This window comes from Streptomyces hilarionis (genome assembly GCF_024539675.1).
Taxonomy (GTDB): Bacteria; Actinomycetota; Actinomycetes; order Streptomycetales; family Streptomycetaceae; genus Streptomyces; species Streptomyces hilarionis.
Map to the genome: position 1 here is coordinate 1 of NZ_JAHHIT010000085.1, position 43974 is coordinate 43974.

The 43974-nt window shown below is 71.9% G+C and carries 39 protein-coding genes and 1 pseudogene; 16 read left to right on the forward strand and 24 right to left on the reverse strand.

What is annotated here, in order from left to right:
* The 8 genes from KMS84_RS21485 to KMS84_RS21520 all read right to left on the reverse strand — a co-directional run.
* Positions 1 to 1385: pyridoxal phosphate-dependent aminotransferase (locus tag KMS84_RS21485; RefSeq protein ID WP_256917996.1), on the reverse strand; the 1385-nt coding region annotated here is incomplete at its 3' end.
* Positions 1386 to 1566: 181 nt separating this feature from the next.
* Positions 1567 to 2655 carry an aldose epimerase family protein gene (locus KMS84_RS21490; RefSeq protein WP_256917997.1) on the reverse strand — a complete coding sequence of 363 codons (1089 nt, stop codon included), beginning with the start codon at positions 2653 to 2655 and terminating at the stop codon, positions 1567 to 1569.
* Positions 2656 to 2733: 78 nt separating this feature from the next.
* The gene (gene mmsB / locus KMS84_RS21495) at positions 2734 to 3981 is read right to left on the reverse strand and encodes a multiple monosaccharide ABC transporter permease (RefSeq protein ID WP_256917998.1); all 1248 of its coding nucleotides are present in this window, start codon (positions 3979 to 3981) and stop codon (positions 2734 to 2736) included.
* Positions 3978 to 5528 (reverse strand): multiple monosaccharide ABC transporter ATP-binding protein, encoded by a 1551-nt coding sequence (gene mmsA / locus KMS84_RS21500; protein ID WP_256917999.1) that lies wholly within the window; start codon positions 5526 to 5528, stop codon positions 3978 to 3980. Before mmsA ends, mmsB begins: the two co-directional genes overlap by 4 nt.
* A 32-nt stretch (positions 5529 to 5560) precedes the next feature.
* On the reverse strand, positions 5561 to 6667 hold the full coding sequence (chvE, locus tag KMS84_RS21505; RefSeq protein ID WP_107444124.1) for a multiple monosaccharide ABC transporter substrate-binding protein: 1107 nt from the start codon (positions 6665 to 6667) through the stop codon (positions 5561 to 5563).
* Positions 6668 to 6809: 142 nt separating this feature from the next.
* Positions 6810 to 7781, reverse strand: a complete 972-nt coding sequence (locus tag KMS84_RS21510) for a hypothetical protein (protein WP_256918003.1) — start codon at positions 7779 to 7781, stop codon at positions 6810 to 6812.
* Between the two features lie 124 nt (positions 7782 to 7905).
* The gene (locus tag KMS84_RS21515) at positions 7906 to 8910 is read right to left on the reverse strand and encodes a zinc-dependent alcohol dehydrogenase (protein WP_256918004.1); all 1005 of its coding nucleotides are present in this window, start codon (positions 8908 to 8910) and stop codon (positions 7906 to 7908) included.
* On the reverse strand, positions 8907 to 10064 hold the full coding sequence (locus KMS84_RS21520) for a mandelate racemase/muconate lactonizing enzyme family protein (protein ID WP_109001443.1): 1158 nt from the start codon (positions 10062 to 10064) through the stop codon (positions 8907 to 8909). The genes KMS84_RS21515 and KMS84_RS21520 overlap by 4 nt, the downstream gene beginning before the upstream one ends.
* Before the next feature lie 255 nt (positions 10065 to 10319).
* Between KMS84_RS21520 and KMS84_RS21525 the strand changes: the two genes are divergently transcribed.
* From KMS84_RS21525 to yjfF, 6 genes are all read left to right on the forward strand, one after another.
* Positions 10320 to 11255 carry an SCO2400 family protein gene (locus tag KMS84_RS21525; RefSeq protein ID WP_256918005.1) on the forward strand — a complete coding sequence of 312 codons (936 nt, stop codon included), beginning with the start codon at positions 10320 to 10322 and terminating at the stop codon, positions 11253 to 11255.
* A 541-nt stretch (positions 11256 to 11796) separates the two neighbouring features.
* Positions 11797 to 12843 carry a LacI family DNA-binding transcriptional regulator gene (locus tag KMS84_RS21530; RefSeq protein ID WP_256918006.1) on the forward strand — a complete coding sequence of 349 codons (1047 nt, stop codon included), beginning with the start codon at positions 11797 to 11799 and terminating at the stop codon, positions 12841 to 12843.
* 134 nt (positions 12844 to 12977) lie between these two features.
* The gene (locus KMS84_RS21535) at positions 12978 to 13985 is read left to right on the forward strand and encodes an ABC transporter substrate-binding protein (protein ID WP_256918007.1); all 1008 of its coding nucleotides are present in this window, start codon (positions 12978 to 12980) and stop codon (positions 13983 to 13985) included.
* A 96-nt stretch (positions 13986 to 14081) separates the two neighbouring features.
* Positions 14082 to 15620, forward strand: a complete 1539-nt coding sequence (locus KMS84_RS21540; RefSeq protein ID WP_256918008.1) for a sugar ABC transporter ATP-binding protein — start codon at positions 14082 to 14084, stop codon at positions 15618 to 15620.
* The gene (locus tag KMS84_RS21545) at positions 15617 to 16732 is read left to right on the forward strand and encodes an ABC transporter permease (RefSeq protein WP_256918009.1); all 1116 of its coding nucleotides are present in this window, start codon (positions 15617 to 15619) and stop codon (positions 16730 to 16732) included. Before KMS84_RS21540 ends, KMS84_RS21545 begins: the two co-directional genes overlap by 4 nt.
* The gene (gene yjfF / locus KMS84_RS21550; RefSeq protein WP_256918011.1) at positions 16732 to 17760 is read left to right on the forward strand and encodes a galactofuranose ABC transporter, permease protein YjfF; all 1029 of its coding nucleotides are present in this window, start codon (positions 16732 to 16734) and stop codon (positions 17758 to 17760) included. Before KMS84_RS21545 ends, yjfF begins: the two co-directional genes overlap by 1 nt.
* A gap of 115 nt (positions 17761 to 17875) precedes the next feature.
* On the opposite strand, the gene KMS84_RS21555 is transcribed toward yjfF, so the two are convergent.
* Positions 17876 to 18370, reverse strand: coding sequence for a MarR family winged helix-turn-helix transcriptional regulator (locus tag KMS84_RS21555; protein WP_438818968.1), 495 nt, complete (start codon positions 18368 to 18370; stop codon positions 17876 to 17878).
* Positions 18371 to 18470: 100 nt separating this feature from the next.
* Between KMS84_RS21555 and KMS84_RS21560 the strand changes: the two genes are divergently transcribed.
* Complete coding sequence (locus KMS84_RS21560) at positions 18471 to 19490, forward strand: NADP-dependent oxidoreductase (protein WP_256918013.1); 1020 nt, start codon at positions 18471 to 18473, stop codon at positions 19488 to 19490.
* 130 nt (positions 19491 to 19620) lie between these two features.
* Here KMS84_RS21560 and KMS84_RS21565 read toward each other — a convergent pair whose 3' ends face one another.
* Complete coding sequence (locus tag KMS84_RS21565) at positions 19621 to 20796, reverse strand: serine hydrolase domain-containing protein (protein ID WP_256918014.1); 1176 nt, start codon at positions 20794 to 20796, stop codon at positions 19621 to 19623.
* A 430-nt stretch (positions 20797 to 21226) separates the two neighbouring features.
* On the opposite strand from KMS84_RS21565, the gene KMS84_RS21570 reads away from it, so the two are divergent.
* Positions 21227 to 22045, forward strand: a complete 819-nt coding sequence (locus KMS84_RS21570; RefSeq protein ID WP_256918015.1) for an EI24 domain-containing protein — start codon at positions 21227 to 21229, stop codon at positions 22043 to 22045.
* A 42-nt stretch (positions 22046 to 22087) separates the two neighbouring features.
* Here KMS84_RS21570 and KMS84_RS21575 read toward each other — a convergent pair whose 3' ends face one another.
* Positions 22088 to 23353, reverse strand: coding sequence for a pyroglutamyl-peptidase I (locus KMS84_RS21575; protein WP_256918016.1), 1266 nt, complete (start codon positions 23351 to 23353; stop codon positions 22088 to 22090).
* A gap of 154 nt (positions 23354 to 23507) precedes the next feature.
* On the opposite strand from KMS84_RS21575, the gene KMS84_RS21580 reads away from it, so the two are divergent.
* Positions 23508 to 23825: a YrdB family protein gene (locus tag KMS84_RS21580; RefSeq protein WP_256918017.1), complete on the forward strand. Its 318-nt coding sequence runs from the start codon at positions 23508 to 23510 to the stop codon at positions 23823 to 23825.
* A 3-nt stretch (positions 23826 to 23828) separates the two neighbouring features.
* Here KMS84_RS21580 and KMS84_RS21585 read toward each other — a convergent pair whose 3' ends face one another.
* Complete coding sequence (locus tag KMS84_RS21585; RefSeq protein WP_438818969.1) at positions 23829 to 24410, reverse strand: TetR/AcrR family transcriptional regulator; 582 nt, start codon at positions 24408 to 24410, stop codon at positions 23829 to 23831.
* A gap of 101 nt (positions 24411 to 24511) precedes the next feature.
* Between KMS84_RS21585 and KMS84_RS21590 the strand changes: the two genes are divergently transcribed.
* Positions 24512 to 26992: a glycoside hydrolase family 3 protein gene (locus KMS84_RS21590; RefSeq protein WP_256918019.1), complete on the forward strand. Its 2481-nt coding sequence runs from the start codon at positions 24512 to 24514 to the stop codon at positions 26990 to 26992.
* Positions 26993 to 27118: 126 nt separating this feature from the next.
* On the opposite strand, the gene KMS84_RS21595 is transcribed toward KMS84_RS21590, so the two are convergent.
* Positions 27119 to 28096 carry an aldose epimerase family protein gene (locus tag KMS84_RS21595; protein WP_256918022.1) on the reverse strand — a complete coding sequence of 326 codons (978 nt, stop codon included), beginning with the start codon at positions 28094 to 28096 and terminating at the stop codon, positions 27119 to 27121.
* Between the two features lie 15 nt (positions 28097 to 28111).
* On the reverse strand, positions 28112 to 29014 hold the full coding sequence (locus KMS84_RS21600) for an SGNH/GDSL hydrolase family protein (RefSeq protein ID WP_256918024.1): 903 nt from the start codon (positions 29012 to 29014) through the stop codon (positions 28112 to 28114).
* A gap of 266 nt (positions 29015 to 29280) precedes the next feature.
* Between KMS84_RS21600 and KMS84_RS21605 the strand changes: the two genes are divergently transcribed.
* Complete coding sequence (locus KMS84_RS21605) at positions 29281 to 29775, forward strand: DUF3145 domain-containing protein (RefSeq protein ID WP_256918026.1); 495 nt, start codon at positions 29281 to 29283, stop codon at positions 29773 to 29775.
* A 118-nt stretch (positions 29776 to 29893) separates the two neighbouring features.
* Here KMS84_RS21605 and KMS84_RS21610 read toward each other — a convergent pair whose 3' ends face one another.
* The 5 genes from KMS84_RS21610 to KMS84_RS21630 all read right to left on the reverse strand — a co-directional run bounded on the left by KMS84_RS21610 (position 29894) and on the right by KMS84_RS21630 (position 34801).
* Positions 29894 to 31174 carry a beta-ketoacyl-[acyl-carrier-protein] synthase family protein gene (locus tag KMS84_RS21610; RefSeq protein ID WP_256918027.1) on the reverse strand — a complete coding sequence of 427 codons (1281 nt, stop codon included), beginning with the start codon at positions 31172 to 31174 and terminating at the stop codon, positions 29894 to 29896.
* Positions 31175 to 31256: 82 nt separating this feature from the next.
* On the reverse strand, positions 31257 to 31505 hold the full coding sequence (locus tag KMS84_RS21615; protein ID WP_019067091.1) for an acyl carrier protein: 249 nt from the start codon (positions 31503 to 31505) through the stop codon (positions 31257 to 31259).
* An 81-nt stretch (positions 31506 to 31586) separates the two neighbouring features.
* Complete coding sequence (locus KMS84_RS21620; RefSeq protein WP_256918028.1) at positions 31587 to 32582, reverse strand: ketoacyl-ACP synthase III; 996 nt, start codon at positions 32580 to 32582, stop codon at positions 31587 to 31589.
* Between the two features lie 9 nt (positions 32583 to 32591).
* Positions 32592 to 33509 (reverse strand): ACP S-malonyltransferase, encoded by a 918-nt coding sequence (locus KMS84_RS21625; protein ID WP_256918029.1) that lies wholly within the window; start codon positions 33507 to 33509, stop codon positions 32592 to 32594.
* Between the two features lie 89 nt (positions 33510 to 33598).
* Complete coding sequence (locus tag KMS84_RS21630) at positions 33599 to 34801, reverse strand: PucR family transcriptional regulator (protein WP_256918030.1); 1203 nt, start codon at positions 34799 to 34801, stop codon at positions 33599 to 33601.
* Positions 34802 to 34927: 126 nt separating this feature from the next.
* Between KMS84_RS21630 and KMS84_RS21635 the strand changes: the two genes are divergently transcribed.
* Positions 34928 to 35596 (forward strand): pirin family protein, encoded by a 669-nt coding sequence (locus KMS84_RS21635; RefSeq protein WP_256918047.1) that lies wholly within the window; start codon positions 34928 to 34930, stop codon positions 35594 to 35596.
* A 90-nt stretch (positions 35597 to 35686) separates the two neighbouring features.
* Here KMS84_RS21635 and KMS84_RS21640 read toward each other — a convergent pair whose 3' ends face one another.
* The gene (locus tag KMS84_RS21640; RefSeq protein ID WP_256918031.1) at positions 35687 to 36508 is read right to left on the reverse strand and encodes a serine hydrolase domain-containing protein; all 822 of its coding nucleotides are present in this window, start codon (positions 36506 to 36508) and stop codon (positions 35687 to 35689) included.
* A 19-nt stretch (positions 36509 to 36527) separates the two neighbouring features.
* Complete coding sequence (locus KMS84_RS21645; RefSeq protein WP_256918033.1) at positions 36528 to 37010, reverse strand: GNAT family N-acetyltransferase; 483 nt, start codon at positions 37008 to 37010, stop codon at positions 36528 to 36530.
* A gap of 96 nt (positions 37011 to 37106) precedes the next feature.
* On the opposite strand from KMS84_RS21645, the gene KMS84_RS21650 reads away from it, so the two are divergent.
* Positions 37107 to 37634, forward strand: coding sequence for a MerR family transcriptional regulator (locus tag KMS84_RS21650; RefSeq protein ID WP_256918034.1), 528 nt, complete (start codon positions 37107 to 37109; stop codon positions 37632 to 37634).
* Positions 37631 to 38647, forward strand: a complete 1017-nt coding sequence (locus KMS84_RS21655) for an aldo/keto reductase (protein ID WP_256918035.1) — start codon at positions 37631 to 37633, stop codon at positions 38645 to 38647. Before KMS84_RS21650 ends, KMS84_RS21655 begins: the two co-directional genes overlap by 4 nt.
* A gap of 78 nt (positions 38648 to 38725) precedes the next feature.
* Here KMS84_RS21655 and KMS84_RS21660 read toward each other — a convergent pair whose 3' ends face one another.
* From KMS84_RS21660 to KMS84_RS21670, 3 genes are all read right to left on the reverse strand, one after another.
* Positions 38726 to 39571 (reverse strand): DUF4429 domain-containing protein, encoded by an 846-nt coding sequence (locus tag KMS84_RS21660; protein ID WP_256918036.1) that lies wholly within the window; start codon positions 39569 to 39571, stop codon positions 38726 to 38728.
* Positions 39572 to 39639: 68 nt separating this feature from the next.
* Positions 39640 to 40857 (reverse strand): alpha/beta hydrolase, encoded by a 1218-nt coding sequence (locus KMS84_RS21665; RefSeq protein ID WP_256918037.1) that lies wholly within the window; start codon positions 40855 to 40857, stop codon positions 39640 to 39642.
* 92 nt (positions 40858 to 40949) lie between these two features.
* Positions 40950 to 41612, reverse strand: coding sequence for a TetR family transcriptional regulator (locus tag KMS84_RS21670; protein ID WP_256918040.1), 663 nt, complete (start codon positions 41610 to 41612; stop codon positions 40950 to 40952).
* Between the two features lie 84 nt (positions 41613 to 41696).
* On the opposite strand from KMS84_RS21670, the pseudogene KMS84_RS21675 reads away from it, so the two are divergent.
* Positions 41697 to 43332 (forward strand): annotated as a pseudogene (locus KMS84_RS21675) (MFS transporter); the annotation flags it as partial.
* Between the two features lie 246 nt (positions 43333 to 43578).
* Positions 43579 to 43884 carry a small hydrophobic protein gene (locus tag KMS84_RS21680; protein ID WP_256918042.1) on the forward strand — a complete coding sequence of 102 codons (306 nt, stop codon included), beginning with the start codon at positions 43579 to 43581 and terminating at the stop codon, positions 43882 to 43884.
* Positions 43885 to 43974 lie beyond the last annotated feature (90 nt).

Consider the following 43974-nt stretch of genomic DNA (forward strand, 5'->3'; position numbering starts at 1 on the left):
GCCGGGGCGGGCACGGACTGGGGGAAGACCTGCGCCGCGGCCGGCATCGGCATCCCGGCGCCCTCGGAGGGCTGCGGCGGCGCGGCGGCGGGCATCGCGGCGGCGACGGCCGCGGGCGCGGCGGCCGCGACCAGCCCGGGCCCCGCGGAGCCCATGGCCTGAGCGGCCAGGCCCGGCATGCCCGCGCCGTTGGTGACCAGCCGGTCCACGGCCGCCGTGCCCGAGCTGTAGCTGCTTGCGGCGCTCAGCTCGGGCACGGCGGCTCCCCTCCTGGTCCCGTAGAGCACCTGCTCCAGGCCGGACACCAGGCGACGCACGTCGACCTGGGGGCGCACCACGAGTCTCAGGAAGCGGCTGGACGACCCGATCTTGTTGCCGCACTCGCGGACCAGGATCCGGTGCTCGGCGAGCAGCCGGTCGCGGACCACGGTGCCCTCCGCGCCCACGGGAAGGCGCACGAAGAGGAAGTTCCCCTGCGAGGGGTAGACGGTCAGGCCGGGCAGCGCGGAGAGCTGGCTCGCCATGTCGAGACGGTCCCGGCGCACCTGGAGCAGGCTCTGCGCGTACTCGGGGCCGTGTTCCTTCAGCATGAACACCACGTACTCGGCGAAGGCGTTGAGGTTCCACTTCGGCAGCATCGAGCGGACCCGGCCGGCCAGCGACGGGTTGGCGACCATGTAGCCGAAACGGATGCCGTGCAGACCGAAGTTCTTGCCGAGACTGCGCAGCACGATGACGTTCGGCCGGATCATCGCCTCCTGCACGACGCTGGGTTCCTGCTCGGCGTCCGCGAACTCCAGGAACGACTCGTCGATGACGATCAGGTCCAGGTCGGCCATCGCGTCCATGAACTGCACGAGCGCGTGCTTGTGCAGGAACCCGCCGTCGGGGTTGTTCGGGTTGCAGATGACGGCGACCCGCGTGCCCCGGGTGCGGATGAACTCGGCGTACTGCGCGAGGTCCAGGGCGAAGCCGCTGGACTCCTGGAGCGGGAACATGTCGACCCGCTTGCCGGTCTCCATCGGCTGGTCGGTCCAGCGGCCGAAGGTGGGGACGGGCACGGCGAGGGACTCGCGCACCAGCAGATGGTCGATCCAGGTGATCAGCTCGGTCGATCCGTTGCCCATCGCCACGGCCTGCGGCGGGAGTTGGAGCAGGTTGCACAGCTCGGCGGTGATCGTGTCGGCGCTGCTCGGGTAGTACGTGATGATGTCCCGCAGCCGGGCGGCCATGGTGTCCATCATGGCCGGGGTGGGGAAGTACGGGTTGCACGGGATGCAGAAGTCCACCGGGCCGACTCCCTCGCCGCCCTCGCGTGTCAGCGCCGCCATCGACGGGCTGTGCGCCGCGCTGTTGCGGAACAACGAGGAGACGTTGTCGGCCATGGAACCTCCGTATGGGGCGGGCCCGGCGGGGACGACCGGGCCCGTCGTCATTGGGTGGCCCGCGCGGGGGAGCGCGGGCCGTTCTTACATACGCAGGTGTCGGCGGCGCCGTTCAACCGCTGAGGAATCGATGGAACATTGTGGTTTAACTGTGAAGGGCCCGGTGGGCGGCGGCCACGGGTCAGACGCCGAAGGAGTGGACCGTCGTCGTCCGGTAGACCTCGCCCGGCCGCAGCACCGTGCTCGGGAAGTCCGGCCGGTTCGGCGAGTCCGGGAAGTGCTGGGTCTCCAGGCAGAGGGCGTCGCCCTGGCGGTAGGTGCGGCCGCCGGAGCCGACGAGGCCGCCGTCGAGGAAGTTGCCCGAGTAGAACTGCATCCCCGGCTCGGTGGTCGCGATCGTCAGCGTGCGGCCGGAGGCGGGGTCGCGCAGGACGGCGACGGGCTCGGGCCGGTCGGTGAGGCCCTTGTCGAGGACGTAGTTGTGGTCGACGCCCTTGCTGTGCAGGGACTGCTCGTGGGCGACCCGAAGGTCGCGGCCGACCGGCTTCGCCGTGCGGAAGTCGAAGGGCGTTCCGTCGACGTCGGCGGGCTCGCCGGTGGGGATGAGTCCGGCGTCCACGGGCAGGTAGCGGGAGGCGGCGATCTCCAGCTCGTGGTCGTGCACCGAGCCGCTGCCCTCGCCCGCGAGGTTCCAGTAGACGTGACTGGTCAGGTTGACGACGGTGGCCCGGTCGGTGGTGGCCTCGTAGTCGATGCGCCAGTCCCCGTCGGCGGTGAGCGTGTACGTCACGTGCGCCTGGAGCGTGCCCGGATAGCCCATGTCGCCGTCGGGGCTGGTCAGCCGCAGCCGCAGACCGACGTCCGGGCCCTCGGTGAACGGCTCGGCCTGCCAGACGCGCCGGTCGAAGCCCTCGTCCCCGCCGTGCAGGCTGTGCGCTCCGTCGTTGCGCGGAAGCCGGTGGCTCTCGCCGTCCAGGGTGAAGCGGCCCTCGGCGATGCGGTTGCCGAACCGGCCGATCAGCGCCCCGAAGTACGGACTGCCGGCGACGTAGTCCTCGATGCCGCCGAACCCGAGGGAGACGTTCGCGTACCGGCCATGCCGGTCGGGGATCTCCAGGGACTGCACGATCCCGCCGTAGTCGAGGACCCTCAGCCGGGTCCCGCCGTTCTCCAGCGACCAGCTGGAGACCTCGGCGCCGTCGGCCAGCCTGCCGAAGAACGTCCTCACCGCTTTCCCGCCTTCCACTGCCGCCTCGCTCGTCCCGCTCACCCCGCCCGTCGCGCCGGGGGCGGGTCCCGGTCCTGGAAACAGAGCGGGCCCCGCCTTCCGGCGGGGCCCGCTACCGGTTCAGGAACCGGACTTGCGCTTGTTCCAGACGTCGAACCCGACCGCGATCAGCAGGGCGAGACCCTTGATGACCTGCTGCCAGTCGCTGCCGACGCTGAGGAGGTTCATGCCGTTGTTCAGCACACCGAGGACGAGACCGCCGATGATCGCGCCGAGCACGGTGCCGACGCCGCCGCTCATGGACGCGCCGCCGATGAACGACGAGGCGATGGCCTCGAGTTCGAAGCTGAGACCGGCCTTCGGCGAGGCCGCGTTCAGCCGGGCGGCGACCACCAGACCGGCCAGGGCCGCGAGCACGCCCATGTTCAGGAAGACGAGGAAGGTGACCTTCTTGTCCTTGACGCCGGACAGCTTCGCCGCCGGCAGGTTGCCGCCGATGGCGTAGATGTGACGGCCGAACACCGCGTTGCGCATGATGTAGCCGTAGCCGACCACCAGCAGGCCGAGGATGATCAGGATGATCGGCGCGCCCTTGTAGCTGGCGAGCAGCATCGTGACCGTGAGGACCGCGGCGGCGATGGCGACCAGCTTGAGCAGGAAGAGGTTCAGCGGCACCACGTCGAGCGCGAACTCCTGCTGGCGCTTGCGGTCGCGGACCTCCTGGAGGACGACGAAGGCGAGCAGGACGAAGCCCAGCAGCAGCGTCAGGTTGTGGTAGTTGGTGTCCGGGCCGACCTCCGGGAGGAAGCCGTTGCCCATCTTCTGCAGACCGTCCGGGAACGGGCCGAGGGTCTGGCCCTCCAGGAGGATCTCCGTCAGACCGCGGAAGAGCAGCATGCCCGCGAGGGTGACGATGAAGGAGGGTATGCCGAGATAGGCGATCAGGAAGCCCTGCACCGAGCCGGCCACCGCGCCCACGACCAGGCACAGCACCAGCGCGACGGGCCACGCCACGTCGTGCTGCACCGTGAGGACGGCGGCGAAGGCGCCCGTGAACGCCGTCACCGAACCGACCGACAGGTCGATGTGGCCCGCGATGATCACCAGCATCATGCCGATCGCGAGGATCAGGATGTAGCTGTTCTGAAGGACCAGGTTGGAGACGTTGCGGGGGAGCAGCAGGTCGCCGCCGGTCCACACCTGGAACAGGACCACGAGCAGGCCGAGCGCGATCAGCATGCCGTACTGGCGCATGTTGCGCCGCAGCCCGTCGACGATCAGCTGTAGCACCCCGCCGCCGGCGGCCGAACCCCCGCCCTTCCCGGGCGGCGCCGCCGCCGGGCTCTTGTCGGTCACGTCCGTGCTCATCGCGTTACCTCTTTGTCCTTCGTCATCTGACGCATCAGCACTTCCTGCGTGGCCTCGGCCCGCGGGAACTCGCCCGTGAGCCGTCCGGCGGCCATCGTGTAGATGCGGTCGCACATGCCGAGCAGTTCGGGCAGCTCGGAGGAGATGAAGACGACCGCCTTGCCCTGGGCGGCCAGCTGGTCGATGACCGTGTAGATCTCGAACTTGGCGCCGACGTCGATCCCGCGCGTGGGCTCGTCCAGGATCAGCACGTCGGGACCCGCGAAGATCCACTTGCTGAGGACGACCTTCTGCTGGTTGCCGCCGGACAGCTTGCCCACCGGCTCGAAGACGGTCGGGGCCTTGATGTTCATGGACTTGCGGTAGCCCTCGGAGACCTGCCGCTCCTCGTGCTCGTCGACCACGCCCCGCTTGGCGACCTTGTGCAGGGAGGTCAGCGAGATGTTGCGGTTGATCGTGTCGATGAGGTTGAGGCCGTAGTGCTTGCGGTCCTCGGTGACGTAGGCGATCCCGTGCCCGATCGCCTCGGCGACCGTCCTGGTGCGGATCTCCTTGCCGTCCTTGAGGACCGTGCCGCCCGCGTGCCGGCCGTAGCTGCGTCCGAAGACGCTCATGGCCAGCTCGGTGCGGCCCGCGCCCATGAGTCCCGCGATGCCGACGATCTCCCCGCGGCGCACCTGGATCGACACGTCGTCGACCACCTTGCGCTGCTGGTCGATCGGGTGGTGCACGGTCCAGTCGCGGATCTCCAGGGCCGGAGCCGCGCCCTTCTCCGGCTCGTGCGGGGTGCGCTCGGGGAAGCGGTGGTCGAGGTCGCGGCCGACCATGCCGCTGATGATGCGGTCCTCGGTCGTCTCCGCCGACTTCACGTCGAGCGTCTCGATGGAGTGCCCGTCGCGGATGATCGTCACCGAGTCCGCGACCTTGCGGATCTCGTTGAGCTTGTGGGAGATGATGATCGAGGTGATGCCCTGCTTCTTCAACTCCAGGATGAGATCCAGGAGTTTGCCGCTGTCCTCGTCGTTCAGCGCGGCCGTCGGCTCATCCAGGATGAGCAGCTTCACCTTCTTCGACAGCGCCTTGGCGATCTCCACGAGCTGCTGCTTGCCCACACCGATGTCGGCGACGCGGGTCTCCGGGTGGTCGTCCAGACCGACCCGGCGCAGCAGCTCGGTGGCGTGCCGCAGGGTCTCCCGCCAGTCGATGAACCCGCCCTTGGCGTGTTCGTTGCCGAGGAAGATGTTCTCCGCCAGGGAGAGGTACGGCGACAGCGCCAGCTCCTGGTGGATGATCACAATGCCGTGCTGCTCGCTCGCCCGGATGTCCTTGAACTGGACGACCTCTCCCTCGAAGAGGATGTCGCCCTCGTAACTCCCGTGCGGATGGACGCCGGAGAGCACCTTCATCAAGGTGGACTTCCCGGCGCCGTTCTCACCGCAGATGGCGTGGACCTCGCCCTGACGGACGGTCAACGTTACGTCCGACAGCGCCTTGACGCCGGGAAAGGTCTTGACGATCGAGCGCATTTCCAGGACGGGTCCCGCCATGGTCGTGCCTTCCAATCCGTAAGGTTCGACGCTTACTTGAGCTGGTCCGCCGTGTAGTAACCGCCGTCGACGAGCTCCTTCTGGTAGTTCGTCTTGTCGACGCTCACCGGCTGGAGCAGGTAGGCGGGGACGACCTTGGTGCCGTTGTCGTACGACTTGGTGTCGTTGATCTCGGGCTTCTTGCCGTTCAGGGTGGCGTCGACCATGTCCGTGGCGACCTGGGCGAGCTTGCGCAGGTCCTTGTAGACGGTCATCGACTGCTGGCCCGCGATGATCGACTTCACCGACGCCAGCTCGGCGTCCTGACCGCTGATGACCGGCAGGGGCTTGGCGGCGGTGCCGTAGCCGTCCGACTTCAGTGCGGCGATGATGCCGATGGAGATGCCGTCGTAGGGCGAGAGGACGGCGTCGACCTTGCCGCTCTTGTACGACGAGGTGAGGATGTCCTCCATGCGCTTCTGGGCGGTGGCGCCGTCCCAGCGCAGGGTGGTGACCTGGGTCATCTTGGTCTGGCCGGACTTGACGACCAGCTTCTTGCTGTCGATGTACGGCTGGAGCACGCTCATCGCGCCGTTGAAGAAGTACTTGGTGTTGTTGTCGTCGTTGGAGCCGGCGAACAGCTCGATGTTGAAGGGGCCCTTGCCGGACGCCACGCCCAGCTTGTCCACGAGGTAGGTGGCCTGGAGCTTGCCGACCTTCTCGTTGTCGAAGGACGCGTAGTAGTCGACGTTCTTCGAGCCGAGGATCAGGCGGTCGTAGGAGATGACCGGGATCTTGGCGTCGGCCGCCTGCTGGAGCACGTTGTTCAGCGACTTGTTGTCGATGGCCGCGATGATCAGCGCCTTGACGCCCTGGGTGATCAGGTTCTCGATCTGCGAGACCTGCTGGTCGGGGTCGTCCTCGCCGAAGACCAGCTTGGTCTTGTAGCCCTTGGCCTTGAGGTCCTTCTCGACGTTCGCGCCGTCGGTGATCCAGCGCTCCGAGGACTTGGTCGGCATCGCGATGCCGATGGTCCCGCCCTTGGCGTCGCCCGCCTTCTCCTCGCTGCCACCCTCGCCGGACTGGCCGCAGGCGGACAGGGTGAGGGCGAGGGAGGCGGCTCCGGCTATGGCGGCGAGGGCGGCTCTGCGGTTACGCATGATCATCATCCTTGATGTGTGTGCAGTGGTCGGTCTCGCGCTGCGAAGGACGCTTCCGGAGCGAGCGCCGGAAAGACCGAGAAGCGATGTGTGGGATTCTGCGCGCCTGTGTCGGCTTCTGTGAAGCGAGGTTTCCGGAACGTTATGACGGCATGTCGAACCTGTTCAGTTCGCCGGGCAGTCGCGAGCCGAGCGGGGCCATGTCGCCGTCGGCTCCGTGGCGCGCGAGCAGGTCGAGGGCGAGCCTGCCGCGGCGCACCCGCTCGCGTGCGGTGGAGAGCGCGAGATCGCGCAGGTGGTGGCCGTAGGGGTAGATCCCGGGGGCCTTGGACAGGCCGAACTTCAGGTAGAGCGGCGCGCCGCGCCGGATCAGTTCGGCGACCTCGTACATGCGGATGTAGCCGCCCAGATCGTCGGGAGCCTCGATGTACATGTCCATCGGGGCGCCCGACGCCCGCCGGATCTCCGTGAGGTGATCGAGCGTCAGGTCGCTGGGCACGTTGACCGAGTCCGCGCCGAGACGCTCGTAGACCGCGTAGGCGGCCGGGTTGACGGGGCCGATGAGCGCCGACACCTTCAGCGTCGTGTCGGCCGGGATGATGCCCGCCGCCCGGGCGCGGTGCAGCGTCCACAGGACGCCCTCGTCCGCGACGAGCAGGCACTTGACGCCCAACTCCGTCGCGCGCACGGCGTCTTCGACGCAGCCCGCTACGGCGTCGTGGCCGCGGGCGCGCAGCCCGCCGCCCTTGGAGTCGGTCCGGGTCGAGCCGCCGATGTCCCAGGTGCCGCGCGGGCCGGTGAACAGGCAGAGCTCGATGTCGCGTTCAGCGGTGGCGTCGACCATCTCGGTGATCTCGGCGTCGGTCAGCATCCACACGCCGCTGCCCTGGCTGATCCGGTGGATCGGCACGTCCAGGCGCGAGGCCTCCTTGAGGATGACCGCCAGCGCTTCGGGGCCCTCGCACGAAGGGACCTCGGTGCGCCAGCGGCCGCCGCCCGGGAAGGCATGGGGAGAGGCGTCGGCGGGATCGAGGGCGGGCGCGCCCAGGCCGAGAGCGGTGAGCGCCTGCTCACCGGGTCGGCGGGCTGCCGGGGTGGAAGCGTCGGTGGTCACATGCCGTCCTTCGTGTTCGGTATTTCGGTCAGGGTTCGCGGCTCAGGTCGTGCAGGGGCTTGGGTGTACACCGGCACGGGGACCGTCAGGGAGGTCCGCGTGCCGGCGTACGGCTCGTCGGGGCCTACGGCCTGAGCAGCACCTTGCCCACCTTCGGGTCACCGGACCCCACGAGCTCGATGGCCTCGGAGAACTCGGCCAGCGCAAGCTCGTGCGTGACCAGCGGCAGCGGATCCAGCAGTCCCGCCCCGAACACCCGGACGGTGTGCGACCAGGCGTCCGGCGGTGCGCCGAAGACGGTGTGCACCTCCAGCTGCCTGACGACCAGGTCCGTCGGGTCGAGCCCGGCGGCGCCCGGCGCCGGGATGCCGGTCAGGACCAGCCGGCCGCCGCGCCGGAGCAACGACGCGGCCGTCCGCGCCGCGGACGCGGAACCGGCGGTCTCGATGACGACGTCGAAGTCGTCGGGGAGCTCCTGGTCCCGGGTGCGGAAGTCGGAGGCCCCGAACTGCCGGGAGAGCCCCTCCCGGTCCCGCCGCGTGCCCACCACCAGCAGCTCGGCGGGCGAGCCCGCCTTCAGGAACTGCACGGCGAACATGCCCAGCGTCCCGGTGCCGACGACGGCCACCCTCTCGCCCGGCAGCGCGCGCGCCTTGATCGCGGCGGCCGCGATGCAGGCGGCCGGCTCCAGCAGGGCGGCGGCGGTCAGGTCGGCGTCGTCCGGGAGGACGTGCAGCAGCCGGGCCGGGAGGGTGAGGGTGGCGGCCATCGCGCCCGGCTGGGTGAAGCCGGTCTCCTCGTACCCGTCCGTGCACAGCGTCGTCTCGCCCGCGTGGCAGCGGTCGCAGACCTGGCAGTTGCGGAACCCCTCGCCCACCACCTTGCGGCCGACGAGCGACGCGGGGACCCCGGCGCCGACCGCCTCGACCGTCCCGGACCACTCGTGGCCGGGGGTCAGCGGGTATCGGACGTACCCCTCGGGCCGGTTGCCCTGGTACACCTCGCGGTCGCTGCCGCAGATCCCGGTGGCGTGGACGCGCACCAGCGCCTCGCCGGCCTCCGGCTGCCGCGGCTCGTGCGGGACGAGCCGGTGTTCGCCCGGCCGGTCGACGACGACAGCGGTGCTCACTTGCTGCCCTTCGGCTTGCGCTGCTCCCAGCCCTCGGCCCACAGGTCGAAGCGGGCCTGCTGCTGCGGGAACTCGGCGGCGGCGTCCACGTCCAGCTCGACGCCGAGGCCGGGCTTGTCGGAGAGGTGGAAGTAGCCGTCGATCACCTCGGGCGCGCCCTTGACGACCTTCTTGATCTCCGCGTCGGCGAAGTCGTTGAAGTGCTCGAGGATCTTGAAGTTCGGGGCGGTGAAGCCGACCTGGAGGGAGGCGGCGGTCAGCACCGGGCCGCCGACGTTGTGCGGGGCCACGAGCATGTAGTGGGTCTCGGCGGTCGCGGCCAGCTTGCGCGTCTCCCAGATGCCGCCGATGTGGCCGACGTCCGGCTGGATGATGTCGACGGCCTGGCTCTCGAAGAGCTCGCGGAACTCGATGCGGTCGTGGATGCGCTCACCGGTGGCGACCGGGATGTCGACCTTCGCGGCGACCTTCTCCAGGGCCTTCAGGTTCTCCGGCGGGCACGGCTCCTCCAGCCACGCGGGCTTGAACGGCGCGAGCTCGTTGGCCAGCCGCACGGCGGTGGCGGGGGAGAAGCGGCCGTGCATCTCCAGCATCAGTTCGGCGTCCGGCCCGATGGCGTCGCGCACGGCCTCGATGAGGGAGACGGCGTACAAAGACTGCTGGTGGTCGAGCTCGAAGTGACCGGTGCCGAAGGGGTCGATCTTGAGGGCCTTGTAGCCGCGCTCCATGACGCCCTTGGCGGCCTTGTGGTAGGCCTCCGGGGTGCGCTCGGTGGTGTACCAGCCGTTGGCGTAGGCCTTGACCTTGTCCGTGACCTTGCCGCCGAGCAGCTGCCAGACCGGCACGCCGAGCGCCTTGCCCTTGATGTCCCAGCAGGCCATCTCGACGACGGCGATGCCCGACATCACGATCTCGCCGGCGCGCCCGTAGTCGCCGTACTTCATCCGGCGCGCGAGGTCCTCGACAGCGAACGGGTCGGACCCGAGAATGTGGTTGGCCTCTGCCTCCTTCAGGTACCCGATCAGCGCGTCGGTGTGGCCCAGCATGCGGGTCTCTCCGACACCCGTGATGCCCTCGTCGGTGTGCACCAGGACGTAGGTCAGGTTCCGCCACGGCGTCCCGACGACGTGCGTGCTGATTCCGGTGATGCGCACGGAAGTTACCCTTCGGCTGTTCGAGATTTCGTCACACGTTCGAAATGCTGACCAGACAGTAAAGATGGCGCGAGCGGAGTGTCAATGGGTCGAACAGGTAACGGTTTCGACAGTTTCGCCGACCCTTTCGACCTTTGGGGTGCGGACGTGTGGGGTAGGTCACTCTGATTGTCGCGCCGTATGGCCGGTTTCCCACACAACCTTCACAGGCGCGGCCGGGAACGCGGTCGCCCGGGAACTTAGTCTCTCCGCGTCATGGACTACTGCCACCCGTGCCGACGGCACCTCAACGGCGCCCTCGCCTGCCCGGGATGCGGCGCACCCGCCGAGCAGCTACGCGCGTATCCGCAGAGCGCGTACGAGCCGGAGCCGCGGCTGCCCGACCCGCAGCCCCAGCCGTACGGCGCGCAGCCGTACGAGGCCCAGGGGTACGACGCCCAGCCGTACGACGCGCAGTCCCACGACCCGCAGCCGTACGCGAGCGAACCGCACGCCCCCGCCTCCGGGCAAGGGGCGCACGAGCACGACGCCCACGACGAGCGCGACGCCCACGACGAGCACGACGGCCTCGACGATGACGGCGACGAGCCGCAGGGGCGGGCCGCGCGCCGCCGTGAGCAGGGGCGCGGCGGACGCAGGGGCCCCGGCGGGACGCCGGTCGCGCCCGACGCCGGACGGCGCGACCGCAAGGCCTCCGTCCACCGTCGTCGCCGCAGGCGCCTGGTGCTGATCGGCGTCGGCTTCGCCCTGGCGGCGGGCGGTCTCAGTCTGGCCGAACTCGGCGTGGACGCGCCGGGGTTCTCCTCGCCGTCCGACCCGGCGGCCGCCGGCGGGGAGTCGTCCGAGCTCGACGGTGCGACGCCGGAGCCGAGCGTGTCCGCGCAGCCGCTGGACGACGGGAGCGACGCCGGCGCGGACAAGGCCTCGCCCTCCGCCGACTCCTCCGCCTCGCCGTCGGGCTCGGCGTCGCCGTCGCCCTCCGCGACAAGGGGGACGGCCGGCCCGTCCCCGGACAAGCAGGCCCAGTCGGGCGAGCTCCCCGGCTCCTCCGGGGCGAGCTCCGGCGCGACGGCCCCGTCGGACCCGGGCGGCTCCGGCTCCACGCCGACCCCCCGGCCGACCGCCTCGGGCGCCTCCCCGCAGCCCTCCCCGTCGCAGACCTGCACCCGCTTCCTGTGGTGGTGCTCCTGAGGGCCGACTCCCCTTCGGACGCGGGGGAGTTCGCCGTCGCGGAGCGGGTGTGCGCACCGCCGTGGAGCCCCGCGGGCGTCGTCCCGGGGGCGCGGGTGCGTGTGGACGGTTCGTCCAGGGCGGCGCAACGGCCCTCCCGGTGGCCGAAGTTCGCTCCGCCCGTGCCCGGATCCGCGCGCTCCGGCGAGCGGCGGGGGTCTCGGCCGAGCGCCGGGCCGCCTCGGTGCTTTCGGGCCCTTCGCGCCCCTGACCAGGGATGACGGTTCGGAGGGCTACGACGCGTTATGCAACCGTGACGACGTATGGCATGCAGCCCTCTTGACCGCCGTGAATTGTTAGCGCTCACAATGACCTCCGCATTCACCCGTCAACGCCCAGCGCCGGCAGGGGGAGGGACGAGCGTCGTGCCGACATTGCCTCGACTCGCCTTCCCCGTCGGCGTCTTCGGGCCCTCCGGGATCCCGGAGTGACGTCGGCGGCGCGCAAGCGTCCGCCCGCACCGCAGGCCGTGTCGACGAACGAGAGGCAAGGAGGGGCGCCCGTGGCACACACCCGGCTTCGGCCGCCCACCATGGCCGACGTGGCCCGCCGGGCCGGCGTGTCCCACCAGACCGTGTCCCGCGTGCTGGGGGACCACCCCAACGTGCGGGAGGCGACGCGGGCCCGGGTGCTGCGCGCGATCGAGGAGATGGGCTATCGCCGCAACTTCTCCGCGCGGGCGCTGGCGACCCGGCGGACCCGGACGCTGGGCGTGGTCGCCTCCGACACCACCCTGTACGGGCCGGCCAGCACGCTGTTCGCGCTGGAGGAGGCGGCGCGGGCCGAGGGGTACCTCGTCTCGACGGTCAGTCTGCGCAGACTGACCATGGAGAGTCTGGCCGAGGCCCTGGACCACCTCAGCGAGGGCGGGGTCGAGGGGGTGGTCGCCATCGCGCCGCAGCGTTCGGCGGTGGACGCCCTCACCGAACTGCGCCACCCGTTCCCCGTGGTGGTCGTGGGCGGCGGGACCGGGGTGGACATCCCCGGCGTCGGCGTGGACCAGCTCCTGGGCGCGCGGCTGGCCACCGGCCATCTGCTGGCCGCCGGCCACCGCACGGTCTGGCATCTCGCCGGGCCCGAGGAGTGGCAGGAGGCGGCCGACCGGGCCGCCGGCTGGCGGGACACCCTCGAGTCCGCGGGCGTCGAGCCGCCCATGCTGTTGCGCGGCGACTGGAGTCCGCTGTCGGGCTACCGTGCGGGCCAGGAACTGGCCGGCTGGGTGGGCCGGGGGCTGACCGCGGTGTTCGTCGCCAACGACCAGATGGCGCTGGGGGTGTTGAGGGCCCTGCGCGAGGCGGGGGTGCGCACCCCCCAGGACGTGGCGGTGGTCGGCTTCGACGACATTCCGGAAGCCGAGTTCTTCGCCCCGCCGCTGACCACCGTGCGGCAGGACTTCTCGGCGGTGGGCAAGCGGGGGATCGCGCTCCTCCTGGACCTGATCGAGGGCCGGCCGGCCGCCACCGCCCCCCGGGTGGCGGTCGAACCCCAGCTCGTCGTCCGCGCCAGCACCTTCCCCTACGCCGCCCAGCCGGACGGCGCACCCCTCTGACGAACCCTCGGCCGAACCGCTCCGGCAGTGTGGCCGAAATCCCGAACAGTGATCGACAGGCTGGACGCAGTGCAGCCGGTCCCGTCAAGTACCAGCAGGTCCGTCCCCGGGCCGGCTCTTCAAAGGAGAAGAACATGCTCAGCAGAAGGAACTTCCTCACCGCGGCGGTCGGCGTGGCGGCGGCGGGCGGTCTGACGGCCTGCGCCAAGAAGGACGACGACTCCTCCGGCTCCTCCTCCTCGGGCGGCAGCAAGACGATCACCCTCGGCTTCTCCCAGGTCGGCTCGGAGAGCGGCTGGCGCAGCGCCAACACCACCTCGGTGAAGGACGCGGCCAAGGAGGCGGGCTACAACCTCAAGTTCTCCGACGCGCAGCAGAAGCAGGAGAACCAGATCTCCGCGATCCGCAGCTACATCGCGCAGAAGGTGGACGTCATCGCCTTCTCGCCGGTGGTCGTCACCGGCTGGGACGCGGTCCTCAAGGAGGCCAAGGCCGCGAAGATCCCGGTCGTCCTCACCGACCGCTCGGTGGAGACCTCCGACGACTCCCTGTACGTCACGCTGGTCGGCTCCGACTTCACCGACGAGGGCCGCCGCGCCGGCAAGATCCTGGAGAAGGTGCTGGAGAAGGCCGGCCACAAGGGCCCGGTGAAGATCGCCCAGCTGGAGGGCACCACCGGCGCCGCCCCGGCGATCGAGCGCGCCAAGGGCTTCAAGGAGGTCATGGACGCCGACCACAAGGACGACTGGAAGATCGTCGTCAGCCAGACCGGTGACTTCACCCGTGCCGGCGGCAAGCAGGTCATGGCGGCCTTCCTCCAGTCCAACCCGGACATCAACGTCCTGTTCGCGCACAACGACGACATGGCCATCGGCGCCATCCAGTCCATCGAGGCGGCCGGCAAGAAGCCCGGCAAGGACATCCTGATCGTCTCGATCGACGGCGTGAAGGACGGCTTCGTGGCCATGTCCGAGGGCAAGATCAACGCCATCGTCGAGTGCAACCCGCTCCTCGGCCCCCAGCTGATGGACACCGTGAAGAAGGTCAAGAACGGCGAGAAGGTCGAGCGCTGGATCAAGACCAAGGAGGGCGACTTCATGCAGGACCAGGCCAAGGCCGCGCTCCCGAGCCGCAAGTACTGACCGACGCACCCACCGGCAGGGAGCCCGCGGCCGACCGAGCGCCATCGGTCCCGGGGCTCCCTGCGGGCCTGAACCAATCTCATGAGGAGCGCTGCCATGGCAGAGCCGCGGCCCGTCCTGGAAATGGCGGGCATAGTCAAGGAGTTTCCGGGGGTACGGGCTCTGTCGGACGTCGACTTCCGGCTCTTCCCCGGCGAGATCCACGCCCTGATGGGCGAGAACGGGGCGGGCAAGTCCACCCTCATCAAGGTGCTCACCGGCGTCTACTCCCTGGACGGCGGCACGATCACCCTGGACGGCCGGTCCGTGCGGATCACCAGCCCGCTGCAAGCTCAGCAGGCCGGCATCAGCACGGTCTACCAGGAGGTCAACCTCTGCCCGAACCTGTCGGTGGCGGAGAACATCTTCATCGGACGCGAGCCCACGCGCATGGGCCGCATCCAGTGGAAGCGGCTGCGCCGGGAGGCCGCGGAGCTGGTGGACCGGCTCGGGCTGGACATCGACGTCAGCGCGCCCCTGTCCTCGTACCCGCTGGCGGTCCAGCAACTGGTCGCCATCGTGCGGTCGTTGAACACCGGTGACGGTGACGGTGACGGGCCGGGCACCAAGGTGCTCGTCCTCGACGAGCCGACCTCCAGCCTCGACCGCGACGAGGTCCTCCAACTCTTCGCCCTGATGCGGCGGTTGAAGGACGAGGGCGTCGCGATCCTGTTCGTCTCGCACTTCCTCGACCAGATCTACGAGGTCTGCGACCGGATGACCGTGCTGCGCAACGGCACCCTGGTCGGCGAGCACATGGTGAGCGACCTCGACCAGGTCGGCCTCGTCCAGCTCATGCTCGGCAAGGCCATGGGCCAGCTCGACGAGCTCCACGAACACCAGCTGCGCTCCGACGCGGGCGAGACCCTCGTCCAGGCGGACGGCCTCGGCCGGACCGGCGGCATCGCGCCCTTCGACCTGGAGATCAGGAAGGGCGAGGTGATCGGGCTCGCCGGTCTGCTCGGATCGGGCCGCACCGAACTCGCCCGGCTGCTCTTCGGCGCCGACCAGCCGGACACCGGCAAGGTGACGATCGGCGGCCGCCAGGTCTCCATGAGCGCCCCCAACGACGCCATCGGCGCGGGGGTCGCGTTCTGCTCCGAGAACCGCAAGAGCGAGGGCCTGGTACCCGACCTGACGGTGCGGGAGAACATCATCCTGGCCCTGCAGGCCTCGCGCGGCTGGACCCGGCCCATCCCGGTCGCCCAGCGCGACGAACTCGTCGCCAAGTACATCAAGGCGCTCGACATCCGCCCGGCCAACCCCGAGGCCAGGGTGGGCCAGCTCAGCGGCGGCAACCAGCAGAAGGTGCTGCTGGCCCGCTGGCTGATCACCCAGCCGAAGCTGCTGATCCTCGACGAGCCGACCCGCGGCATCGACATCGGCGCCAAGGCGGAGATCCAGAAGCTCGTCGTCTCGCTCTCCGAGGAGGGCATGTCCGTGCTGTACATCGCGGCCGAGCTGGAGGAGGTGCTCCGGCTCAGCCACACCATCGGTGTGCTGCGTGACCGCCGGCTGGTGGCGCAGATCGCCAACGGGCCCGACATCACCACGAGCCGGATCCTGGAGACCATCGCGAGCGGAGAGCACCAGTGACCACGTCCTCGACCACCTCGTCCCGGTGGCGGGCACTGACCCGCCACCACCTGTTCTGGCCCGTGGCGGTGCTCGTCCTCCTGCTGCTCGTCAACGTCCCCTTCACCCCCGACTTCTTCTCGGTCAGGATGGCGGACGGCCACCTGTACGGCAGCCTCGTCTCGATCGTGCTGTTCGGCTCGCCCCTGATCCTGGTGGCGGTCGGCATGACCCTGGTCATCGCCACCGGCGGCATCGACCTCTCCGTCGGCGCGGTGGTCGCCATCACCGGCGCGCTGGCCTGCTCCTACATCAGCGACCAGCACGACCAGGGCGCGCTGTCCGGGGTGCTGCTCGCGATGGGGCTCGGGCTGCTGGCCGCGGTCGTGTGCGGACTGTGGAACGGCTTCCTGGTGGCCCGGATGGGCATCCAGCCGATCATCGCGACCCTGATCATCATGGTCGCCGGGCGCGGCGTCGCCCAGCTGATCACCGACGGGCAGATCATCACGATCAACAGCGAGCCGTACAAGCTGATCGGCGGCGGCTACTGGCTGACCCTGCCGTTCTCCATCTTCGTGGTGGCCGCCGTCGTCGCCGTCACCGTGGCGCTGACCCGGCGCACGGCGCTCGGCCTGCTGGTCGAGGCGGTCGGCGGCAACGCCGAGGCCAGCCGGCTGGTCGGCATCAGGTCCCGGCGGATCAAGATCATGGTCTACATGTTCTGCGCGCTGTGCGCGGGCATCGCCGGACTGATGATCAGCTCCAACACCTCGGCCGCCGACGGCAACAACGCCGGCCTGTGGATCGAACTCGACGCGATCCTCGCCGTGGTCATCGGCGGCACCTCGCTGCTGGGCGGCCGGTTCTCCATCGGCGGCACGGTGGTGGGCGCCCTCGTCATCCAGACCCTGACCACCACGATCTACACCATCGGCGTGCCCACCCAGACCAACCTGGTCTTCAAGGCCGCCGTCGTCATCGTCGTCTGCCTGCTCCAGTCCCCGAAGTTCCGCGCCAAGGTCTTCGGCGCGAAGTTCGCCGCCCGGTTCGCGGCCAAGGGCGGCGCCAAGCCGGCCGCGGCCGACCCCGCCGCGGCGACCGAGGCCGCTCCCCAGATGGAGGTGTCGTGATGAGCGCGACCACCCAGAGCCCCACGGCCTCCGACAGCCGTACGCCGCCCCCCTCCCGGGCCGCCCGGGCGCTCGGCGACCGGCGGCTGCCCGTCGCGGTGACGGCCCTGCTCTTCCTGCTGATGTACGGCGGCGGCCTGGCCCGGTACCAGTACTACGGCTTCGGTGAACCGCAGGTCTTCCTGAACCTGTTCATCGACAACGGCTATCTGCTGGTCGCCGCCGTCGGCGTCACCTTCGTCATCCTGTCCGGCGGCATCGACCTCTCCGTCGGCTCGATGATCGGCTTCACGACGATGTTCACGGCCTGGCTGGTGGAGCGCCAGGGCCTGCCCCTCCTCGTCGTGGTCCCCATGGCGCTGGCCGTGGGCGCCTTCGGCGGCTTCCTCATGGGCTACGTGATCCACAACTTCGAGATCCAGCCCTTCATCGTGACCCTCGCCGGCCTCTTCCTCTTCCGCGGTCTGTGCCTGGTCATCAGCAAGGAGTCGATCTCCATCGGCGACTCCACGGTCAGCAGCCTGGCCCAGGCGCAGGCCTCGCTGGGGGTGGGGTTCCTGTCGATCGGCGCGATCGTCTCCCTCGTCGTCCTCGCGGTGGCGTTCTACGTGCTGCACTACACGCGCTTCGGCCGCCGGGTGTACGCCATCGGCGGCAACGAGCAGTCGGCCATGCTGATGGGGCTCCCGCAGGGCGGCACCAAGATCGCCGTGTACACGGTGAGCGGGTTCTGCTCGGCGCTCGCCGGACTGCTGTTCACGCTCTACATCCAGTCCGGCGACCCGCTGCACGCCACCGGCATGGAGCTCGACGCGATCGCCGCGGTCGTCATCGGCGGCACGCTGCTGACGGGCGGCTCCGGCTATGTCCTGGGCACCCTGTTCGGCGTTCTCGTCCTCGGCCTGATCAAGAGCATCATCCAGTTCGAGGGCACGCTCAGCTCCTGGTGGACGAAGATCGCCACCGGTGTGCTCCTGTGCGCGTTCATCCTGGTCCAGCGCTTCATGACCACCCGCAAGAAGGCCTGAACCGCACACCGCGTCAGGACCCGACCGGTCCCAGCCCCCGGCCCGAGCAGGCATCCTCGGACGGGGGCTGCCCGGCGTCCGGCGACGGCACCGCCGGACGCGTCGGAGCCCACCCCTACGGGCGGTCGCTCTCGGCCGTGAGCATGCGGTGCAGCAGGCCGCGCAGCACCACGCGCTCCGCCTCGGCCAGCCCCGCGAGCGGCTCACGGGCGAAGCGCAGCGACTCGCGCAGCCCCCGGGCGATCCGCCGGCCCTCCTCGGTGGGCGCCGCCAGCTTCACGCGGCGGTCGGCCGGGTCGGGGCGCCGTTCCACGAGGCCGCGCGACTCCAGCCGGTCGACGATGCCGGTCACGTTCGACGGCTCGCACTTCAGCTTCTGCGCCAGCTTGCGCATCGGCAGCGGCTCCAGCGAGAGCAGGCTCAGCAGCCTGGCCTGCGCGCCGGTCAGCGAGTGGCCGGCGGCGGCGTCCTCGTAGTCCTCGTGGAAACGGGCCACGACCTCGCCGATCAGCTCGACGACCTCCAGGGTCAGGGCGTCGGGAAGCGTGGCGGGGCCGGCCGGACCGGTCGGCCCGTGGGTCTTCTGCTCGGACGGATGTGAGGCGGACATGGATCCAGGGTACCCGTTTACTTGACATCCTGAAATATTCAGGAGCATGGTTGTTTCAGGTACTGAAGCATTTTCGAGCGTGTGAAAGGCAGCCCCTCCCATGACTGACTCGGCTCTCCCCACCACCAGCCGCGAATGGCGTCTGCTCAGCCGCCCCGTCGGCTGGCCGAAGCCCGAGGACTTCGAGCTCGCCGAGGCGGAGATCCGCCGCCCCGGCCAGGGTGAGGTGCTGGTGCGCAACGCGTACGTCTCCGTGGACCCGTACATGCGCGGCCGCATGAGCAGCGCCAAGTCCTACGTCGCCCCCTTCGAGCTGGGCAAGGCCATGCAGGGCGGAGCGGTCGGCGAGGTCGTCGCGTCCGAGGCCGAGGGCGTCTCGGTCGGCGACCACGTCCTGCACTTCGGCGGCTGGCGCGAGTACGCCACCGTCGACGCGAAGCAGGCCGTCAAGGTCGACCCCGACGCCGCGCCCCTGTCCACCTACCTCGGCGTCCTCGGCATGACCGGCCTCACCGCCTACGCGGGCCTGTTGCGCACGGCCGCCTTCAAGGAGGGCGACTCCGTCTTCGTGTCGGGCGCGGCCGGCGCCGTCGGCAGCCAGGTCGGCCAGATCGCCCGGCTCAAGGGCGCCTCCCGGGTCGTCGGCTCGGCCGGCTCCGACGAGAAGGTCAAGCTCCTCGTGGAGGAGTACGGCTTCGACGCGGCCTTCAACTACAAGAACGGCCCCGTGGCCGAGCAGCTGCGCGCGGCCGCCCCCGACGGGATCGACGTGTACTTCGACAACGTCGGCGGGGACCACCTCGAAGCCGCCATCGGCGCCCTCAACGAGAAGGGCCGCATCGCGATCTGCGGCATGATCTCGGTCTACAACAACACCGAGCCCGCCCCCGGCCCGAAGAACCTGGCCCGCCTCATCCAGACCCGCGGCCGCATCGAGGGCCTGCTGGTCGGCGACCACTACGACTTGCAGCCGCAGTTCGTCCAGGAGGTCGGCGCCTGGGTCCGCTCCGGTGAGCTCAAGTACCGCGAGACGGTCGTCGAGGGCATCGAGAACAACCTCGAGGCGTTCCTCGGGGTCCTGCGCGGCGACAACACCGGAAAGATGATCGTCAAGCTCTGACCGCCGGACGTCCGCCCGACGGCGGCACGACCGAAGGCACAGGACGCGCGGGACGCACAGGACGTGCGGGACGCGCAGGACCGCAGGCCGCCCCCGGGATCGTCGCCCGGGGTGCGGCCCGCGCCGTCGCTCAGCCCGTGGCCAGCGCCGCCCGGTGCACGGCCGCGGCCAGCCGGTCGTTCTCCGGGGCCGCCCCGCCCGGGAAGGCGCACCGCCGCCGCGTGTAGCCGTAGGCGAGCCCGCTGCGCGGGTCGGCGAAGGCCTGGCAGCCGCCCGCCCCGCTGTGCCCGAACGCCCCGACGCCCAGGAAGGGGTGCCAGGTCAGCGCGGTGGCCTGGAATCCCAGCCCGTACGCCTTGTGCGAGCGCGCCACCACGTCGTGGCCCACGGAGTGCAGCTGCCCGAACTCCGCCGCAGTGTCCTCCTTCAGCAGCGGCGCCTTCCCGTCGACCTCGCTGATCGCCGCCGCGTACAGTCCGGCCAGTCCGCGCGCCGAGGCGACCCCGCCCACGGAGGCCGGGCCCTTGGCCCGCACCAGCGGGTCGTTCGGCAGGAGCTCCAGATCGGTCGGCTCGGCGGCGTGCCGGTTGAAGGCCACGGCGGCCAGGGTGTGCGGACCGCCGGGCACGGCGTCCAGCAGCGCCCGCTGCTCTGCCGTCGGGATCATCCGCTGCGCGCTGCGAAAGCGCGGCTCGTGCGGCGCCGGCAGCCCCAGGAAGAAGTCCAGCCCGTAGGGGAGCCGCACCCGCTCCTCGTGCACCTCCTGGAGCGTGCGGCCCGTGGCCCGCCGGACGACCTCCCCGGTGAGCGCCCCGATGACCAGCGCGTGGTAGCCGAAGGCGGTGCCCGGCCGCCAGAACGGCCGCTGGTCGGCGAGACGTTCGGCGAGCTGACGGTCGTCGGCGAGTTCCTGCGGCGAGAACCCGCCGTCCGTGCCGACGACGCCGGCCCGGTGGGACAGCAGCTCGCGCAGCGTCAGCGCGCCCTTGCCCTCGGCGGCGAACTCCGGCCAGTAGTAGGTGACCTTGCGGTCCAGCTCCAGCGTCCCGTCCTGGACGAGGAGCGCCGCCACCAGATGCGCCGCGCCCTTGGTCGAGGAGTACACGCCGTAGAGGGAGTCGGGACCGGCGCCGTCGCCCGGCGCCCACAGGTCGACGACCCGCCGGCCGTGCACGTACGCGCACAACTGACCTTCGTAGTCCGGCTGTTCCTCCGCCACGAACGCGGCGAACTCCTCCCGTACCGCCTCGTATCCGTCGGCGACCGTGCCGTGGATCTCCTGCGTCGTCCGAGCCAAACGAGTCATCCGCTCTCCTCAACCAGCCCGCTGCTTGCCTGTGCCATGGTGATCAACGCCTGTGCGATCCGAGCCGGGTCGCCGGCGGGTGGACGAAACCGCGGTCCGCGGGACCGGCCGTGCGCGGGGGGACGGCGCCGGCGACGCGGGCGGTGATCAGAACAGGTCGGGCCGGGCAGGCGCTCGATGTGCGCACGTCTACCTCCTGGACTTGCCTGGATCGTTGCTTCTGGAGATCGGTACGGCGAGGTGTGCCTGTTCGACTCAACTGCGGGAGGAGGGCGTCGGTGTCACCGATGCCCCGGATGGCCTACGAGGACCCGGCGGCGGACCGGCGCACGGCCGGGGCTCGGACCGGCGCACGGCCCGGGCGGCCGGGCGGGGCGGGGCGCGCACCGGGTGGCGGTCCTGAAATGTGCACGACCGATAGAGTTCGGCCATGCGCGATCTCGGGGTGGGGTTCAGGTACCTCCTGAAGGGCCAGCGATGGGTGGCCCGGCACGGCGGGCAGTACGGGTTCGGACTGGTCCCCGGACTGCTGACGCTCGTCCTCTACGCGGCGGCCCTGGTGGCGCTCGCCGTGTGGGGCGAGGACTTCGTGGGATGGTCGACGCCGTTCGCCGACCACTGGCCGAACCCCTGGCTCGGCCTGTTCCGCGGCTTCCTGACCGCCGTGCTGTTCGCCCTCGGCCTCCTGCTCGCCGTCCTCACCTTCACCGCGGTCACCCTGCTCATCGGCCAGCCCTTCTACGAGAACCTCTCCGAGAAGGTCGACCGGGACGTCTCGCCCGACGGGACGGCCCCCGAGTCGGGGCTGCCCCTGTGGCGCGAGCTGTGGGTCTCCGCCCGCGACAGCCTGCGCATCCTCCTGCGCGCGCTGGTCTGGGCGGTGCTGCTGTTCGCCCTCGGGTTCGTCCCGGTCCTCGGCCAGACGGTCGTCCCGGTGATCGGCTTCTTCGTCACCGGCTTCTTCCTCACCGAGGAGCTCGTCGCCGTCGCCCTCCAGCGCCGCGACGTCGACCTGCGCGCCCGGCTCGCCCTGCTGCGCGGCCGCAGGATGCTGGTGTGGGGCTTCGGCACCCCTCTGGGCCTGGCCTTCCTGGTGCCCTTCGTCGCGGTGTTCCTGATGCCCGGCGCGGTGGCGGGCGCCACGCTGCTGGCCCGTGAACTGCTCGGCGAGGAGATCTCCGAAGCAGGCACGGCCGACGACGCCCCGGACACCGGCCGGGCGGCCGGCGAGGAGAACCCCGCCCGGTGAGGAGAACCCCGCCTGGTGAGGGGGCCGGGCGGGGCCCGGGCGTCAGCCGCCCGCCCGCTCCGTCGCACGCAGCGCCGCCGTGAGGATCGCCCGCACCTGGGCGACGATGTCCAGCCGGTTGCGCACGAACTGCGCGTCGGTCACCGTCCCGGTCGCCGGGTCGGCGTTGCCCGCCGCGAACTGCAGCACCGGCGTGTGCACATGGCCGCCCGGCAGACTGTCGCGCAGCCCCAGCCGGTCGCGCAGCAGGGTCGCCCGGTACGCGATCTCGTTGGACAGGTAGTCCCCGCCGCCCCCGGCCCGGGCCGTCGACCCGGGAGTGGGCCCGTCGGGCCGGACGACGGGACCGTCGCCCCCTGCCGGGATCTCGGTGACGTCCGTGTGGTCGTACACCGGGAACCGGCCGGTGCCGGCCGCCGTGATCGCGGCGTACGGCAGGGTCGTGGTCGTCCACTGCGGCTGCGAGGCGGGGTCGGCGACCGGGATCGTCTCCGTGCGCGAGGCGTTCTCGTTGTCGGGGAAGCCGCCCCGCCAGGCCCCGTTGGTGCGCTCCACGTCGAAGCGCCCGACACGGCCCTGGCTGACGGTCGCGAACAGGTCGGCGTGGGGCAGGTGCGGTCGCAGGGCGCGCTCCACGGCGCCCTGCGCGAAGTCCCGCCAGCGCACGGGGAACACGGCGGTCTCGATGAGCGCGGGCCCGTCCGCCGTCCGGATCACCGTGCCGTCCAGGGCGAGGGCGGCCGCCCCCGAGGGGTTGGAGATCCGGACGTCCCGGTCCAGGGTGAACGGGTCGAAGCCGGTCACGAGCACGCGCCTGAGACCCTTCGCGTGCCGGGGGAGCCGGATGTCGTCCTGGCCGCGTGACGTGCGCTCCAAGGCGTCCGCCAGAGCCGCTCGCTGAGGTTCCGTCACCGCGAACGACGGCTCCCAGGCGCGCAGTCGGCTCGTCATGTCCAGCCGCGCCCAGTACAGCGGCCGGTCGTCGTCGCGACTGAGGTCCCCGCCGGCCGGACCGCGGCCCTGCACCCGGTCCACCGCCCGGCGCCACAGGGCCGAGCCCTCCCGGGCGACGACCTGCCGGGCCCGCCCGTAGGACGGTGCGGCCGCCAGCAGCCGGGCGAGCCGGGGGGCCGCCGCGTCGAACCCGGACCGGGCCAGGATCTCCTGCGGGACGGCCTGCGTCAGCCGCTGTTCCTCGACCGTGGGAACGGCGGACGCCGGCCCGGCCGCGGTCGCCGCGGTGGGGGAGGAGAGCCCGGCCGCCAGGGCCAGACCGAGGATGCCGGTGCGAACACGTATGCGGTGCACGGGAGTCGGGGTCCTTCCGTCGCTGTGGGGGAGCGTGGGGTGGGACGACGGAAGTATCCCGTGCGGCGGGCCGCTCACGCCATGGAGCCTCCCGTCGGCCCGCGCCGGCCGACGGGATGGCCGCGCCGTCCGCCGGCGGGCGATACTGCCGGGCATGAAGGCGGCCAACCTGGGTGTGCTGTTCCTGATCGAGCTGGGCGCCCTCGCCGCGGCCGCCTGGTGGGGCGCGTCGACCGCGTGGCCCTGGCTGCTCGCAACGACCGCCCCCGCCGTGCTGATCGCGGCGTGGGCGCTGTTCGGCTCGCCGCGGGCCCGCTTCCGGACGCGGGGAGCGCGCCGGGCCGGCTTCGAACTCCTCTGGTTCGGGGCGGGAGTCGGCGCGCTGTACGCCGCCGGGGAGCACGGCTGGGCGCTCGCCCTCGCCCTCGTGTGCGCGGTGAGCAAGGGGCTGGCGTGGCGGTGGGACCAGTGACCCTCAGTCGACCGGTTCGCCCAGCAGGCGCAGGAAGTCCCGGAACGCCTGCGGCATGTCCACCGCCCCGGGGTCGAGCAGCCACTGGTACTGAAGCCCGTCCATCACCGCGACCAGCAGCGGGGCCGTCCGCTCCGGCGTGAGGCCGTTGGGCAGCCGGTCGCCGTACTCGGTGCGCAGCGCGGCCGCCATGCCCGCCCGCACCCGTGTGTACCGCTCGGTGAAGTACTCCCGGGCGGGATGGCCCTCCGTGACGCTCTCGCCGAGCAGCGCCGAGAAGGTCTGGACGATGCCGGGCCGCATCGCGTTGTACTCGACGAGCGAGGCGAGCAGGTCGACCCGCCACCGGGTGTCCGGCACGGCGTCCCACTGGTCGCGTTCGAGGAGCACCGCCACCAGCAGCGCGTCCTTCGTCGGGAAGTGGTGCAGCACCCCCTGCTGGGTCAGCCCGACCCGTTCGGCCACCGCCGCCATGCTCGCCCCGCGGTAGCCGCGCTCGGCGATGACCGCCAGGGCCGCCCGCACGATCTCCGCCCGCCGCTCCCCGCTCCTGGCCCTGACCGTCATGCCGTCACGGTACGGCACCCCGCGAAGATGACGACGGGGTGACGAAACCTACCGTCCCACAGGCATCCGTTGCACGATGGGGGCCCAGCACGCGCAGACACCCGACGAGGAGGCGCCGCATGGCCGCAACGGGGACGGGACCGGGGTCGGACACCGGGGCGACGACGCGGACGGCGGCCGGGACGGCCGTGGAGGCCGTCGTCGAGCGTGCCCTCGGCAGGCTCGGTCCGGACGCCAAGACCCGGCTGCTGGCCGGCCAGGACGCCTGGTCGCTGCCCGCGCTGCCGGAGATCGGCCTGCGCTCGCTGGTGATGTCGGACGGCCCCGTCGGCGTGCGCGGCGTGCGCTGGACGGCGGACGACCCCTCCATCGCCCTGCCCTCGCCGACGGCGCTCGCCGCCGCCTGGGACCCCGGCCTCGCCCACCGCGCCGGCGCCCTGCTGGCCCAGGAGGCCCGGCGCAAGGGCGTCCACGTGCTGCTCGCTCCCACGGTCAACCTGCACCGGTCGCCCCTGGGGGGCCGTCACTTCGAGGCCTACAGCGAGGACCCGTACCTGACCGGCGTCATCGGCGCGGCCTATGTGAACGGCGTCCAGTCCGGCGGCGTCGGCACCACCGTCAAGCACTTCGTGGCCAACGACGCCGAGACCGACCGCTTCACCGTGGACAACCGCGTCGGCGAACGGGCCCTGCGCGAGCTGTACCTGGCGCCCTTCGAGGCGATCGTGGCCGGCGCGCGCCCCTGGGGCGTCATGACCGCCTACAACACGGTCAACGGCACGACGATGACCGAGCACCACCACCTCGTGAACGAGGTCCTGCGCGGCGAGTGGGGCTTCGACGGCGTCAACGTCTCCGACTGGTCGGCCGCACGGGACACCGTCCGCGCGCTCCGCGGCGGCCTCGACGTGGCCATGCCCGGCCCGCGGACCGTCTACGGCGAGGCCCTCGCCACCGCCGTGCGCGACGGGCGCCTCACCGAGACCGAGGTGGACGAGGCGGTCCGCCGCGTCCTGCGCCTGGCCGCCCGCGTGGGCGTCCTCGAGGGCGCCGAGCCCGCCGTCACCGAGCCGCCCGCCCCGATCGACGGCGAGGCGCTGGCCCGCGAACTGGCCCGCCGCTCCTTCGTCCTGCTCCGCAACGAGCACGACGCGCTGCCGCTCGCGCCGGGCTCCGTCGCCCTCGTCGGCGCGGCCGCCCGCGACGCCCGCATCCTGGGCGGCGGCTCCGCCACCGTCTTCCCCGCCCGGGTGGTCTCCCCGCTCGACGGCCTCACCGCCGCCCTCCCCGAGGGCGCCGTGCGCTACGCCGTCGGCGCCGATCCGGCCACCGAACTCGCCTTCGCCGACCAGGGGTTCTCGCTGCGGGCGGTCTGCCGCGACGCCCGCGGAACCGTGATCGGCACGCGCTCCGCGCCGAACGGCCAGATCCAGTGGATGGGCTCCGACCTCCCCGAGGGCGTCACCCCCGACACGCTCCACACCGTCGAGCTGACCGGGACCTTCACCCCGCGCGAGAGCGGGCCGCACACCTTCGGGACGAAGGGCACGGGCGCCTTCACCCTCACCGTCGCGGGGACCACGTACTACGACGACGTCCAGCGCCCCGCCGAGGACGGCGACCCCTTCGAGGCGTTCTTCGGCTCCCCGCAGCCCCGCGCCCGGGTGGAACTGACCGCGGGCGAACCGGTCGAGGTCCGTCTCGCCCACGTCTTCGCGCTCCCCGACGGCGCCCCCTTCAAGGCCGTCGCCTTCGCGCTGGTCCACCAGGAGCCGGTGCGCGACCCCGAGGAGCTGATCGCCGAAGCCGTCGAGACGGCGCGGGCCGCCGACACGGCCGTGGTCGTGGTCGCCACCACCGAACGCGTGGAGTCCGAGGGCTACGACCGCAAGGACCTCCGCCTCCCCGGCCGGCAGGACGACCTCGTGCGGGCCGTCGCCGCCGCCAACCCGAACACCGTCGTGGTCGTCAACGCCGGCTCCCCGGTGGAGATGCCCTGGCGGGAGGAGGTCGCGGCCGTCCTGGTCGGCTGGTTCCCCGGCCAGGAGGGCGGCGCGGCGCTGGCCGACGTGCTCACGGGCGCCCACGAGCCCGGCGGCCGCCTGCCCACCACCTGGGGCTCCCTGGCCGACGCCCCCGTCACCGAGGTCGTGCCCACCGACGGCGCCCTCGCCTACCGCGAGGGCGTCTTCATCGGCTACCGCGCCTGGGAGAAGGAGAACCGCACCCCGGCCTACCCCTTCGGCCACGGCCTCGGCTACACCGACTGGACGTACGAGTGCGCCGACGTCACCGGGACCACGGTCAGGGTGCGTGTGCGCAACAGCGGCGGGCGGGCCGGCCGGGAGGTCGTCCAGGTCTACCTCGCCCCGGTCGGCACGGCCGCGGCGCCCGAACGCCCCGCGCGCCAGCTGGCCGGCTTCGCCGTCGTGGAGGCGGGGCCGGGCGAGAGCGCCGAGGCCGTCGTGGAGATCCCCGGCCGGGCCTTCGAGGTGTGGGACGAGGCGGACCGCCGGTGGTCCTTTGTGAAAGGTTCGTACGAAATCCAGGCGGGCCGCTCGATCGCCGACCGCCGGATCACCGCGACGATTACCGTGTGACAGGCGCGGCCGCCCGCCCCGGCGCGGCCTCCGCCCCCGAACAGCCCCGGCCCGGGACCTGACCCCTGGGCCGGGGCAACACCCGCCCCGCGGCCGTCCGCGCGCCCCGTCGGCGACGCCGCCCCGCTAGCGGACCGAGAAGCCGTAGACCGTCTCCGACCGGTAGACCTCGCCGGGGCGCAGCACCGTGCTCGGGAACTCCGGCCGGTTCGGGGAGTCCGGGAAGTGCTGGGTCTCCAGCGCGACGCCCTGACCGGGCACGAACGGCTCGCCCAGATGGTCGGCGGTGTACAGCTGAAGCCCCGGCTCGGTCGTGGAGACCGTCAGCACCCGCCCGGACGACGGGTCGTGCAGCTCGGCGACCTCGACCGGCGCGTCGGTGACGCCCTTGTCGAGCACGAAGTTGTGGTCGTAGCCGGAGCCGATCTTGCGGGCCGCCCGGAAGTCGAAGCGGCCGCCGGTCACCTGCGCGAGTTCGCCCGTCGGCACGAGGTCCGCGTCGACCGGCGTGTACCGGGAGGCGGCCAGCCGCAGTTCGTGATCGCCCGCGCCGCCGCTGCCGGGCCCGCCGAGGTGGAAGTAGCTGTGATTGGTCAGATTCACCACCGTCGGCGCGTCGGTGACGGCCCGGTAGGCGAACCGCAGCGCCCCGGTAGCGTCGAGCGTGTACGTGGCCGACACCTCCAGCCGCCCCGGGAAGCCCTCCTCGCCGTGCGCGGCGACCCGACTGAGCCGCACTCCGTGCTCGACGGGCTCCACGTCCCACACCCGCTTGTCGAACCCGCCCGGCCCGCCGTGCAGGGAGTTGGGCGCGGCGTTGGGCTCCAGCGCGTAGGTCACCCCGTCCAGCGGGAAGCGGGCGTGCGCGATCCGGTTGGCGTAGCGCCCGACCAGCGCGCCGAGATAGGGCTCCGGGTGGGCGAGGTAGCCCGCCAGGTCCGCGAACCCGAGCACCACGTCCGCCGTGCGTCCGTCGCGGTCCGGGACCTCGACGGACTGCACGATCCCGCCGTACGACAGAACGCGCACCCGGGTGCCCGCCCGCTCCAGGGTCCAGCGGTGCACGGGGGCGCCGTCGGAAAGTGTTCCGAAGTGTTCGCTCATGGGCGAAACACTAAATCACGAGGCCTTCCCGGTGACTCCCCGATAGGCCAGCTCCGCGAGCCGCGCCTGCCCGTCCTTGCTGGGATGGAACCAGTCCCAGTGGCTCAGCTGGTCGGTGCCGAACCGGAAGTCGTACACCGCGCCGCCGTCGAAGCGGCACCGCGCGTCCTTCGCGCAGACCTCCTTCAGCACCGCGTTGTAGTCCTCCACCCGCTTTTGCACGGTGTCCCGCCGCAGCGTCGCCGCCGGGTCCAGCGCGTCCGCGTCGCCCAGCATCGAGGGGCAGATGCCCAGCTTCCAGATCTGCTTGCCCAGCGCGTTCGTCCGCCCCTGCGACCACAGCCGCTTCAGGTTCGGCACGCTCGACACGTACACCTGCGTCTTGGGCAGGGCCCGGCGCAGGGTGCGCAGCGCGTCCGCGAACTGCGCGCGGAAGTCGGCCACCGGCGTCATCGCCGCCGTCGACGCGCGGCACGCGTCGTTCGCCCCCGCCATCACCGTCACCAACTGGGGCTTCTCCAGGACCGCCTGGGTCATCTGCGCCGCGACGTCCGCCATCCGCGCCCCCGTCGCCGCGTGGTTCCAGCTGTGCGTGGCCGCCTTCGCCGGCCCCAGCAGCCGCACCGCGAGACTCTTCACGTCGGCGCTGTCGCCGGTCGCCCAGGACACCTGCGGACAGTCCGCGAGGACCGTACAGGCGTCGAAGCCGCGCGTGATGGAGTCGCCCACCGCCGCGAGCGACGACGGGCTGGAGTCCCACAGCGGGGTCGGCGACGGCGAGGGCTTCGCGTGCCGCGCCCGCCCGCCGGACGGCCCCGAGCCGTCGCCGCCGCCCAGGGCGTCACAGCCCGCCAGGCCCAGGACGGCCGCGGCCGTGCCCGCGAGCACCGCCCGGGCGTGCCGGTTTCGCTTCCGCATCCGCTGGTGTTCCCCTCGTTCGTCGAACAACGCTCCCCCTAGGACAACGCGCGGGAGTTCCCGGGTGAATCACACCCACACGATGGAACGCTTCCCACCCGTACAGGCGTCCTGCCGGGTGAATGGCGGAGGTTTCAGGGCACCAGGACCGACGGTACGTCACACTCCTTGCGCCGCCGCACGGTAGCCTCGCCCTCAACGCGGCTGCCTGCCGACCGCCGCCGTTGCCAGCCAGCAAGACTGTCCCGCTCTGCCCGGAGGTCCCGGTGACGACACGTGGAGTTCTGTACGTGCACTCCGCGCCGCGCGCGCTGTGCCCGCACGTCGAGTGGGCCGTCGCCGGGGTGCTCGGCACGCGCGTCAACCTCGACTGGATCCGGCAGCCCGCCGCGCCCGGCACCTGGCGCTCGGAGTTCTCCTGGAAGGGCGAGGCCGGCACCGCCTCCAAGCTGGCGTCGGCGCTGAGGGGCTGGCAGATGCTGCGCTTCGAGGTCACCGCCGAGCCGTGCGCCACCGCCGAGGGCGAGCGCTACAGCTGCACCCCCGACCTCGGCATCTACCACGCCGTCACCGGGATCCACGGCGACATCCTGATCCCGGAGGACCGTCTGCGCGCCGCCCTGCTGCGCAGCAGGCGCGGCGAGACGGAACTGGAGGGCGAACTCTCCAAGCTCCTGGGCAAGCCGTGGGACGACGAACTGGAACCCTTCCGCTACGCGGGCGAGGGCGCCCCGGTGCGCTGGCTGCACCAGGTGGTCTGAGACCGCCCCCGGCGAACGCCCGCACGGCGAGAGCCGAAGCGACCGCGACAACCCGAAGGGCCCCGCCTCCAGGAGGCGGGGCCCTTCAGCCGTGCGCGCGAGCGCGTACGGGCAGGTCTCAGACCGAGCGGAAGGCGAGGACCACGTTGTGCCCGCCGAACCCGAACGAGTCGTTCAGGGCGGCGATACGGCCCTCGACGGGCAGCTTGCGCGCCTCGCCGCGGACCACGTCCGCGTTCGCCTCGGCCTCGGGGTCGATGTTCTCGACGTTGATGGTCGGCGGAGCGACCCGGTGGTACAGCGCGAGGACCGTCGCGACGGACTCGACGCCGCCCGCGCCGCCCAGCAGGTGACCGGTCATCGACTTGGTCGCCGAGACCGCCATGTGGTCGGCGTCGTCGCCGAAGACCTTGCGCAGCGCCTTCAGTTCCGCGATGTCGCCGGCCGGCGTCGAGGTGGCGTGCGCGTTGACGTGCACGATCTCGGCCGGGTCCAGGTCGGTGTTGTCCAGCAGGTTCTGCAGGGCGTGCGAGATGCCGCGGCCCTCCGGCTCCGGCTGCACGATGTCGTGGGCGTCGGCCGAGATGCCCTGTCCGACGGCCTCCGCGTACACGCGCGCCCCGCGCGCCGCCGCGTGCTCGGCCGACTCCAGGACGATCACGCCCGCGCCCTCGCCCATGACGAAGCCGTCGCGGGCCGTGTCGTAGGGACGCGAGGCGCCCTGCGGGTTCTCGTTGTTCTTGGACATCGCCATCATGTTGCCGAACGCGGCGATGGGCAGCGGGTGGATCGCCGCCTCGGTGCCGCCGGCGACGACCACGTCGGCGCGGCCGGTGCGGATCATCTCGATGGCGTAGCCGATGGCCTCCGCGCCCGACGCGCACGCCGAGACCGGCGTGTGCACGCCCGCGCGGGCGCCGACCAGCAGACCCACGTTGGCGGAGGGGCTGTTGGGCATCAGCATGGGGACGGTGTGCGGGGAGACCCGGCGCACGCCCTTGTCCTTCAGGACGTCGTACTGGTCGAGGAGGGTGGTCACACCGCCGATGCCGGAGGCGATGACCGCGCCCAGGCGGTCGGCCTCGACGTCGCCCTGGCTGCCCTCCTCACCGGCCTTGCCGGAGAAGCCGGCGTCCTTCCAGGCCTCCTGGGCCGCGATCAGCGCGAACTGCGCCGAACGGTCCAGCTTGCGGGCCTGCGGCCGCGGGATGACCTCGAGAGGCTCCACGGCGACACGGGCCGCGATGCGGACGGCCTGGTCGGTCGCCCACTCCTCCTCCAGGGCCCTGACGCCGGACTTGCCGGCGACGAGACCCTCCCAGGTAGAGGCTGCGTCGCCACCCAGCGGTGTGGTTGCGCCGATACCGGTGACGACCACGGTGCGATTGGTCGGGATCACGGATTCTTTCTCCAACGTTACGAGGATTCAGCGGCGCCACCGCCGGGTGGCGGGGCAGTTCGGTCCAGGGGACCGGGTGGGGTCAGCCCTGGTTCTTGAGGATGTAGTCGGTCGCGTCGCCGACGGTCTTGAGGTTCTTGACGTCCTCGTCCGGGATCTTGACGTCGAAGCGCTCTTCGGCGGCGACGACGACCTCGACCATGGACAGCGAGTCGACGTCCAGGTCGTCGGTGAAGGACTTGTCCAGCTGGACGTCCTCAACCGGGATGCCGGCGATCTCGTTCACGATGTCGGCGAGACCGGCGACGATCTCTTCCTGAGTGGCGGCCATGTTGGCGCTCCTTCGTAGATATCCAGAGGGTGTGGCAGTGGGTGTTTCCCGGGCCGGAACGGTTGCTCCGGCACGGAGTGCCTAGGGGAGGGTAACGACAGTGGCGGCGTAGACGAGACCCGCCCCGAATCCGATGACGAGCGCGGTGTCGCCGCTCTTCGCCTCGCCGGTCGCCAGAAGCCGCTCCATCGCGAGCGGGATCGAGGCGGCCGACGTGTTGCCGGTGGTGCGCACGTCACGGGCGACCGTGACGGACTGCGGCAGCTTGAGAGTCTTCACCATCGAGTCGATGATGCGCTCGTTGGCCTGGTGCGGGATGAAGACGTCGAGTTCCTCGGCGGTGATGCCGGCGGCGTCCAGCGCCTCCTTGGCGACCTTCGCCATCTCGAACACGGCCCAGCGGAAGACCGCCTGGCCCTCCTGCGTGATCGCCGGGAACTTGCCCGTGGAGTCGTACTCCGTCCACGGCACCGTCTGCTTGATGGTCTCCGACTTGTCGCCCTCGGAGCCCCAGACCGTCGGGCCGATCGCCGGCTCCGCGGAGGGGCCGACCACGACCGCGCCCGCCCCGTCGCCGAACAGGAAGGCCGTCGCGCGGTCCTCCAGGTCGGTCAGGTCGGACAGCCGCTCGACGCCGATGACGAGCACGTACTGCGCGGAGCCCTCGACCACCATGCCCTTGGCGAGGGTGAGTCCGTAGCCGAAGCCCGCGCAGCCGGCCGAGATGTCGAACGCCGCCGCCTTGTCCGTGCCGAGCTTGTCGGCGATCTCGGTGGCCACGGCCGGGGTCTGCTTGAAGTGCGAGACGGTCGACACGACCACCGCGCCGATCTGCGCGGCGGTGATCCCGGCGTCGGCGATCGCCTTGCCGGACGCCTCGACCGACATGGCGGCGACGGTCTCCTCGTCGTTCGCCCAGTGCCGGGTCTCGATGCCGGAGCGCGAGCGGATCCACTCGTCGGACGAGTCGATCGTCTCCAGGATGACCTCGTTGGGCACGACCCGCGTGGGCCGGTAGCCGCCGACCCCGAGGATGCGCGCGTACGGGGAGCCCTTGCTGGGCTTGATCTTCGCCATCAGGGCTCCTCAGGCGACGCCGTGCTCGGCGATGAGCTCGCGAGCGGCGTCGAGGTCGTCGGGGGTCTTCAGCGCCAGCGTCTTCACGCCGGGCAGGGCGCGCTTGGCGAGGCCGACCAGGGTGCCGCCGGGGGAGACCTCGACGAGCGCGGTCACGCCCAGCTCCTTGAAGGTCTCCATGCACAGGTCCCAGCGGACCGGGTTGGCGACCTGGCCGACCAGCCGGTCCAGGATCTCGGCGCCGGTGGCGACGGCCTGCCCGTCCTTGTTGGAGACGTAGCGGACCGTGGGGTCGGCCGGCGTGAGCTCCGCGGCCGCCTTGGCCAGGGTCTCGACGGCGGGCGCCATGTGCCGGGTGTGGAAGGCGCCGGCGACCTTCAGCGCGACGACCTTGCGGACGCCCTCGGGCTTGTCCTCGGCCAGCGCGGCGAGCTGCTCCAGGGTGCCGGCGGCGACGATCTGGCCGGCGCCGTTGATGTTCGCCGGGGTGAGCCCCAGCTTCTCCAGGTGCGCCAGAGAAACCTCGGGGTCCCCGCCCAGCAGGGCCGACATGCCGGTCTCGGTGACCGCGGCGGCCTCGGCCATGGCCAGGCCGCGCTTGCGCACGAGGCCCAGCGCGACGGTGTCGTCGAGGACGCCGGCCAGCGCGGCGGCGGTGAACTCGCCGACGCTGTGGCCCGCGACCGCGCCGAGGGGCGCGTCGCCGAGCGCGGTGGCGGACAGGATTCCGGCGGCGACCAGCAGCGGCTGGGCCACCGCGGTGTCACGGATCTCGTCCGCGTCGGCCTGCGTGCCGTAGTGGGCGAGGTCCAGGCCGATGGCGTCCGACCACGCGGCGACGCGGGCGGCGGCGCCGGGCAGTTCGAGCCAGGGAGTCAGGAAGCCGGGCGTCTGGGCGCCCTGGCCGGGAGCGACGAGTACGAGCACTCTCACACTCTCTCTTGGGGACGGCCGAAGCCGCCCGTGGGGACAGGGACGAAGAACGGCAGGGGGTTTTGTGGACCCCCGACAAAAGGCTAGGTCTGAGGATCTCCGTCGACCAGACGCCCCAGGATCAGCGCGATCCGGAGCGTGAACGCGGAGCGTACATCCGAAGGCGACCAACCGGTGACGTCAGTCACACGTCGAAGCCGGTAGCGCACGGTGTTCGGGTGCACGAAGAGCATCCGGGCGGCCCCTTCGAGACTGGACGCCTGTTCGAGGTACACGGAGAGCGTCTCCAGGAGCGCGGACCCGGCCTCCTCCAGCGGTCTGTAGATCTCCTCCACCAGCTGCTCGCGCGCACCGGGATCACCGGCGATGGCGCGCTCCGGCAGCAGATCGTCCGCCAGCACCGGCCGGGGTGCGTCCTGCCAGGCGGAACAGGCCTTGAGGCCGGCCGCCGCGGCCTGGGCGGACCGGGTCGCGGCCAGCAGGTCGGGCACGACGGGGCCGGCCACGACGGGTCCCGCGGCGAACGGCCCGATCAGCGACTTGGCGACGGCGAGCGGGTTGTCGCTGCCGCCGGCGATCACCACCAGCCGGGTGCCGAGCACTCCGGTCAGCACCTGGAGCTTGGAATGCCGCGAGGCCCGCCGGATGGCCTCCACGGTCAGCTCCGAGTCGCCGTCCGGGGCGGTGCCCAGGACGACGCACACGTGTTCCGGCGCGTTCCAGCCGAGCGCGGCGGCCCGGCTCACGGCCCCCTCGTCGGCCTCGCCGCTCAGCACGGCGTTCACCACGAGGGACTCCAGCCGCGCGTCCCAGGCGCCGCGCGCCTCGGCGGCCTGGGCGTAGACCTGGGCGGTGGCGAAGGCGATCTCCCGGGCGTACACCAGGAGCGCCTCGCGCAGCACGTTCTCGTCGCCGGGCGCCGCGACCTCGTCGATCGCGGACTCCATGACCTCGATGGTCGTCCGCACCATCTCGACGGTCTGCCGCAGCGTGATGGCCCGGGTCAGCTCGCGCGGCGCCGTCCCGAACACGTCGGTGGAGATGGCCTGCGGGGCGTCGGGGCGCCGGAACCACTCGGTGAAGGCGGCGATGCCCGCCTGGGCGACCAGTCCGATCCAGGAACGGTTCTCCGGGGGCATCGCCCGGTACCACGGCAGTGTCTCGTCCATCCGCGCGATGGCCTGGGCGGCGAGACTTCCGGAGGACTTCTCCAGCCGCTTCAGCGTGGCGGGGTGGGAGTGGACGGCGACCGCGGGCTGGGGGCGACTCGTTTCTGGTTCGGGCACGGGACAAGACTGCCTTATCGCCGCGTGTGTGCGTGCCGGTGGGTCGTCCGCGTCCCCGCCGGTGGCCGGGCCCGCCGTGCCGGGCCCCCGCGCGCGGGGCGCGCCGGGTCTACCGTGGAACCCGTGATGGACGTACGGCGCGCCGACGAGCGCTACCGAGGCGGGGACCCGGCCGCAGGCATCGCGTCGTGGCACGCGTTCTCCTTCGGCCCCCACTACGACCCGGACAACCTCCGCTTCGGACCGCTCATCGCCTGCAACGAGGAACGCCTCGCCCCGGGGGCCGGGTTCGACGAGCACCCGCACAGCCACACGGAGATCGTGACCTGGGTCGTGGAGGGCGAGCTGACGCACCGCGACTCCGCCGGTCACGAGAGCCGCGTGCGCCCCGGAGACGTGCAGCGGCTCAGCTCGGCCGGCGGCGTACGGCACGTGGAGCGCAACGACGGCGGCACGCCCCTGACCTTCGTCCAGATGTGGCTGGCCCCGCTGGCCCCCGGCGGCGACCCGTCCTACGAGATCGTCCGCGGCATCGCCGACTCCACGCCCTACGCCGTCCCGCGGGCGGGCGCGATGCTGCACGTGCGGAGGCTGGAGGCGGGGGAGCGCACGGCGGTGCCGGACGCCCCCCTCGTCTACGTCCACGTCGTCCGCGGCGAAGTCCGCCTGGGCGGCGACAAGCTGGCGTCCGGGGACGCGGCACGCGTCACGAACGCGAAGGACCTGGAGGCGGTGGGGGCGACGGCGGCGGAGATGCTGCTGTGGGAGCTGACCGGTCAGGAGCCGGCCGGCTGAGGCCTGTCGTGCGGATCATGTGGGCGGCGCGGGGTCGACCCGGCCGACAAGCGCAGTCCCTTTCGGCCGACCTGATCCGAACGAAAGACCCTAGCGGCGGATCTCCGCCAGCACCGCGTCCGTGAACGGCGGCCAGGCCTCGACCGCCCACGGCCCGAACGCCCGGTCCGTCAGCGCGACCGCGGCCGCCCCCGCGTCGGGGTCGACCCACAGGAACGTGCCGGACTGCCCGAAGTGGCCGAACGTGCGCGGCGACGACGAACTCCCCGTCCAGTGCGGCGACTTGGCGTCACGGATCTCGAAGCCCAGCCCCCAGTCGTTGGGGTTGTGGTGCCCGTACCCGGGCAGGACGCCCTTCGTCCCCGGAAACTGCACGGACATGGCCGCGGCCACCGTCCGCGGGTCCAGCAGCGTGGGCGCCTGCACCTCGGCCGCGAACCGCAGCAGATCCCCGACCGTCGAGACGCCGTCCTTGGCGGGGGAGCCGTCGAGCGACGTCGCCGTCATCCCGAGCGGCTCCAGGACCGCCTGGCGCAGATACTCCGCGAACGGGATGTCGGTCGCCTTGGCGAGGTGGTCGCCGAGCTGCTCGAACCCGGCGTTGGAGTACAGCCGTCGCTCACCGGGCGCCGCGGTCGTGCGGTGCTCGTCGAAGGCGAGCCCGGAGGTGTGCGCGAGCAGATGCCGGACCGTGGACCCGGGCGGCCCCGCGGGCTCGTCCAGCTCCACCGCGCCCTCCTCGTACGCGACGAGGACGGCGTACGCGGCGAGCGGCTTGGTGACCGAGGCCAGCGGGAAACGCCGGTCGAGGGGGCCGTGGACGCCCGGCACCGTGCCGTCGGCCCGCACGACGCCCGCGGCGGCGGAGGGAACCGGCCAGTTCTCGATCAGCGCGAGACTCTTCAACGACATGCCCACGACCCTATGCGGCTCACAGCAGCAGCTCCATCAAGGGGTCCGGCTTGGGCCGGAAGCCCAGGGAGGCGTACAGCGGCGCCGCGTCCGCGGACGCGGTGAGGTGCACCTGCGCCGCCCCCCGCGCCCGGAACCACGAGAGCAGCGCGTCCATGCACGCGCGCGCGAACCCGCGCCTGCGCGCTTCGGGATCGGTCGCGACGGAGAAGACGAAGCCGACGGTTCCCCGCGGGTTCCCGGCGCGCCCGATGCGGTACTCGATCGTCCCCACGACCAGCGCGGCCAGCGCCCCCGGTCGCTCGGGGTGGTCCACGACGAAGGCGGCGAAGTCGCCGTCCGGTTCGGACAGCCGCCGCCGCAGGGTGGGCAGCGACTCCTCGTGCCAGCCGGCCGGGTCGTCGCCCGCCGCCCGGGGGGCGGACAGCGAGTCGATCATCACCTGGCGCAGCCGCAGCACTTCGTCGGCGTCCTCGGGCAGGGCACGGCGTACGAGACTCATTCCCGCACGCTAACCAATGCGATCAGGCCGAGTCCCGCGGTTTTCTTACCGGATCCGCTTGCTTGGAGCGCACTCCAAGGTCCTAGCGTGGGGGCCATGACGGTGTTGCAGACCACGCCCGTGACCATCGAGCAGAACCCGAACCCCGCAGACGTCTGCTCCGCGCCCCCACCGCGACACCCCCGCCCGGACGGCCGGGACAGCTACACGATCAGCGAGGTGGTCGCCTTCACCGGCCTGACGGCCCACACCCTGCGCTGGTACGAGCGGATCGGGCTGATGTCCCACATCGACCGCTCCCACACCGGGCAGCGCCGGTACAGCAACCGCGACCTGGACTGGCTCGACCTCGTCGGCAAACTGCGGCTGACCGGCATGCCGGTCGCCGACATGGTGCGGTACGCCGAGCTGGTCCGCGAGGGCGACCACACCTTCGGCGAGCGCTACGAACTGCTCGAGAACACCCGGCGCGACGTGCGGGCCCGGATCGCCGAACTCCAGGACACGCTCGCCGTGCTGGACCGGAAGATCACCTTCTACGGCGACGCCACCCGCGCCCGGCCCCACGAGGGCCCCCAGTCGCCGGACGACCGGCTCCACGAAGCGGAAAGGACCGCCCGATGACCCCCCGCACGATCCCCACGGCACGACTCGGAGCGAACGGCCCCGAGGTCGGCGTCCAGGGCCTGGGCTGCATGGGCATGAGCTTCGCGTACGGGCCCACGGACGCCGACGCGTCCCGCGCCGCCCTGGAACGGGCTCTGGAGCTGGGCGTCACGCTCTACGACACGGCGGACGCCTACGGCGCGGGCGAGAACGAGAAGTTCCTCTCCCCGTTCTTCAGGGCGCACCGCGACGAGGTCGTGATCGCCACCAAGTTCGGCCTGGCGATACCCCCGGAGGACCCTTCCCGGCGGATCATCCGCAACGACGCGCCCTACATCCGCGAGGCCGTCGAGGCGAGTCTGCGGCGCCTGGACGTCGACGTCATCGACCTGTACTACATGCACCGCCGCGAGCTGACCGTGCCGATCGAGGACACCGTCGGCGTGATGGCCGAGCTGGTGCGCGAGGGCAAGGTCAAGCAGCTGGGCCTGAGCGAGGTGACGGCCGCCGAGCTGCGCGCGGCCCAGGAGGTCCACCCCATCGCCGCCGTCCAGTCGGAGTGGTCGCTGTTCAGCCGTGACATCGAGGCGCAGGTGGTGCCGGCGGCCCGCGAGCTCGGGGTGACCCTGGTGCCCTACTCCCCGCTCGGCCGGGGCTTCCTCACCGGCTCCTTCGCGGACGCGGCGACCGACCTCACCGCCGACGACTTCCGCCGTCAGCAGCCCCGCTACCACGGCGAGAACGCGGCCGCCAACGCGGCCCTGCTGGAGCCGGTCCGCGCGGTGGCCGAGGCCCACGGCGCCACGCCCGGTCAGATCGCCCTCGCCTGGGTCCAGCAGCGCGGCGCGGTGCACGGCCTGCCGGTCGTCCCGATCCCGGGCACCCGCCGGCCGGGCCGGGTGGAGGAGAACACGGCGGCGACGGCGATCGTGCTGAGCGACGAGGAGCTGGCCCTGCTGGAGCCGATCGCGGCGAAGGTGGCCGGCGACCGGTACGCGGACATGCGGTTCGCCTCCGCCGGACGGGAGTGACCCGCCCGGCCGCCCGGCCCCCGGAGCGGCGGCCGGAGCCGCGCCCGGGCGCCGGGCGCGGCGCCGCCGGGACGCGGCCTACAGCTCGGCCAGCAGCTCGGCCTTCTTGACGGAGAACTCCTCGTCGGTGACCAGTCCGGCCTGGTGCAGTTCCCCGAGGTGCCGGATCCGGTCGGCGATGTCGGCCGGATCGCGGCGCGGCACGGTCGTGGCCGGGACGGCCGCCTGGCCTCCCCGTCCGCGGACCGCCGCCAGCACGGCCGCCGCGAACGGCAGCGACTCGTGGACGGGCCCGTAGCCGAGCCCGAAGACGACGGTCGCCGGATCCTGGTCGGGCTGCACCGGCGCGTCCTGTCCGTTGACCAGCCGCAGGTGTCCCTCGAACACCTCGGGCGAGCGCCACTCGATCCCGCTGAGCTCGGAGACGGCGAAGCTCTGGTCGCCGGCCTTCCACTTCGCGGACGACGCGCCCGTCCAGAACCACCGGAAGCGCACCGTCCGCCCGTCGAACGAGGCCTTGCCGTCGTACGCCTTGAACGACAGCGGCACCTCGGGGGCGTCCACCAGGAACCGCTCGGCCGGTCCGGAGGCGGTCAGCTGCGAGCGCAGTTCGTCGGCGTAGTACTCGGCGAGCGTCTCGCGCTCGGCGGGCAGCACCAGCCGGTAGGGGTCGCTGCCCTCCTTGAGCTGGCCGGCGGCCGCCTCCATCAGCGGATCGGCTCCCGGGCGGGGCTCCGCGCGCAGCACGACCGTCCCCCGCTTGCCGGGGCTCAGCGTCACACCGGCGAGGGCCGACAGCGGGATCCGGCGCTCCCCGAGCGCCGAGAGCAGCTTGGGTGTGCGCAGCCCTCGCTCGTAGCGGATGAGGACGGAGTCGGAATCGAACTCCCAGGCGGCATGAAATCCGGCCAGTACGTCACCCATGCGGCTCATCGTATGCGTGACACCCATTCTTCGTCCCCTCCCCGCGCGCACCCGCAATTCCTGCGTCTCTACGCGCGTCCAGCCTCTGTCGTGTCGGTCAGGCCCGCCGTGCAGGCGTCGTCGTCGTGGGCGCACTCCACCGAGCGGAACGAGCCGGTGCCGATCTCGGCGAAGTTGCGCAGGCTGTCCGTGCCCGGTTCGAAGTAGCCTCCGTGGCCCTGGGCCTGGCGCGCCGACAGCACGCGCGCACCGAACTCGCGCGCCATCGGGTCCTCGCCGTGCCCGAGGCCGCCGACCTCCAGGTGCGGCACGTCCTGGATCCAGTCGTCGGCGTCGCGCATCGCCCACACCCGGGCGTCGGTGCCCAGCTGGGCCGCGTTGTCCACGCGCATCCCGGGGCTGCCGGCCACCGCGATGTCGGTCACCCGGTCCGGCATGGAGCGCGCGGCGACACCGCACACCACCGAGCCGTAGCTGTGGCAGAACATCGACACCGGCGCCCGGCCCGGCAGGGCGCCGAGCAGGGCGTTCAGCCGGACGGCCCCGTTCCTGGCGCGCATCGCTGTGGCCGAGTCGATGCCCACGCCGTCGGGCGAGGTGTAGTCGGCCCAGGCGATCACCGCCGTGCGCGTCGAGGGGCTCGCCTCGTGTTCGGCCGCGTACAGCGCCTGGGCCATGCCGACGGGCGCCGAGTACTTGCGGTTGGTGCGCTGGAAGGTGAGCAGGTCGGTGTCGACGCCCGGGACGACGACCGAGACCCGCTCGGCGTGGTCGAGCCTGCCGAACACCTCGGCGGCCCGGCCGGAGCCCTCCGGGTCGAAGGCGAGGATCTGCCGGTCCGCGGCGCTCATCGCCTCGTAGCGGTGCATGCGCCGGTCGGCCAGCTGCTGCCCGGCCGGGGTGAGCCGGCTGTCGTGCACACGTCTGCGCTCCAGCCGGATCTGCTGGCGCAGGGCCGTGCGGTTGGCGCGGTAGCGCAGCTCGACGGGGGCGCCGTTCATGTTGCCGACCGCGAGCGCGTAGTCGTGCGCGAGCGCGGTGCGCTGCGGCGCGGTCAGCGTGGCGAAGAAGCGGGCGAGCCGGGCGGGGGCGGAGCCGGGGTCCGGCAGCCGCCGGCCGTCGATGCGGCCGTGCTCCCACGCCGTGCGCGAGTTCTGGAGGGCGGTGGTGCCCCGGTGCTGGTGCAGCGCGGTCCAGCCGGTGGTCGTCAGCATCACGAACACCACGGCCAGGGCGGCCAGCGCGCGCCAGACGTTGAGCGGTGGGGAGGTGTCGAAGGAAGTCACTGAAAGGACACACTAGGAGAACGGGAGGGTCTCGGGTGACCCAAGTGACACGGATCACGTTTCAACCGGTGTGCGAGTGGTCATGATCCCCTTCAGGCCTGTGCGCCCCCTCCGGCCCCGCGGCTCGCTCCGGGCTCGCGCCACTCGCCCAGCAGCGCCGGCCCCAGCCCGTCGAGACACCGCGCCGTGAGCAGCCGGACGCCCTCCGGGTCGAGCTCCCCGCCCGCGGACCACTGGCGCTCCGCCGCCCGCATCACCCCGCTGAAGACGGCCACCGCCAGCCGCGGCCGCGGATCGGCGTCCACGTCGAGCCCCTCGCGCTCGGCGATCACCCGCGCCAGGTCCTCCTCCGCCTCCGCCGAGCGCCGCAGGTGCGCGGCGAGCAGCACCGGCGTCTCCTCGATCACCCGGTACATGCGCAGGTACAGCTCCACCGGGACGACGGACTCGACGACCTCGTTGATCGAGTACCAGCCGTCGACGACGGCCCCGCGCAGCGCCTGCATCGGCGCCTCCTGCGGCGGGCGGGCGCGCACCGCCTCGACGAACCGGGCCACCGTCATCCGCACCAGGCCGAGAGCGGCCTCGTCCTTGCCGGCGAAGTAGCGGAAGAAGGTGCGCTGGGAGACGTCGACGGCCTCGGCGATCTCGTCGACGGTCGTCCCGTCGTAGCCCTGGGACGTGAACAGCTCCACGGCGGCTCTGAGCAGCGCGTCCCGGGTGCGCTGTTTCTTCCGTTCGCGCAGTGTGTGCATAGGTGTCAGTTACCGACTTGTGAACTCGTTTGTCAATTGTCAGCGACTGTCACTAGCCTCGAACACATGACTAGTCAGACCGCCATCGACTCGACGGGGCCTGGGGGCAGGACGCCGGCAGACCCGTCGCAGGGACCGCCCGCCCGGGGGCTGCGCGGCCACCCGTGGTTCACCCTGCTCACCGTCGCCGTCGGCGTCATGATGGTGGCCCTCGACGGCACCATCGTGGCCATCGCCAATCCGGCCATCGCCAGCGACCTGGGCGCCACCTTCGCCGAGGTCCAGTGGATCACCAACGCCTACTTCCTGGCGCTGGCGGTCTCCCTGATCACCGCGGGCAAGCTCGGCGACCGCTTCGGCCACCGCCAGACCTTCCTCATAGGCGTCGTGGGCTTCGCCGCCGCCTCGGGCGCGATCGGCCTGTCCGACAGCATCGCGCTCGTCGTCGTCTTCCGGGTCTTCCAGGGCCTGTTCGGCGCCCTGCTGATGCCGGCCGCGCTCGGCCTGCTGCGGGCGACCTTCCCGGCGGAGAAGCTCAACATGGCCATCGGCCTGTGGGGCATGGTCATCGGCGCGTCCACCGCGGGCGGGCCGATCCTCGGCGGCGTCCTCGTGGAGCATGTCAACTGGCAGTCCGTGTTCTTCATCAACGTGCCGGTCGGGGCCCTCGCCCTGGTCCTGGGCGTGCTCATCCTGCTCGACCACCGGGCCGAGAACGCCCCGCGCTCCTTCGACCTCCTCGGCATCGCCCTGCTCTCGGGCGCGATGTTCTGCCTGGTCTGGGCCCTCATCAAGGCGCCGACCTGGGGCTGGGGCGACGGAGCGACCTGGGCGTTCGTGCTCGGCTCCGCGGTGCTCTTCGCCGCCTTCGCCTACTGGGAGACGAAGGTCCGCGAACCGCTGATTCCGCTGGCGCTGTTCCGCTCGGTCCCGCTGTCGGCGGGCGTGATCCTGATGGTCCTCATGGCCGTGGCCTTCCTCGGCGGTCTGTTCTTCGTGACGTTCTACCTCCAGAACGTGCACGGGATGAGCCCCATCGACGCGGGCCTGCACCTCCTCCCGCTCACCGGCATGATGATCGTCGGCTCCCCGCTCGCGGGCGCGCTGATCACCAAGCTCGGCCCCCGCATCCCGCTCGCCGGCGGCATGGCGGCCACGGCCGTCGCCATGTACGGCATGTCCACGCTGGAGACGGACACCGGCAGCGGCGTCATGTCGGTCTGGTTCGCCCTGCTGGGCCTCGGCCTCGCGCCGGTCATGGTCGGGGCGACCGAGGTCATCGTCGGCAACGCGCCCATGGAGCTGTCCGGCGTGGCCGGCGGTCTCCAGCAGGCGGCCATGCAGATCGGCGGCAGCCTCGGCACGGCCGTGCTGGGCGCCGTGATGGCCTCCAAGGTCGACAGCGACCTGCCGGCCAACTGGAAGGCCGCGGGCCTGCCCGGGCTCACCCCCGCCCAGCTGGACCAGGCCTCCGAGGCGGTCCAGGTCGGCGCGGCCCCGGTGCCCAAGGGCACTCCCGAGGCGATCGCGGCGAAGATCGCCGACGTCGCCCACGACACGTTCATCTCCGGCATGAGCCTGGCGTCCCTGGTGGCCTCCGGGGTCGCGGTCGTCGCCGTCGTCGTCGCGCTGTTCACCAAGCGCGGGGAGAACGCGGACGCGGGCGCCGGGATGGGCCACATCTGAGGTTCCCGCCCCGCGGGCTCCCGCGGGAAGGGGACGGGGAACCGAACCTGACGGGATTTCAACGAATTTCATCCATCAGGGTGACAACGCTAAAGGTCCCTCGCATCCGGCGCGCGCCGCAGGTCACAGTTGGTCATGCCCTGCGGATGGCAGGGCCGAGCAGGGCCGCGGCGCGCTGCCGGAGGGGGACAGCGCGCCGACTGCCCGGCAACCGCGGGGCATAGTCCGCGTGTCGCGGGTACCCGACCATCGAACAGCCCCGGATTGCAGGGAGTTGACGATGGCCGGTCTCGGAAACGGCGCCCGCAGGTACCCCCGCTCGAGTGGCCGCACGGGGTCACAGGCCGGGCCGGATCGCGCGACGCTCGGCATCATCGGCCTCGTCTGCGCGGTCGCCGGATTCTTCGCGCTGGGGATCGTCCTCGGCCCCGCGGCGATCGTCTGCGGCTGGCTGGCCATGGGCCGCAGCTGGGCGGGCTCCCGCCCGGTGCCGGCCCTGGTCGCCGTCGTCCTCGGCGCGATCGACACGCTGCTCGCGATCATCTGGCTGGCGGGCGCGACGGGAACGGGCAACGGGCTGCTCTGACGCCCCGCGCGTCCCTAAAGGGCGTTGCATAAGGCCGTGTTGGGGCAGGTCAGGGCCCGTGTTGGCAGTCCTCTGGTCATGATGCGAGCG

Excerpts from the sequence above, each read along its gene's own strand:
- KMS84_RS21590 (WP_256918019.1), top strand. The coding sequence starts at position 24,512 with ATGGCCGCAACGGGGACGGGACCGGGGTCGGACACCGGGGCGACGACG.
- mmsA (WP_256917999.1), bottom strand. The coding sequence starts at position 5,528 with ATGGCGGGACCCGTCCTGGAAATGCGCTCGATCGTCAAGACCTTTCCC.
- KMS84_RS21670 (WP_256918040.1), bottom strand. The coding sequence starts at position 41,612 with ATGCACACACTGCGCGAACGGAAGAAACAGCGCACCCGGGACGCGCTG.
- KMS84_RS21650 (WP_256918034.1), top strand. The coding sequence starts at position 37,107 with ATGACGGTGTTGCAGACCACGCCCGTGACCATCGAGCAGAACCCGAAC.
- KMS84_RS21600 (WP_256918024.1), bottom strand. The coding sequence starts at position 29,014 with ATGCGGAAGCGAAACCGGCACGCCCGGGCGGTGCTCGCGGGCACGGCC.
- KMS84_RS21615 (WP_019067091.1), bottom strand. The coding sequence starts at position 31,505 with ATGGCCGCCACTCAGGAAGAGATCGTCGCCGGTCTCGCCGACATCGTG.
- KMS84_RS21570 (WP_256918015.1), top strand. The coding sequence starts at position 21,227 with ATGCGCGATCTCGGGGTGGGGTTCAGGTACCTCCTGAAGGGCCAGCGA.
- mmsB (WP_256917998.1), bottom strand. The coding sequence starts at position 3,981 with ATGAGCACGGACGTGACCGACAAGAGCCCGGCGGCGGCGCCGCCCGGG.
- KMS84_RS21540 (WP_256918008.1), top strand. The coding sequence starts at position 14,082 with ATGGCAGAGCCGCGGCCCGTCCTGGAAATGGCGGGCATAGTCAAGGAG.
- KMS84_RS21680 (WP_256918042.1), top strand. The coding sequence starts at position 43,579 with ATGGCCGGTCTCGGAAACGGCGCCCGCAGGTACCCCCGCTCGAGTGGC.
- KMS84_RS21645 (WP_256918033.1), bottom strand. The coding sequence starts at position 37,010 with ATGAGTCTCGTACGCCGTGCCCTGCCCGAGGACGCCGACGAAGTGCTG.
- KMS84_RS21580 (WP_256918017.1), top strand. The coding sequence starts at position 23,508 with ATGAAGGCGGCCAACCTGGGTGTGCTGTTCCTGATCGAGCTGGGCGCC.
- KMS84_RS21565 (WP_256918014.1), bottom strand. The coding sequence starts at position 20,796 with ATGACTCGTTTGGCTCGGACGACGCAGGAGATCCACGGCACGGTCGCC.
- KMS84_RS21555 (WP_438818968.1), bottom strand. The coding sequence starts at position 18,370 with ATGTCCGCCTCACATCCGTCCGAGCAGAAGACCCACGGGCCGACCGGT.
- chvE (WP_107444124.1), bottom strand. The coding sequence starts at position 6,667 with ATGCGTAACCGCAGAGCCGCCCTCGCCGCCATAGCCGGAGCCGCCTCC.
- KMS84_RS21635 (WP_256918047.1), top strand. The coding sequence starts at position 34,928 with ATGGACGTACGGCGCGCCGACGAGCGCTACCGAGGCGGGGACCCGGCC.
- KMS84_RS21525 (WP_256918005.1), top strand. The coding sequence starts at position 10,320 with ATGGACTACTGCCACCCGTGCCGACGGCACCTCAACGGCGCCCTCGCC.
- KMS84_RS21620 (WP_256918028.1), bottom strand. The coding sequence starts at position 32,582 with ATGGCGAAGATCAAGCCCAGCAAGGGCTCCCCGTACGCGCGCATCCTC.
- KMS84_RS21660 (WP_256918036.1), bottom strand. The coding sequence starts at position 39,571 with ATGGGTGACGTACTGGCCGGATTTCATGCCGCCTGGGAGTTCGATTCC.
- KMS84_RS21595 (WP_256918022.1), bottom strand. The coding sequence starts at position 28,096 with ATGAGCGAACACTTCGGAACACTTTCCGACGGCGCCCCCGTGCACCGC.
- yjfF (WP_256918011.1), top strand. The coding sequence starts at position 16,732 with ATGAGCGCGACCACCCAGAGCCCCACGGCCTCCGACAGCCGTACGCCG.
- KMS84_RS21560 (WP_256918013.1), top strand. The coding sequence starts at position 18,471 with ATGACTGACTCGGCTCTCCCCACCACCAGCCGCGAATGGCGTCTGCTC.
- KMS84_RS21640 (WP_256918031.1), bottom strand. The coding sequence starts at position 36,508 with ATGTCGTTGAAGAGTCTCGCGCTGATCGAGAACTGGCCGGTTCCCTCC.
- KMS84_RS21655 (WP_256918035.1), top strand. The coding sequence starts at position 37,631 with ATGACCCCCCGCACGATCCCCACGGCACGACTCGGAGCGAACGGCCCC.
- KMS84_RS21535 (WP_256918007.1), top strand. The coding sequence starts at position 12,978 with ATGCTCAGCAGAAGGAACTTCCTCACCGCGGCGGTCGGCGTGGCGGCG.